Source organism: Microtetraspora fusca (assembly GCF_001570365.1).
In the GTDB taxonomy this organism is placed as follows: Bacteria; Actinomycetota; Actinomycetes; order Streptosporangiales; family Streptosporangiaceae; genus Microtetraspora; species Microtetraspora fusca.
On sequence record NZ_BBYK01000056.1, the window covers coordinates 115344 to 171800 of the forward strand.

Here is a 56457-nt window from a genome sequence, read left to right on the forward strand (position 1 = left end):
ACGACCGGCCACGTCAACGTCGTGTGGCAGGGCTACGCGAACGAGGTGGCGCTGCGCGCGCTGCGGCACGCGCGCGATCCGGAGGCGTTCACGCTCAACCTGACCGGGCCCGAGACGGCCTCGGTGCGGCGTACGGCGACCCGCCTGGCCGCCGCGCTCGGCGTCGAGGCGACCTTCACCGGCAGGGAGAGCGGCACCGCGCTGCTGAACGACGCCTCCCGCTGCCACGGCCTCTTCGGCTATCCGGACGTGCCGCTGGACACGCTGATCGCCTGGCAGGCCGACTGGCTCTCGCGCGGGCTGCCGCTGTCGGGGAAGCCGACCAAGTTCGCGGTCCGCGACGGGAGGTTCTGAGATGTCGATCGACCTGCTCAGGGAGGGGACGGTCATCCCCGCCCACCCGCTGGCGCTGACCGAGCGGCGCACGCTGGACGAGCGCCGCCAGCGCGCGCTCACCCGCTACTACCTCGCCTCGGGCGCGGGCGGGGCGGCCGTCGCCGTCCACACCACGCAGTTCGAGATCCGCGAGGTGGGGCTGCTCAGGCCGGTGCTGGAGATCGCCGCCGAGGTGGTGGCGAAGGAGGCCGACCGGCCCTTCGTCATGGTCGCCGGAGCGTGCGGGGACACCGCCCAGGCGGTCGCGGAGGCGGAGCTGGCGGCCTCGCTCGGCTACCACGCCGTGCTGCTGTCGCCGAAGGTGCCCGGCGCCGGCGAGCCGGAGCTGCTGGAGCGGGCCAGGGCGGTAGGCGAGGTGCTGCCTGTCATCGGCTTCTACCTCCAGGAGGCGGTGGGCGGCCGCAGGCTGAGCCCGTCCTTCTGGAGGTCGCTGAGCGAGCAGGAGTCCCTGGTCGCGATCAAGATGGCGCCCTTCGACCGGTACCGCACGGTGGACGTGGTCAGGGCGGTCGCCGCCTCCGGGCGCGGTGACGACATCGCGCTCTACACCGGCAACGACGACAACATCCTGGCCGACCTGCTCACGCCGGTCCAGGGACGCCGCGTCGTCGGCGGCCTGCTCGGTCAGTGGGCGGTGTGGACCCGCTCGGCGGTGCTCATGTTCGAGGAGGTACGGCGGGCCTGGGCCGGGGACGACGAGGTCCTGCGCTCCCTGCTGGCCCGCGCCGCCGACCTCACCGACGCCAACGGCGCCGTCTTCGACGTGGCGGGCGGCTTCCACGGCTGCATCGCCGGGGTCCACGAGGTGCTGCGCGGGCAGGGCCTCCTGGCCGGCACCTGGTGCCTCGACCCGAACGAGGGGCTGTCCCCGGGACAGGCCGAGGAGATCGCCCGGGTGCGCGCCGCCTATCCCTGGCTGGTCGACGACGACTTCGTCGCCGCCCACCTGGACGACTGGCTGCGCTGACCGCCCCCGCCTTGGCGTCGCCGATCAGCCTGGAAGGACCCAGCGCAGGTCGGCGCGCCGGGCACGTACACGACCTGCTCGCCCCTGGTGATGCGCATGCGGAACGCTTGCTGAGGCGGTGATGACGCCTTTCGCCACCCGCTGATGGCCGACTCAACGTCATCCCACAGCCGCAGCGTGCCACCTTGCCGGAAGATCCACCCCGTCACCGTCGGGGGGCAGCCACGCCCACGACCTGCTGGCCTGGTCGACCAGCCAACCACCCGAGTACGGCGCGGCGTAAACGGGAACACCAAGAGGGGCCGCTCGGCGTGCTGCCGACCGGCCCCTCTCGTTTTCCCCGCCTACTGGAGGTACATGAACGCCCCGTTCGACCCCTCAGACCCGAACATGGCGATCACCCGCGGCGTCGTCTTCTCCGGCAGGTCGAACACCAGCGTCCGGGTGACCTTCTGGCCGGGGTTGATCTTGTCGTAGATGCCCGCGCTGTTCTCCAGGTTCTGGCTGATCGTCGCGCTGCTGTCGACGTTGTACTGCTTGGCGTCGGCGTCCAGCAGCCCCGAGTCCATCCCGTCGAACTGGGCCGGGCCGTCGCCGGTGTTCTTCACCAGGACCTTGACCACCACCCAGCTGCCCTGCGCTGTGTGATTGTCGATCGAACTGCTCACGGTCTTCGCCCGCTCGGCGGAAAGGATCTTCAGCGCGAATGGAGGCTCGCTGGCCACTTTCCCGAACGCGAGCGGCTTCGGCGCCGAGCTCTTCGTCGCCCTGGCCACCGGGTCAGTCGACAGCGCCTGGTCGATCGCCGTGACCGCGTCCTTCGTGGCGTTAACCGTGATGACCAGCCCCCACGACGCGCGCCCCAGGGCGGCCAGGCCGACGATGGCACCCGACAGGGCGACCCCGCCGTTGGACGCCGTCCCCTTGCTGGCGCGCGAGCGGCCGACGAAACCGAAGATGACCGCGAGCAGGCCGAGAGTGCCGGCGAGCCAGAACAGCAGCGGGATGAGCCCAGACAAGGCCCCGACGATGCTGAGCACCAGTGCGGCCACGCCGAGCCCGTTGCGCATCAGCTGGGGGTGATGCCCGCCGCCCGGCGGCATCCCGTACCCCTGGGGCGGTCCGTACCCATGCGGCTGGCCGACCCCTGCGGGTAGCCCTGGGGCTGCGTCATGGGCTGCTGATCGTACGGGTTGGACATGCGAATCCTCCGTCTATCCCTGGCGCTTCACCGCAGGTCGCCCCGATCCCATGCGATGTGCGAAAGGAGATCGTAATGGCACGCTCCACAGGCCCACCGCAACCTTGACACAACTGTCATACAAACGACGAAGGGGGCCGGTCACCTCAGACCGGCCCCCTTCCGCTGCCCCGGCTACTCCTCGGGGTCAGCGATCTCGGCGACCTGCACGCCGTCCAGCTCCAGCTCCGACCAGCGGCCGGCATCCAGGGTGAGGATGACCGCGCCCTCCTGCCGCGCCAGCAGGGCCGTGTGCGCGTCCTCCCACAGCCGCTTGTCGCCCATCGCCGCGGCCGTGTGGCCAAGCTCAAGCGCGTCGTCGAACCCGACGAGCGGCCCGTACGCCCCGTGCTCCAGGCGGGCGATGCCCCGCACCGCCGGTAGATACGTCGCCTCGTCACCGCCGCCTATCTCCGCGGCCACCGCCGATACCACCAGTGCTGGCACCACCAGCTGCAGCCCGCGCTCGTCCAGCTCGAACAGCATCGTGATCAGCGGCAGATCGCCCCGCGCGACCTCCGACACCACGGTGGCGTCCAGGACGTACCCGCGCGGGCTCACCCGGCGGCGCGCACGTCGGACTGCGCCAGCAGGCGGTCGGTCATCCGCCGTACCTTCGCCGAGGCGCCGGGGTCCGAGCGCACAGCCTGCACCGCGGCGCGCACCGCCGCATCGGCCGCGCGGTCGGCCTCGGCCACCCGGGCCAGGGCGGCGTTGACCACGGCTGACACCGACCGGGCCCGCCCGGCCGCAACTTCGGCGTTCGCGTACTCGAGCAGCTGCTCGTCGATGGTGACGCTGATGGGTTTGGTAGACATGCGATAACCATACGATGACCGGGCTCGAGCTGGAAGCACCCTTGAATACCGCACAGTCCGGAACCAGGGAACGTGGGCGTCAGCGAGTCGATTCGCGATCAGCGTCGAGGGGATCTCGAACCCGACGCGCTTGGCTATTCGGAATTGGAGCGGCTTGTGCTCGGCCGCCATGATCTTCCACGGGTGGCTGACGTACCGGCACGGCAGCGACGCCAGGACACCGCCGAGTCCGTACCGGGCCTCTGCGGCGGCGAACTCCTCGATCTGGGATGGGTAGTTCCACATGTATGGCGTGGACCGCCTGTAGCTCACGGCTCGCGGCGCAGCGGCGAGAAGAGGATCGGCACCCAGCTCAGCGCCAGGATCAGCGTGCCCAGCCACATCGGCGCCCGCACCCCCCACAGCTCTCCGAGCACCCCGGCGAGCAGCCCGCCGAGTCCGACCGAGCCCATCAGGAGCAGGCGCATCGTCGCCGTCATCCGGCCCAGCATCTCGTCGGGCGTGACGCGCTGCCTCAGGCTGACGAGCAGCACGTTGTTGATTCCGGTCCGGAACGTCAGCACGAACCACGCTGCCGTCGCCGCCCACAGCGACGGTCCACGGTCGAGGAACGGGATCACGAACGCCGCCGGCGAGGTGACCAGACCGACCATCCACACGGCCCGGCCGGTGCCGAGGCGGCGGCCGAGCAGGTGCGCGGCGGACGACCCCGCGAGCACGCCGAGGCCGCCGGCCGCCAGGTACGCGCCGACCACCCATTCGGGCAGCCCGAGCCGATCCACGATGAGCACGGGCAGCAGGACCGAGCAGAGCGGGTACGCCAGGTTGGCCATCGAGCCCTGGAGAAGGGCCGCGGTAAGCACCGGGTTGCCGAACACGAAGCGCACACCGGCCGAGATCTGCCGCGCGATGGGCGGGTGCGGTGTGTCGGGCGCCGCCTGGACCGGCTCCCGGACGCGGCGCAGCCAGGCGGCCGACCACAGGTAGCTGAGCGCGTCGAGCAGGATGGCCACGGGCGCTCCGGCCGCCTGCACCAGCACGCCCGCCAGGCTGCGCCCCGCGACGTCCATGCCCGAGTTCGTGCCCACGAGCAGCGAGTTGGCAGATGTCAGCCGGTCTCGCCCGACGATGCCCGGCACGAGGCTGAACGAGGCCACGTCGAAGAACAGCGTTCCGGCGCCGACCAGCGTGGCCACCAGATAGAGCTGCGCCATGGACAGCCACCCCGCCCACCAGGCGACCGGTACGGAGAACAGGACGAGCGCCCGCGCCAGGTCGGTGGCCAGCATCACGGGACGCCGCCTGACCCGGTCCACCCAGGCGCCGGCGGGCAATCCGAGAACGAGCACCGTGAGCGTGCTCAGCGCGCTCAGCAGGCCGACCTCGGCGGGGCCCGCGCTCAGCGCGGTGACCGCGAGCAGCGGCAGCGCCACGTAGCTGATCTGGCTGCCTGCCTGGCTGATCGTTCCCGCGACGTAGAGGTTGCGGAAGTCGGGAAGCCGCAGCAGGGGAGTTTCCACTTGTGTTGCCGTCATGCCGCAAAGATGCTGACATGTCGCTCAAAGGGCCACCGATTAAGTGAGAAGCGAATCCATGACGCTGGAGCTGACGTTCACCACCCGCGACATCGCCAACATCCGCTTCGCCGTCTCCCCGCTCGGCGAGGTCGTCGCGAGCGTCCGCGTCGTGAAGAACCCCGCGGCCCACCCGCTGCTGCGTCCCTGGGCGGAGCAGGTACGGCGGCGCCTGGCGGACGTGGACTGGCGCCTGCTGTCGGATCTCGTACCGGTGCCCACGATCTCGATCGCCGGCTTCACCTGCACGCCGCCCGCCACCTCCATCCCCGACCTGGAACTGGAGCTGGCCACGATGCGGGCCGCGGCCGACCGGGTCCGCACCGACCTGGACGACGCCGGCACCCCCCGCACCAAGCGCGTCGAGGCCCTCTACGCCGACCCCGGCAAGGGCCTGGAACGCCTGGCGCAGGAAGTGGAGAACTATTGGGCGGCGGCCATCGCCCCGTACTGGCCGCGGCTCAGGTCCCTGCTCGAAGGGGAGATCCTCTACCGCGCCAAGCTCCTCGCGGAGGGTGGCGCGCAGCGCATGCTGACCGACCTCGACCCGAGCGTGACCTGGCACGACGGCACGCTGCGCGTGGAACACCGCTACGTGTCGGGGACCCGTTCACTGCGCGGTCTCGGGCTGTTGCTCGTGCCCTGCGTGTTCGTCTGGCCGCAGGTCTTCTCCGTCACGACCCCGCCGTACCAGCCCACGGTCCGCTACTCGCCGCGCGGCATCGGCACGCTCTGGGAGCGTCGCGGACTGGAGCCGCCGCGGGCCTTGGCCGCCGTGCTCGGCAGGACGCGGGCACGTCTGCTGGCCGAGCTGGACCAACCCGCCTCCACCCGCGACCTGGCCCTGCGTGTCGGGCTCTCCGAGCCCGGCGTCAACCAGCACCTCACCGCGTTGCGCGACGCCGGTTTGTGCACTGCGCACCGCACCGGGCGGTACATCCTCTACGCCCGTACGACGACGGCCGAGGCTCTGCTGGCGGGCGACCACCTCGACGGGACGCCCTCGCCCGAGGCGGGCTCCCGCACTCCATCCGCCGGCTGAACCCGCCCCGGAACCTCGACCTGCTATGCCGCGACGTGCCGGCCGCCCCCGAACGTCTCCCGGTCAGGCGACCCAGTGCGCCGAGGCGAGGGAGCGGACCGCGTCCTCGTCCACCTCGACGCCGAGGCCCGGCCCTGTCGGCACCAGGGCCGTGCCGTCGACGACCTCCACCGTGGTGCCCCCGACGTACGCCGAGTGGACGAACTGCCGCCCGTTGAGATCGACGGGGGTGTCCACGCCGAACGCGGCGAACAGGTGCAGCGAGGCGGCGAACCCGAGATCGGTGTCGGTCAGCCCCGACCCCATGATGCGCAGCCCCGCGTCCTCGGCGAGCTGGCACAGCCGCCGCGAGAGCGTGAGCCCGCCAGAGCGCTGCACCTTGGCGATCGCGATGTCCACCGCGTCGAGCTTCACGAACGTGGCCAGGTCGGAGGGGTGGCGCAGGCTCTCGTCCAGCGCCACCGGAAGCGGGCTGTGGTCGCGCAGCCGGCGCAGGCCGGTGACGTCGTTGGCGGGCAGCGGCTGCTCGAACGCCGACACGTCGAGGTCGGCCAGCCTGCGCGCCATGCGCAGTGCGCCGTCCACGGTGTAGGCCTGGTTCGCGTCCACCCAGATGGGCGCGTCCGGCGCCGCCTCCCTGACCGCCGCCACGACCGAGACGTCCGTCGCCTCGTCGTGCAGGCCCACCTTCACCTTGTACGCCTGGTAGCCCTGCGCTCGCCCCTCCTCGACGGCCTGCCGTACCTCGGCGGGGGTCTGGCCGGCCACGATCCAGCCGAGCCTGATCCGGTCAAGGCGGCGCTGGCCCCAGAGCACGCCGACGGAGACGCCGAGGGCCCGGCCGAGCAGGTCGTGCAGCGCGATGTCGAGCGCGGACTTGGCGATGGGGGAGCCGATCGTCAGGCCACGGTTGATCACCTTCTCGTAGGCCGCGCAGGCGCCGTCCAGATCCCACGCCCGCCGTCCGATCAGCGCGGGGGCGAGGTAGCGGTGGATCGTCGTCGAGATCGACTCCACGGTCTCGTACGTCCAGGAGGGCGTCGGGGTCGCCTCACCCCAGCCGGTCCGGTCGCCGGCCGTGACCTTGACCAGCACTCGTTCCGTGGGCTTGCCCGCCGTGGTGACGCTCCCTCCGGAAATGCTGAACGACCGGATGGACGGCAATTCCACGACGAACGTTTCCACCCGCTCGACGACCAGCGACTCCATGATTCTCCCGTCGGAATGAATTCATGCTTATTCACCTGCTGTAATGCCCTGAACCTAGCATGTTGGAATTATTTGGCGAATTAACGGAATGAATTCATGGCATTTCCGGAGCAGGCGTGGGACGGCTGGTTCGGTGCCCGCGAGCAGCGCGGACCGAGATGTCGCGTGAATGTCAGGAGGTGCGTGGGACGACGAGGCCGGATTCGTAGGCGAGGACCACGAGTTGGGCGCGGTCACGGGCATGGAGCTTGGCCATCGCCCGGTTGATATGGGTTTTCGCGGTCAGCGAGCTGATCACCATGCGGTCGGCGATCTGGTCGTTGGACAGGCCCTGCGCGACCAGGACGACGGCCTCGCGTTCACGGTTGGTCAGCTCTTTCAGCCCCGTGCCGGCATCGGTGTGGAGCGGCTCGGTGATGTACCGGTTGATCAGCTTGCGGGTGATCGACGGTGCGAGCAGGGCGTCACCGCGCGCGGCGACGCGCACGGCGTGGAGGAAGTCTTCCGGCACGATGTCTTTGACAAGGAATCCGGCGGCGCCGGCGCGCAGTGCGTTGAAGACGTATTCGTCCATGCCGTAGTTGGTCAGGATGACGACGTGCACCCCGGCCAGGGCCGGGTCCGCGGCGATGCGCCGGGTCGCCTCGATGCCGTCGACGACCGGCATCTGGACGTCGACGAGCGCGATGTCGGGCAGGTGTTCCTTGACCAGAGCCAGGCACTCCTTCCCGTCGGAGGCCTCGGCCACCACCTCGATGTCGTCTTCGAGGTCGAGGAGCGCGCGGAATCCGCTGCGAATGAGCGGCTGGTCGTCGGCCAGCAGGACACGGATCATGACGTTCGGTCCACGGGAAGCTCGGCTTGGACGGTGAAGCCGCCCCCGTCGCGGGGTTCGGCACGCAGGCGGCCGCCGAGGGCGGTGACGCGCTCGTGCATACCGAGCAGTCCGATGCCCGGCGTCGGGGCGGCGCCCGGCGCGGCCGTGCCGTCGTCGTCGACGCGTACGGCGAGGGCGCTCGGACGGTAGTCGATCCGGACCGAGGCCGTGGTGGCGGCGGCGTGGCGGGCGACGTTGGTGAGCGACTCCTGGACGATGCGATAGGCGGTCCGCTCCACCGCGGCCGGCACGTCGCATCGCTGTCCTTCGATCGTGAGCGTCGTGTCCAGACCGGTCGTCCGCGACCGTTGCACCAGTTCCGCGACGTGGTCGAGGCCATGCGGCGGGGTCGTGTCGTCGTCGCGGAGCGCCTCCAGGGTCGCCCGCAGCTCCCGCATCGCCTCCCGAGCGGCCTCCTGGATCGCCAGCAGAGCCTCCGGCACCTGCTCACCGCGCTTGCGGGCCACGTGGACGGCGACGTCGGCCTGCACCTTGATGACCGAGATCTGGTGGGTGAGCGAATCGTGCAGCTCACGTGCGATGTGCAGCCGTTCCTCGTCGGCGCGGCGGCGCGCGGTCTCCTCCCGCGTGCGCTCGGCCTCGTCCGCCCGCCGCTCGGCCTGCCGCAGCGCTTCGCCCGCGGCGCCGGCCGCGATCAGCCAGGCGATCTCGAGGGCGCCCCGGGCCTGCGCGAACGCCTCGCCCGTCTCGTGCAGGCCCGAGGCCAGGGCCGCGAGCGGGAGAGAGGCCAGCATGGCCGCGCTCGCCGCCACCGTGACGATGCGGTGTCCCGCCCGCATGGCCGCGTACACCGCGAACAGGTACGCGACGGCGGGCACGTCGAAACCGGCCGCCTGGTAACCCACCGTGCACAGCCCGGTGACGGCCAGGACGAGAACCGGAGTCCGGCGGCGCGCGACCAGCGCCAGGCCGCCGGCCGCCAGGAGCGCGTAGCCGAGCAGGCCGAGGTACGTCGCGGAGTGCTGCCCGGACAGCCCGGTGACCAGCAGCGTCACCGCCACGCCGACGGCGATCGCGCAATCCATGACACGTGCCCGGACACCGGACCGTCCTGTGCTCATGCGCGCACCTTAGCCGGATGCTCGCGCGGGCGACTCCTGCGCACGGATGATCGGCCGCCTACCGCACTCGCGGTACCTTCGCGGCTCCTGCGGCGTCCGCGGCAGCCGGCTACGGCTTCGGCGGCAGCGCGAATTGCCCGCCTCGGCAGGACGATCGGCGGCGGGTCCGGCGGACATGATCGGGCGACGTCCCGTCGTAGGAGAAGAAGGAGCACCTCATGTCCGTTCATCACCCCCTTGCCGCCCTGCTCGGAGGTTTCGGACGTGCCGAATCGGCGGCCGCGCACGTCTTGGCCCAGTCGGCCGACGTCGGCGCCTACGACTTGACCGCCGGGCGTCTCTGGTCCTTGGTGGGCGCGCTGCTGGGGCTGGCCGGCGTGGTCATCGGCGGGCTGGCTCTGGCCCGCTCCGCCGGTCGTATCGGCACCGGCAACGGGAGAAGGGGGGCCGTCGTGGCCCTCGCGGCGGGGCTGGCCGGCGTGGTCGTCGGCGGCCTGGTCGTGGCCCTCGCCGAAGGCGGTCCCGGCACCGGCTACGGAATAGTCGGGGGCTTCATGGCCCTGGTGGTGGGACTGATCGCCATGCTCCTCGGCGGGCTCGCTCTGGCCCGCTCCCGCCGCACCGCCTGACCGGTGAACGGCTCGACGCCCACCGGCCGCCGCCGGTTGCCGGCCCTGCGCCCCTGACGGATGCGGAACCTGATGCGCCTCCGCCGAGGTGTCGTCGCGGGGTGGGCAATCTGTACAGCGAAACCGCGATGCCGCCCGACATACATGGCAGATCGAATAGCGACTTCTCGGCTTCTTGCGCAGCCACTTTCCCATGCGTTCACATATGCGAAGTCCGCCCGTTTTTGGGGAGGCAGCGAGCCATTGGAGGAGATCGTGAGCATCCAGCAGACCCTCACCGACCAGGAACGCCTGGCCGAACTCAACCTCGACGAGCTGAAGCAGCTCGTGGGCCTGGTTTCCTACGACGACTCCACCGACCCCTTCCCCGTGACCGGATGGGACGCCATCGAATGGGTGGTGGGCAACGCCACGCAGTCGGCGCACTACTTCCAGTCCGCCCTCGGCATGGAGCTGGTGGCGTACTCCGGCCCGGTGACCGGCAACCGTGACCACCACGCGTACGTGCTCAGGAGCGGGGCCATCCGGTTCGTCATCAAGGGCGGCGTCGCGCCGGACAGCCCGCTGCACGACCACCACCGCGCGCACGGGGACGGGATCGTCGACATCGCGCTCGAGGTGCCCGACGTGGACCGCTGCGTCGAGCACGCCCGCGCCCAGGGCGCGACCGTGGTCGAGGAGCCGCACGACGTCACCGACGAGCACGGCACGATCCGCATCGCGGCCATCGCCACGTACGGCGAGACCCGCCACAGCCTGGTGGACCGTTCGCGCTACAACGGCCCGTACCGGCCCGGCTATGTGGAGCGGACCTCGTCCTACGTCAAGCGTGCGGGCGCGCCCAAGCGGCTCTTCCAGGCGCTCGACCACGTCGTGGGCAACGTCGAGCTGGGCCGCATGGACGAGTGGGTGGACTTCTACCGCCGCGTGATGGGCTTCACCAACATGGCCGAGTTCATCGGCGACGACATCGCGACCGAGTACTCGGCCCTGATGTCGAAGGTCGTGGCCAACGGCAACCACCGGGTGAAGTTCCCGCTGAACGAGCCGGCCATCGCCAAGAAGAAGAGCCAGATCGATGAGTACCTGGAGTTCTACCGGGGGCCGGGCGCCCAGCACCTCGCCCTGGCCACCAACGACATCCTGCGTACGGTGGACCTCCTGAGGGAGGAGGGTGTCGAGTTCCTCGACACCCCGGACTCCTACTACGAGGACCCGGAGCTGCGGGCCCGCATCGGTGAGGTGCGCGTCCCGGTCGAGGAGCTGCAGAAGCGCGGCATCCTGGTGGACCGCGACGAGGACGGCTACCTCCTGCAGATCTTCACCAAGCCGATCGGCGACCGGCCCACGGTGTTCTTCGAGTTCATCGAGCGGCACGGCTCCCTCGGCTTCGGCAAGGGCAACTTCAAGGCGCTGTTCGAGGCGCTGGAGCGTGAGCAGGACCGGCGGGGGAACCTCTAGCGATCCCGAGCCGTCGCGCCCGCGGGCGCGACGGCCGCCCGGCCGCGACCGGCGAGCCCGATTGATCACCAGACTCCTACCGAAGCAGGAACAGGATATGAAGCATCTGCTCACCCGGTTCGAGAACCGGGCGCCGGAGATCGTTTTCGAGTGGAGAGATCCCGAGACCCCGGCCCGGGGATGGGTGGTGATCAACTCGCTGAGGGGAGGCGCCGCGGGCGGTGGGACCCGCATGCGCCCCGGGCTCGACCGTGACGAGGTCGTGTCGCTGGCCAAGACGATGGAGATCAAGTTCACCGTCTCCGGCCCCCGGATCGGCGGGGCGAAGTCCGGCATCGACTTCGACCCACGCGACCCCCGCAAGAACGACGTCCTGCGCCGCTGGTACAAGGCGGTCACCCCGCTGCTGAAGACGTACTACGGCACCGGCGGCGACCTCAACGTGGACGAGGTGCGCGAGGTCGTGCCCATCACGGAGAGCCATGGCCTGTGGCACCCGCAGGAGGGCGTGGTCAGGGGCCACTACGACGCCACCGACCGGGATCTCGTGCGACGGGTCGGACGGCTCCGCCTCGGCGTGGGCAAGGTCGTGGAGGACGCCCGCTACACGCCCGCCCCGGCCGGACATTCCGGCGGCTACGCGATCGCCGACCTCATCACCGGGTGGGGCGTGGCCGAGTCGGTGCGGCACTACTACGCCGTCTACGGCGGCGACATCGCGGGCAAGCGCGTCATCGTCCAGGGGTGGGGCAACGTCGGCGCCGCGGCCGCCTACTACGCGGCCCAGGCCGGCGCGCGGGTGGTCGGTGTGATCGACCGCAACGGCGGGCTCCTCAACCCGGCCGGCTACGGCCTCGACGAGGTGCGCGAGCTGTTCCTCACCAAGGACGGCAACACCCTGCGCGCCCCCGGGATGATGCCGTATGAGGCGATCGCCGCCGCCGTCTGGGACGTCGGCGCGGAGGTCTTCCTGCCCTGTGCGGCGTCCCGGCTCGTCACCCGCGAGCAGGTGGACCGCATGGCGGCGCGCGGCCTGGAGGTGATCGCGTGCGGCGCCAACGTGCCGTTCGCCGACACCGAGATCTTCTACGGCCCGACGTACGAGCACGCCGACAAGAGCGTCGCGGTCGTGCCCGACTTCATCGCCAACAGCGGCATGGCCCGCACCTTCGCCCTTCTGATGCGGGAGGGCGTGGACGTCTCCGACGAGGCGATCTTCGCCGACGTGTCGGCCACCATCGAGTCGGCGATCAGGAAGTGCCACGAGCGCTCGCCGGAGCCGACTGGAGTGGCGAGCACCGCGTTCGAGATCGCCCTCGAACAGCTCACCTGACCCTCCGTACACGTACGCGCGGGAGCGCGGTGGCGATCGCCACCGCGCTCCCGCCATTGTCCGGGACGTCGAAGCCCGTCCGGGCGCTCCGATCCGCTGGACCTTCCTCCCACTGCTGCTGCGGCCGGTGGCGAGGATCCCCCTCGCTAGGGCCGGCCAGGACGAGTGATGAGGGAGACCACGAGCGCGGCCAGGCACAGGAAGCCGGCTGCGCCGAGGCTCGCCACGTTGAAGCCGTGGACGACGGCCTCCGCGGGCTCGTGGTGGTGATAGTGGGCCGCGGCCGTCCCGGCGATCGTGCTGAGCAGCGCGGTGCCCAGGGAGGCGCCGACCTGTTGTGAGGTCATCACCATGGCTCCTGCCACAGCGCTGTCCGCACCCGCGCCGAGGGTCGCGGTGCTGTTGGCGGTGACCAGCACCCACCCCGTGCCGAGCCCCACCAGCAGGAACACCAGGAGGGCGTGCCAGTAGCCGCTGTCGGTCCGAAGAAGTCCGAGCAGGGCGAGCCCGGACGCGATCGTGAGGAGCCCGGGGCACAGCAGCCACCGGACCGGGACTCGAGCCAGCAGCGGGCCGACCGCCCGCACTCCCACCATCAGGCCGACGGTCAACGGCAGGAAGCCCAGGCCCGCCCGGACAGGTGAATAGCCCAGCACGTCCTGCAGGTAGAAGGTCAAGAAGAACAACGCGGCGAACATGCCCACCGCCAGGCTGAGCACCGCCAGGTACGATCCGCCGCGGCGGCGGTCCAGGACGACCCGCAAGGGGAGCAGAGGCCCCTTGACCCGGGCCTGGACCCGTACGAACGCGACCAGCGCCAAGGCTCCGGCGACCAGCGGCCCGAAGGTGTACGGCGAGTCCCACCCGTCGGGTTCGGCCCGGGCGAATCCGAAGACCAGCGCCATCAAGCCGGCGGTGGCCAGGAGCGCCCCGGTGACGTCGAGGCGCACACCGGGAACGCGTGGCACGGGCCGTACAGCACGCGACACCCCGATCGCGGCCAGGGCCGCGATCGGCAGGTTCACGTACATGCACCAGCGCCAGTCGAGGTAATCGGTGAGCACTCCGCCCAGCAGCACGCCCAGGCCGGAAGAACTTCCCATCACGGTGCCGTAGATGCCGAACGCCTTGCCGCGCTCGGCGGGGGCCGGGAACGTCGCGGCGAGGGTCGCCAGCACCGCCGGAGTGAGCAGAGCGCCGAACACGCCCTGCAGGGCACGGCCGGTGAGCAGCATCGCCGGGCCGGTGGCGGCGCCGCCGAGCGCCGAGGCCGTGGCGAACCCGATCAGACCCACCATCAGGGTCCGCTTGCGGCCGGCCAGATCGGACAGCCGCCCGCCGAGCAGCAGCAGGCCACCGTAGCCCAGGGCGAAGAGCGTGACCACCCACTGGCGGGTCGGGTCGGACAGATGGAGGTCGCGCTGCACGGAAGGCAGCGCGATGTTCATGATCGTCATGTCGATGCCGATCATGAGCTGCGCCGTCGCGACCGCGGCCAGCGCCCACCAGCGCCGGGGATCGGGCGGGGCGGCGCTATCGGGAGGCCGCGTGTACCTGCTTGTGGTGGTCACGGCTAGAACATCCCGTTCTGGTTCTCTGCGGCCTCCGGGATCGGCTGCATCACGTCCCAGTGCTCAACGATCTTGCCGTTCCGGTCGAGCCGGAAGATGTCGACGATGGCCGTGCCGAGCTGCCCGGGCACCCGCACGCCGTGCACATGCGCGATGACGAAGTCACCGTCGGCGAAGAGGTGCTTGACCTCGGCGCGCAGCGCGGGAAAGTCCTTCCGCAGCTGTCCGAGGAAGGCATCGAAGCCCTCGATCCCGTCCGCGATCTTGGGGTTGTGCTGCACGTACCGGTCGCCGATGAGCTTCGACGCGGCCTCGAAGTCCTTCTGGTTGAGGCCCACCTCGTAGAAGGCCAGGACGGTCTGCTTGTTCCGCTCGAGATCCATGTGTCTCCTTGAGTGAACAGCTGTAGGTGAACGACTGTAGCGCTACGACTGTAGGGCAACGATCGTTGCAATACAATGCGAGCCATGGACACGACCTCTTCGATCTCTTCGGCGCGGGGTCGCAACCCGCGCGGCCAGGGGGAACGGCTGCGCCGCGACATCGTCGGCGCCACCCTGCGGATGCTGAACGAGCTGGGAGACGATGAGGCGCTGTCCCTGCGCGCCGTCGCGCGCGAGGTGGGCATCGCGGCGACCTCCGTCTACATCCACTTCTCCGACCGGGACGCCCTGGTCTTCGCGGCCCTGGAGCAGTGCACCCTCGACCTCATGCGTGACCTGGATGGTGCCGAGTCGGCATGCGGCGACCCGGTGGCCCAGCTGCGAGCGCGCCTGCTCTACCTCGCCACCTGGGTCCGCGACCACGCGGGCCTCTACAAGGTGCTGCACGAGAGCACCCTGAACCGGCGGATGCATCTGGTGTTCAAGGAGCAGTTGGCCGCGCGCACCGGCGCCGCCGTTCAGCGGTGCATGGACGCCGGCCTCGCGCCCGCCGCCGACGCGGCCACTGTGGCGCTCGACCTACGCGCGGCCGTGCACGGCGCCGTGTCCATCCGGGTGAACGAACCGGGTCTCGCGTTGCCGCCCCTGGAGGAGCAGATCGACCGCTTCCTCGCCAAGATCGTCGGTGTGAGCCTCACAACGCGCTGAAGCCGCGGCGGTCGGCGCGCATCCCGCGCCGGCGGCGGAAGGTCGGAAGAAGGCGATGGCGAGCGGGCCACGGCTGCTTCCGGGACGGCTGGACGGTCCCCGGGGATCCAGCGAGGCGACGCCCACCTGACTCGATCGTGACGGCGATGTCAGGTGGAAGGTAAAAAATTATCTGTCCTATTTATTGCTGTATGTCGGATTAGGTACCTTTAGGGCACTGCCGCGGTACGTCATCGTTACCGTGCCGCGGCCTCGTACCAGGACCGCGCGTGGCCGGTGGGGATCCTCCCGCCGGGACGGCGCGCGGCCGCCGAATCCGCCACGAGCGGAACCGGGGACCCACCTCCGGGGTGAATCGGCACGCCGACGCGGCGTGCCGTAGGGCACCTGCCAGCCCGAACCCGTCAGCTAACCCGGTAGGCGGTGTGGAAGGAAGGAGTACCCCTTCATGCCCGAGCATCGGCCTGCCCCTCGTCCGAAGCCCCCTGGCCGGACCTGTCACGGCGCGCGCGGCACCCTCGCCTGACGCGCTGCCGGAAGGCGCCGCCTGACGACCCCGAGGATCCCGTCCTCGCGCACGGTCTGCAGGCCTGCCCCCTTGACCTCGCTTTCAGCGCCGTTCTCGCACTCTCACCTCCCGGGCTCCCGCCTGCCCGAAACCCCGGTGGCTCTCACCGTTCGGCGGGTCTCAGGGCGGTCGCCGGCCCCGCCGCGGGTCGCGAGGAGCGGGCGCGACGGCACTCCGCGTGCCCCCACACAGCACTGATCCCAGGCAGTTCCCCTCAATGCCCCCCGTAGGAGAAACCCGATGTCCCTTCGTCGTACCCTTCGCGTCACGTCCACCGCCGGGCTGCTGGCCGCCGTCTCCACGTCGGCCGCCCTGGTCCTGTCCGGGCCGGCGCACGCCACGCCGGACCGTCCCGTCCCCGCCGCCGCCGAGGAGAAGGCCGCCGCCGCCCCGCTCATCTACGGCGAGGACATCTCCAACCACGAGCCCGACCACGACTGGAACGCCAGCCCCGCGAAGTTCGGCATCATCAAGGCCACCGAGGGCCTGACCTTCCGCGACGCCACCTTCGCCCGGAACTGGAAGCAGCTCGACGAGAAGGGCATCGTGCGCGGCGCCTACCACTTCGCGCACCCCGCCAACGACCCGATCGCCGAGGCGAAGCACTTCCTCGCCGTGGTGAACGCGCAGCCCAGCAAGCAGGGCGACCTGCTCGTGCTCGACCTGGAGGCGACCGACGGCATGTCCGTCGCGCACGTGAACAAATGGGCCAAGACCTGGCTCGCGTACGTGAAGGCGAAGACCGGCGCCACGCCGATGGTCTACAGCGGGTGGAACTTCGCCGACACCTACGGCCGCGGGCTGGCCGAATACCCGCTCTGGGTCGCCCACTACAGCAAGGCGAAGGGCACCGTGACGCCGCCCGCCGACTGGAAGAGCTGGGCCATCCACCAGTACACCGAGGACCCCATCGACGAGAACGTCTCGGCACTGAGCGTCGACCAGCTGCGCGCCCTGGGCCGTCCCGCAGCCAAGGCGTAGGGGGCCGTCGCAACACTGATCAGTTACTGGCGGCGAGAAGCATGGCGAGACGCTCGGCTGGGGTATCCCAGCCGAGCGTCTTTCTTGGTCCGGCGTTGAGTTCGGCAGCCACTCGAAAGGCCGGACAGGCCAAGCTCACGGCCCTGGCCGAGGACTACGTCGGGGGCTGAACCGCTCTCCAGTTGAAGCAGGAGCCCCCCGCCGAGGAGTGACGCGCTCGCCGACGGCTTGGCGGAGGGTCGCGGTCAGGCTGTGCGGGACCCCCTTGTCGCGGGGCCGCCCATGGGATAGAAATGCGCTCACCCTGAGTAGGAAAGTTTCCGACCTACTCGGCGCCGGGACGGAGGGTGAGCGTTGGGCGGCGACTACCTCGCGGGGCCGCAGGGCCTGCTCCGGTCGATCAACGCGCGCGCCGTGCTCGACGTCATCGACCGCGAGGGGCCGCTGGGCCGACCCGAGATCACCAGGGCGACCGGCCTGTCCAAGACCACCGTCGCCCAGGCGCTGCGCGAGCTCGTCGCGCGCGAGGTCGTCGACGAGGCGGGCACCGACACCGCTCGCAGGGGGCCCGCCGCGACGCTCTACCGGGTCGCCCCCCGCTGCGCGTTCGGGCTCGGCGTCGACATCGGGCACCTGCGGGTCCGCGTCGCCGTCGTGGACGCGGCCGGAGAGGTCCTCGCCCGCGCGGAGGCCCCCGCGCCGCGACGGGACGCCGCCGCGCTGGCGGACGCGGTGACCGCCCTCGCGTCCGAGTGCGCCGAACGGGCCGGCACCGGCTTGGCCGCCGTGGGACAGGCCGTCATCGGCGTCCCCGCCATCGTCGGACGCGACGGCCGCGGCATCAGACGGGCGTACGGCCTGCCGCAGGGCGGCCAGGGGCTGGTCGAGGCGATCGAGCGCGGGCTCCCCATGCCGCTGCTCCTGGAGAACGACGTCAACCTCGCCGCCGTCGCCGAGCAGCGGTTCGGTGCGTGCGCGGACGTCGGCGACTTCGTCCTGCTCGGCGTCGGCGTCGGCCTCGGCGCCGGGATCGTGCTCGGCGGCCGGTTGCACCGGGGGTTCGCCGGGGGAGCGGGCGAGGTCGGCTTCCTGCCCCACCCCGCGACCGAGCTCGGCACCGAGGTGCTCGGCGCCCGGCGCATCGCCGAGCAGGCCAGGGCGGCCGGCATCGCGGGCAGGCCGTCCCCCCGCGAGCTCTTCGAGAGCGCCAGGGACGGCGACGAGAGGGCGCTCGCGGTCGTGGACGCCACCGCCCGCAGGATCGCCCACGTCGCGGCCTCCATCGCCCTGGTGATCGAGCCGGAGCTGTTCGTGCTCGGCGGGGCGGTCGGCGCCAACGCCGACCTGCTGCTCGGCCGCGTCCGCCACCACCTCGCCAGGGACGCCGCCCCGCTGCCGATCACGGTCATCCCGAGCGGTGTGCCCGAGGACGCCGTCCTGCGCGGTGCGGCCTGGCTCGCCCGCCACCACGCCAGGGAACGCGCCTTCGCCGCCGCCACGGGCGCGCCTCCGCAGGACGCCGACCCCGGAGGCCGGCCGTACGACACCGACTCCGCCGGGCGACCGCGCGGCTCCAGGAAAGCGGCTCCAGGAAAAGAGGACACCACGTGAACCTCGCACAACGGCTCGGCGCCCGGGCGGACGACCGGCTGCTGATCGTCAACGCCGACGACTACGGCATGTGCCGGGCGGCCAACACCGGCATCACCTCGCTGCTCGCCGCCCGCGCCATCAGCTCGGCGACCGTAATGACCCCGTGTCCGTGGGCCCCGGACGCGATCCGCGCGGCCGTCGCCGGTGGCTACGACGTGGGCGTCCACCTGACCTTCACCAGCGAGTGGGAGGGCTACCGGTGGGGGCCGGTGACCCGCGACCGCGTGGTGTCCTCGCTGGCGGACGAGGCCGGGTACTTCCCGGCCGACTGCCGGGCGGTCGAGGAACGCGCCGATCCGGACGAGGTCCACGCCGAGATCGCCGCCCAGATCCGCAGGGCCGTGACCCTCGGCCTGGACCCCTCGCACGCGGACAACCACATGGGCAGCCTGTACGGACTGGTGACCGGCAGGGACTTCCTGGACGTCGTCTTCAAGGCGTGCGCCGAGCACGGCCTGCCGTTCCGGCTGCCCAGGACCCTGGACGGCATGGGCCTGCCCGAGGACCTGGAGCCGATCGCGGCGGCGCGGGCGGAGGCGGCGGACGCGGCGGGGGTGGTGATCCTCGACCGGCTCTGGACGCTGCCGTTCGAGCTGGCCGAGGGCGAGACGTACGAGAGCGTCAAGAACGACATGATCGGGCTGATCCGGGCGCTGCGGCCCGGCGTGACGGAGATCTACATTCACCCGTTCGAGGAGACCGGCGAGCTGCGGCAGATCATGCCGCACCACGCGAAGCGTGCCATGGAGTTGCGGCTCTTCACCGATCCGGAGGTCCGCCGGGCCGTCGAGGAGGAGGGCGTCCGGCTGATCGGCTGGTCAGACCTACGTGACCTGCAGAGGTCGCGATGACCGGCCGCGCCCGGATGCTCGCCTACGGGGCGGGCAACCTGTCGGTCAACCTGCTGGCCCAGGCGTTCGCGACCTTCGCCACCTTCTACTATGTGGACCACCTCGGCGTCGATCCGGCGCTGATCGGCGTCGCCATGGTGATTCACGGCATCGTGAACGCGCTGCTCAACCCCCTGGTGGGGCACGTCTCGGACCGTACGCGGACCCGCTGGGGGAGGCGGGTGCCGTACATCGCGATCGGGATGGCGCCGCTGGCGGCGGCGTTCACCATGATCTGGATCCCGCTCGTGGACGGCGGAACCGCCCGCTTCTGGTATTTCCTGATCGCGGTCCTCGTCTACGACGTGCTGTTCGTCGTCGTGGTGCTGAACTACGTGGCGCTGTTCCCCGAGATGTTCACCACCATCGCCGAGCGGGCCGCCGCCGCGTCCTGGCGGCAGATGTTCGCCATCGTCGGCATGATCGTCGGAGTCGCCGCCGCGCCCGTGCTGTACGGGCTCATCGGGTGGCCCGCGATGGGCGTGTCGTTCGGCGTCGTCGCGCTCGCCTTCTTCGCGCTGTCGCTGCGCGGGTCGGTCGAGCGGGTCCGGACCGAGCGCGAGAGTTTCGGGTTCCTGACCGCGATCCGCTACACGCTCGCCAACCGGGCGTTCGTCACGTACGTCCTGGGCAGCTTCCTGCTGCAACTGACCTTCGCCCTGCTCCAGGCGGGCATCCCGTTCTTCACCAAGTACGCCCTTGGCGAGCCCGACTCCGCCAACACCGTCATCCTGGGCGCGGTGTTCGTCACCGCGATCCCGCTCGTCTACGTCTGGAGCCGGGTCACCACCCGGATCGGCCCCCGCCGCGCCGTCCTCGCCGCGATCATCGTGTACGGCGTGGCCCTCGTGCCGTTCCTCTTCGTCGGCGGTCTCGTCCTCGCGGCCGTCGCCGGGGCCGCGGTCGGCGTGGGGATCGCCGGGATGCTGGTCCTCCTGGAGATCCTGCTCGCCGAGGTGATCGACGACGACGAGCGCAGGACGGGCGCCCGCCGCGAGGGGATGTACTTCGGGATGAACGGGTTCATCGTCCGCTGGGCGGTGTCGCTCCAGGCGGTGATCATCAGCGTGGTGCTGTCCCGGTCCGGCTACCAGGCGGGCGCGGCCGTCCAGCCCGGCTCCGTCGTGACCGGCGTCCGGCTGATGCTGGGCGGGGTTCCCCTGATCGTGCTGGCGGTGGCGTTCGGCTGCTTCCTGCTCTACCCGCTGCGGGCGGGCGTCCGCACTGTCGACGAGAGCGTCCCCGTCCCGCTCCCCGGTCCTCCCGCTCCTTGATTCCGCGCCTCTGAGCCGCCTCTCGACGCGGGGCGCCCCGGATCACGCCCATCGGTTTCCATCGCGCTCGGACGAGCGCGAAGCGGAAATCCGGCGGGCAGGTCCGGGGCGCCTCGACGCGTGCGCGCCCCGGAGATCGGGCTCAGATCGTGACGAGCATCTTGCCGATGTTCTCGCCCCTCAGCATGCCGAGGAACGCGTCCGGGGCGTTGCGCAGGCCGTTCACGACCGTCTGGCGCTCGCGCAGCCGGCCGTCGCGCAGCCAGCCGCCGACCTCGTGCAGCAGGTCGGGCATGCGCCGGGCGCTGTCCCCGACGATGAAACCCTTCAGCGTCAGCCGCTTGGTAACGATCTTGACCATGTTGTGCGGTCCCGGCGGCGGCTCCGGGGCGTTGTACTGCGCCACCGCGCCACAGCAGGCGACCCGTCCGTGCTCGTTCAGCACCTCGATGGCGGCCTCCAGATGGTCGCCGCCGACGTTGTCGAAGTAGACGTCCACGCCGTCCGGCGCGGCCGCGCGGAGCTGCTCCACGACCGGGGCGTCCTTGTAGTTGAAGGCGGTGTCGAACCCCAGCTCCTCGGTCAGATAGCGGACCTTCTCCGCCGACCCGGCGCTGCCGATGACGCGCGGGGAGCCGCGCAACCTGGCCATCTGCCCCACCAGCGAACCGACCGCCCCGGCCGCCGCGGACACGAAGACGGTGTCGCGCGGGGTGAAGCCGGCCACGTCGAACAGGCCGACGTACGCGGTGAGGCCGACCATCCCCAGCACGCCCAGATACGAGCCCAGCGGCGCGGCGTCCGGATCGACCGCGCGGGCCGACTTCGCGTCCAGCAGCGCGTACTCCCGCCAGCCCAGGGGGTGGACCACCTTCTGCCCGACCTGGAACCGTCCGGAGGCGTCCGCGACCACCTCGCCCACGGCCCCGCCCTCCAGCGGCCTGCCGACCTCGAAGGGCGGGACATAGGACGGGCCGGCGTTCATCCGGCCGCGCATGTACGGATCGACGCTCATGACCTCGTTGCGGACCAGGAGCTGCCCGGGGCCGGGAGGCTCGACCGGGGCCTCGGCGACCTCGAAGTTCTCCGGGGTGGGCCATCCCCGGGGCCGGGACGCGAGCCGCACTTCGAGGCCCCGTTCGGGAAACGGCCGGTGTGACTGGTTCACGTTGATCGTCCATCCGTGGTCGGGGCGCTTCACGCGGATCGCGACGGGTTGCTCTCCCGCCGACGTCCCGTGCCGGTCCGCCGGAGCGCGGCGTCGCGGAGGAGTTGTCGCGAAGGGGACAGTCCCGTCTCCCTGCTCCTGTTCCTCCGGCCCGCCGACGCAAACGTCACGGCCGCGAAACCGCCCGTGACCTCCCACCCGAGCGGGGGCGGGGCGCGCAGCCGCCTTGCGCTGCGCCGCGGTTCTCTCTATGCTCCGCGATTTAGTAGGACGTCCTAGTAAATTGGCGCTCGGTAGGAGTGTGGTCCATGCATGTACCGGTTCATCCCACGAGGTTCGTGACGGCGGCTGCCCTGTTCGACGGACATGACGCGGCGATCAACATCATGCGGAGGATCCTGCAGTCCCAGGGCGCCGAAGTGATCCACCTCGGGCACAACCGGTCGGTCGAGGAGGTCGTCACCGCGGCCATCCAGGAGGACGTCCAGGGCGTGGCGATCAGCTCCTACCAGGGCGGCCACGTGGAGTACTTCACGTACCTCGTGGACCTGCTGCGTGAGCGTGGCGCGGGCCACATCAAGGTGTACGGCGGGGGCGGCGGCGTGATCGTGCGGGAGGAGATCGAGCTGCTGCAGTCGCGCGGCGTGGCCGGCATCTTCTCGCCGGAGGACGGCCAGCGGCTCGGCCTGGCCGGCATGATCAACAGGCTGGTCGAGGCGTGCGACGTCGATCTCGCCGCGGGCGACGCGCCCGACATCGCCAAGGTGGTGGCCGGCGACCACGGGGCGCTCGCGCGTGCGGTCACCTTCGTCGAGGCGGGCCAGGCGGACGCGGAGTGGCTCGGCGAACTGCGCGCCGCCGCGTCCGCCCGCGCGATCCCCGTGCTCGGCATCACCGGGACCGGCGGATCCGGCAAGTCCTCGCTCACGGACGAGCTGCTTCGCCGGATCCGGATCGACTACGAGGACAAGTTGCGGGTCGCGGTGATCGCCGTCGATCCGACCCGCCGGCGCGGCGGGGGAGCGTTGCTGGGCGACCGCATCCGGATGAACAGCCTGACCGGGGGCACGGTCTACTTCCGCTCCCTGGCCACCCGGGGCGCGCAGGAGCTGCCCCCGCACCTGGGGGACGTCATCGCCGCCTGCCGGGCGGCCGGGCACGACCTGGTGATCGTGGAGACCCCCGGCATCGGCCAGGGCGACGCCGCCATCGTGCCGTACTCCGACGTGTCGCTGTACGTGATGACGCCGGAGTTCGGCGCCGCCTCGCAGCTCGAGAAGATCGACATGCTCGACTTCGCCGACGTGGTGGCGATCAACAAGTACGAGCGGCGCGGCGCGGAGGACGCGCTGCGCGACGTGCGCCGCCAGATGGTGCGCAACCGCGAGGCGTTCGGCGTCCCTCCGGAGCAGATGCCGGTCTTCGGCACCATCGCCTCCCGCTTCAACGACGAGGGGGTGACCGCGCTCTACCAGCGGCTGCGCGCCCTGCTCGGGGAGAAGGGGCTGCCCGACCCGGCCGGGCTGCTCCCCGAGGTGCGGGGCAGCGCCTCCGAGGTGACCTCCGCGATCGTCCCGCCGGCCCGCGTCCGCTACCTGGCCGAGATCGCCGAGACCGTCCGCGGCTACCACGCCCGCACCGCCGCCCAGGCGGAGGCCGTACGCCGCCACCAGGCGCTGCTCACCGCGCGCGAGGCGGTCGCGGCCGACGGCGCGGCGACCGCCGACCTGGACCGGATCGCCGAACGCGCCGCGGGCGCGATCGACGCGGAGAGCCGCGGGCTCCTCGACGGGTGGGCCGCCACGCGGGAGGCGTACGAGGCCGACGAACTGGTGGTCAAGGTCCGCGACCGGGAGCTGCGCACGCCGCTGTGGCGCGAGACCCTGTCGGGCAGCCGCGTCCGGAGGGTGGCCCTGCCCCGGTACAGCGACCGCGGCGACCTGCTGCGCTTTCTGCGCTCGGAGAACCTGCCGGGGCGCTTCCCGTTCACCGCGGGGGTCTTCCCGTTCAAGCGGGACGACGAGGAGCCGACCCGGATGTTCGCCGGCGAGGGCGACGCGTTCCGCACCAACCGGCGCTTCAAGCTGCTGTCCGAGGGCCAGCCCGCGACCCGGCTGTCCACCGCGTTCGACTCGGTCACCCTGTACGGCCACGACCCCGACCTGCGTCCCGACATCTACGGAAAGGTCGGCACCTCCGGGGTGTCGATCGCCACGCTGGACGACATGAAGGCGCTCTACGACGGGTTCGACCTGTCCGCGCCGAACACCTCGGTCTCCATGACCATCAACGGCCCGGCCCCCACCATCCTCGCGTTCTTCCTCAACGCCGCCGTCGACCAGGCGCTCGACCGGTTCGCGGCCGAGCACGGGCGGCCGCCCTCGGCGGAGGAGGCGGCCGACCTGCGGGCCCGCACGCTGGCCACCGTACGGGGGACCGTGCAGGCCGACATCCTCAAAGAGGACCAGGGGCAGAACACCTGCATCTTCTCCACCGAGTTCAGCCTGCGCATGATGGCCGACATCCAGGAGTGGTTCATCGCCAACAAGGTGCGGAACTTCTACTCGGTGTCGATCTCCGGCTACCACATCGCCGAGGCCGGGGCCAACCCCATCACCCAGCTCGCGTTCACCCTCGCCAACGGCTTCACGTACGTCGAGGCGTACCTGGCGCGCGGCATGGAGGTGGACGACTTCGCCCCCAACCTGTCGTTCTTCTTCTCCAACGGCATGGACCCCGAGTACGCGGTGCTCGGCCGGGTGGCCCGCCGGATCTGGGCGGTCGCGATGCGCGAGCGGTACGGCGCGACCGAGCGGGCGCAGAAGCTCAAGTACCACATCCAGACGTCGGGCCGTTCCCTCCACGCCCAGGAGATGGACTTCAACGACATCCGCACCACCCTGCAGGCGTTGATCGCGATCTACGACAACTGCAACAGCCTGCACACCAACGCCTACGACGAGGCCGTCACCACCCCCTCGGCGGAGTCCGTGCGGCGGGCCATGGCGATCCAGCTCATCATCAACCGCGAGTGGGGCATGGCGGTCAACGAGAACCCGCTGCAGGGCGCGTTCGTCGTCGAGGAGCTCACCGACCTGGTCGAGGAGGCGGTGCTGCGGGAGTTCGAGCGCATCTCCGACCGCGGCGGCGTCCTCGGCGCGATGGAGACCGGCTACCAGCGCGGCAAGATCCAGGACGAGTCGATGCTGTACGAGACCCGCAAGCACGACGGCTCGCTCCCGATCATCGGCGTGAACACCTTCCGGAATCCGGACGGCGCCGTCGGCGACCATCGGGAGCTGGAACTGGCCCGCGGCACCGAGGAGGAGAAGCAGGCCCAGCTCACCCGGCTGCGCGCCTTCCACGAGGCACACGCCGAGGAGGCCCCGGCCGCGCTCGCCCGGCTGCGGGAGGCGGCGATGTCCCGGGAGAACGCCTTCGACGCCCTCGTGGAGGCCGCCCGCGTCTGCTCGCTCGGGCAGATCACCTCGGCTCTCTTCGAGATCGGAGGCCAGTACCGCCGCAACGTGTGACCCACCCCTCCCGCGAGGTCTTCCCTCCGCCGGGGACGCGACGCACCACCGGAGAGCGGTGCGCGTGGGAACCGGCGGAGCGGTGGGCCGCGTCGAACCGATCAATGATCATGATCGGGAAAGGGAGTCGGGGATGGCGCGGGTGATGGCGACCGGCGCGGCGGCCGCGCTGCTGCTGGCCGGGCTCGCGGGCTGTGGCGGTGCGGGGCCGGACGGCAAAGCAGCGGACGGCAAAGCAGCGGCCGGCACGGGGGTGGACGGCACGGGGGTGGACGGCAAGATCGTGATGTGCCATTTCAGCGAGGTGCCGCTGTGGGCCCTGCGGGAGGGGCGGCCGGCCACCGAACTCGGCCCGGTCGGCCGTGCCGCACTGAAGGGTACGGAGGTGCGGCGGATCGACGACCTGGACACATGGACGGTCGTCGAGGAGAGCCACACCCGGCTGGCGCTCATCCGGGAGCTGGCCCGCCCCCAGGTCCAGGGTGACGGCATGGTCTTCACCCATGAGTTCCTGGACGTCGAGCGGTTCGGCGATCCCGACGCGGACGGCCGCCCGGGCTGGCACTCGCGGGCGTCGGGTCGCTGCGACCTGCGCCGCGATCTCGGCGAGCTGGGAGTGGCCGATGTGACGCTCGACCCCGCGGCTCCGCCGCCCGGCCCGGACTCCCGGCGGATATCCGTACTCGTGCACGAGCGAGACTGCGCGAGCGGACAGCGGGCGGACGGCCGGATCCGCCTGCTCGGCGTGGAGCCGACCGCGGCGGAGGTGCGGGTGGTCCTCGGCGTGCGGCGGGTGGACGGATACGTGACCTGCCAGCCGAACCCGGCCACGCCGTTCACCGTCGAGCTGGACGAGCCGCTCGGCGAGCGGGTTCTCACCGACGCCTCGGTCTACCCGCCCCGGCCGATCTCTCTGCCGGTCACCGCCGGACGGCCGTGACGTCACGGAACGGGAGGGGCGGTCAGCGGGCGCTCCGTGCACATCGCCGCGTGCGCTTAACACTCAGCGTCCCGGGTCGATGGCGTCCCTCTTGCCGTTGAGGTGCTCGGTGCCGGGGGCATGCGGATAGCGCAGGTCGAAGACGGGACGCTCGGACCTGATGAGTGGGAGGGAGACGAAGTTGTGCCGCGGCGGCGGGCACGACGTGGCCCACTCCAGGCTGTTGCCGAACCCCCACGGGTCGTCCACCTCCACCCGCCTGCCGTGCCGGAACGTCCGCCAGACGTTGTAGAGGAACGGCAGCGTGGACATGCCGAGGAGGAAGGCGCCCACGCTGGAGACGCTGTTCAGGACGGTGAAGCCGTCGACGGGGGAGTAGTCGGCGTAGCGGCGGGGAAAGCCGATCACGCCGAGCCAGTGCTGGACGAGGAACGTCATGTGGAAGCCGACGAACAGCGTCCAGAAGTGGATCTTCCCGAGGCGCTCGTCGAGCATCTTGCCGGTGAGCTTGGGCCACCAGAAGTAGAAGCCGGCGAACATCGCGAAGACCACGGTCCCGAAGACCGTGTAGTGGAAGTGGGCGACCACGAAGTAGGTGTCGGTGACGTGGAAGTCCAGTGGCGGGGAGGCGAGGATGACTCCGGTCAGGCCGCCCAGGAGGAAGGTCGCCAGGAAGCCGACGGAGAACAGCATGGGGGTCTCGAAGGTCAGGTGGCCGCGCCACATCGTGCCGGTCCAGTTGAAGAACTTGATGCCCGTCGGGATCGCGATCAGGAAGCTCAACAGCGAGAAGAACGGCAGCAGCACCTGGCCGGTGGCGAACATGTGGTGGGCCCACACGGTCATGGACAGGCCCATGATCGAGATCGTCGCCCCGATCATGCCGATGTAGCCGAAGAGCGGCTTGCGGCTGAACACCGGGATGACCTCGGTGACGATCCCGAAGAACGGCAGCGCGATCACGTACACCTCGGGATGGCCGAAGAACCAGAACAGGTGCTGCCACAGGATCGGGCCGCCGGAATCCGGATGGAAGACGTGGCTGCCCGTCTTGCGGTCGATCTCCAGCACGACGAGGGCCGCCGCGAGCACCGGGAACGCCAGGAGCACCATGAGCGAGGTGAGCAGGACGTTCCACGTGAAGATCGGCATCCGGAACATGGTCATGCCGGGTGCGCGCAGCCCGATGATCGTGGTGACGAAGTTGACCGATCCGAGGATCGTGCCCAGCCCGGCCAACGCCAGGCCCATGATCCACAGGTCGGCGCCGGTGGACGGGCTGAACTGCGCGAGGGAGAGCGGGGCGTAGCCGGTCCAGCCGTACGCGGCGGCGCCCTGGGCGGTTCCGAAGCCGGCCAGCACTGTGAGCCCGCCGAAGAGGAAGAGCCAGTAGCTGACCGTGTTGAGGCGCGGGAACGCCACGTCGTGCGCGCCGATCTGGAGCGGCATGACCGCGTTGGCGAAACCGGCGAACAGCGGCGTGGCGAACAGCAGCAGCATGACCGTGCCGTGGATCGTGAACAGCTCGTTGTAGGTCTGGTTGCTCACGAACTGCAGCCCCGGCATGGCCAGCTCCGCCCGGATGATCATGGCCATGAGCCCGCCGACGAGAAAGAACGCGAACGAGGTGACGAAGTAGAGGTTGCCGACCACCTTGTGGTCGGTCGTGGTGAGCCAGGAGACGACGCGGGCGCCCAGCCGCGTCGGCGCCGCCGGCGCAGGGCGTTTCGCGTGTGTGGTCATGACATCTCCTGTCCCCCGAGAGGAGCCTTCCAGGCGTCATGTACCCGAGCGCCCGTCCTGCTCCCGCTTCGCGAGCCCCTGGGCGAGGAGGATGGCGTGGTAGAGCACCGGCCCGGCGCCCGCCGCTGCAGGACGGACGCCGCCGCGTTGCCGGCCGCGGCGAGCAGCGCGCAGACGATCGCGATCACCGGCCCTCCGCCTCCTGCCGGGCGGTGTCGCTCTTGGCCAGGAACGGGGACCGGCCGAGGATGACGATCCCCACGACGAGCGCGACCAGGCCCGCGACCGTCCCCGCCAGCGCGTGGACGCCGACCTGCAGGTTCTCCCTGAAGATCGCGACGCCCAGCACGATGCCGGTGATCGGCTCGGCCGCGGTGGTGGCGGGCAGTGAGATCCGCAGCGGCGCGGCGTCGAACGCGCTCTGGTTCAGCAGGATGCCGAGCACCGCCACCACGGGGAGCGCGTACGGCGGCCAGGTGGTGAACATCGCCTGCATCCCGTGTTCAAGGGTGAGCAGGGAGCCCCGGGTCAGGGCGTCCTGGAGCCCGTACAGCACGCCCGCGGCGGCGGCCAGCAGCATCGCCCGCGCCTTGAGGCTGGTGCGCAGCGCGACCACGACCAGCCCGGCGGTCACCACCAGCACGGCCAACACCGCGACCCAGGTCATCGAGACGGGGTGCGGCACTCTGCCTCCCCGGGGTTGCGCGGACGCGAGGAAGATCGCCACCCCGCCGCTGACCAGAACCGCTCCCAGCCACTCCGCGCGTCCGAGGCGCTCCTGGTAGACCAGGGCGGAGACCGCCAGCGCGAAGATCAGGTTGGTCGCGAGCAGCGGTTCGACCTGGGCCACGCTGGCCCGCTGCAGCGCCAGCGCCCCGAGGATCTGCCCTCCCGCCATCGCGGCGATGCCGAAGCGCCACACGGGCTTGCGTACGAGGTGCAGCAGCAGTTGGACGTGGAGCATCTCGCCCAGCGGCTCGGCGTACGCGGCGTGCTGCTGGGCCATGAAGCCCACCCCGATGAGGGCCGCCGCCATGAGGCCGAGCAGCACCGTGAGGATCATGTCACGCGGATGTCGTCAGCGGCGTTTCCTCCGCACGGGGGCGGTGGCACGCCGGGGCAGCAGGGAGGAGAGCGCGGCGCCTCCGGCGACGAGCAGCGAGGCGGCGGTGAGCGCCGCCCGATGCCGGGACAGCCACGCCTCGGCGCTCCTGGTATGGGCCCGCTCGCCGAACCTGCCGTGCGCGCCGAAGTCGTGGCCGTCCTTGCCGTCCGCGGCCTCCCACAGGTTGGCCGGGCCCTCCGGGTCGTACGGCTGGGCGGTCTGCTGGGACGCGTAGCCGGTCCTGGCCAGGTAGCGGTCGACCAGCGCGGGAGCGACCTTGTCGGCGAGCAGGGCGGCGGCGGTGGAGCCGCCCACCCAGTACTCCTTGCGCCGCGGGTGGTCGGCGGCGAACACCACGGCGCGCGCGGCCACCTCCGGCTGGTAGATGGGCGGGACCGGCTGGGGACGGTGCGGCAGCCGGGACAGCACCCAGTCGAACTGCGGCGTGTTGAGGCCGGGAAGCTGCACCATGGTCACGCGTACGGCGCTGCGCCGGTGCAGCAGCTCGCACCGCAGCGACTCGGTGAACCCCTTGATCGCGTGCTTGGCCCCGCAGTACGCCGACTGCAGCGGGATGGCCCGGTAGGCGAGGGCCGACCCCACCTGCACGATCGTGCCGTGGTTGCGCGGCAGCATCCGGTCCAGGGCCGCCCTGGTGCCGAACGCGTACCCGAGATAGGTCACCTCGGTGACGCGGCGGAACTCGTCAGGGGACACCTGGTTGAACGGGGCGAAGATCCCGGCGAACGCCGCGTTCACCCACACGTCGATCGGGCCGAACTCCTCCTCGACCCGGCGGGCGGCGTCCGCCACCTCGCGGTGGTCGGCCACCTCCGTCGGGATCACCAGGGCCCTCCCGCCGGCCGCCTCGACCTCGTCCGCGGCGGCGGCCAGGCCCGTCTCCCCGCGCGCGAGCAGCGCGACCGAGTCGCCGCGCGCGCCGAACGCGCGGGCGGTCGCCCGGCCGACGCCGGCGCTCGCGCCCGTGACCACGACCACCCGGGATCTTCTGCGTCTCATGTACGTCACCCCCTGGTCTCGGCCGCTACCCGAGGAGGGCGCAGCCACACGGGGCCGGGGTTTAGGACCGGTAAGCCGGGCAGACCGGGCGGAGTGGGGGCGGCGTGGCGAGGACACGGACGGGTACGGCGCCTGGCTGCGCCGGATGGCCGACCGCCCCGGCATCGACATGCGGCTGGGGGCCGACTTCCGCGACGTGCGCGACGACGTGGTCGGCCGCGTCCCCGTCGTCTACACCGGTCCGCTCGACGCGTACTTCGGGTACGCCAGGGGCGAGCTGGGGTGGCGGACGCTGGACCTGGACGTGGAGGTCGTGGCGACCGGCGACCACCAGGGGACGGCCGTCATGAACTACGCGGACGAGACTTCGCGGCCGAGGGATGACGGCCGCGCCTCATCCCGCCGGGCAGGCCCGGCTCCGTCCCTGCCGGGAGAGCACGGAGCGGTAGACGTCCACCACACGGTGGACCAGCGCGTCCCAGGTCAGCTCCGCGGCCTGACGCCGGGCCCGGGAGGCGAGCGCCACGGCCAGCGCGGGGTCCGCCGTCAGCTCGCGCAGCGCCTCGGCGATCGCGTGCGGCGAGCCCGGCGGGACGAGCAGGCCGCTCTCCCGGTGCCGGACGATCTCGGGGACGCCTCCCGTCGCGCTCGCCACGACCGGCACCCCGGCGTACATCGCCTCGATCAGCACGGAGCCCAGCTCCTCGTAGCGGGACGGGAGCACCAGGACGTCCACGTCCCGGAGCACGGCCGGGATCCGCTCGTGCGGGAGGAACCCGAGGAAGAGGGTCCGCCGCTCGACGCCGAGCCGGGCGGCCAGGCGGCGCAGCCGCGCCCGCTCCGGCCCGTCGCCCACCAGGACCAGGTGTCCGGGCGCGGCGGCGGAGAACAGCGCGAAGCCGCGCAGCAGCGTGTCGACGCCCTTCTGCGGGTGCAGCCGTCCCACGTACGCGATGCGCGGCCGGGGCACTCCGGCGGGCAGTCCGGGGCCGAGATCGGCCGGGTCGGCCCGGAACTCCCCGCCGACCCCGGACGGGATGACGTGGACGTCCGGGCGCGCCAGCTCCCGCCGGAGCCGGTCCGTCAGCGTGATGACCGCCGCCGCCCGGTCCACGCCGTACCCCTCCAGCGCGCCGCCCAGGGTCTTCAGCAGGAACGAGCGCGGGCCGGTCACCCGGAGGGTGTGGCGCAGGCTGCAGTGGACGGTCAGCACGATCGGCGCTCCGCTCAGCCGGGCGGCGCGCAGCGCGAGCGGCACGATGGCGAGGTCCTCCCCGAGATGGGCGTGGACCACGTCCGCGCCGGGCGCGAGGCCGGGCAGCCGCCGCCACGCGTACAGGCTGTAGCACTGGCGGAAGACGCCGATCGGGAGGCCGAGCCGGATCACCCGGCCGTGCCGTCCGAGCGGCGCGACGGCCGGGGCGGTCGGCGGCCGAGTGGTGATCACCGTCTGGGCGATCCCGAGGGCGTCCAGCGCGCGGCTGAGGTGCCCGGTGTGGTTCTGCATCCCGCCGATCGGGTCGAAGGCCGCCGCCGACTCGGCGGCCAGGGCCGAGGCCGGCGGCTCGAAGACGGAGCACAGCCGTAGGACGCGCATGTTCACCTCGCCGGAGCCGCGTGGAACACGTACCCGCCAGACCGCACCTCATGTGCCCGCTCCCTCGCCGGTCCGCCGCATGTCCCTGGTGGAGACGGGGGCCACGGCCGCCGGGAGAGGCGGGCGCCGCGCTGCGGCGCCTGGCTCGCGACGCCGCCCTGCGCCGGGAGTTCGGCCGCCGGGCCCGGGCCAGGGCGCTGGCGGCCTTCGACGCCCGGCGCATGGCGCGGGACACGTTCGAGGCGCTCAGAGGAGTCGCGGGAGCGCGTCGACCCGCTCCAGCACCGCGGAGACGGGCAGCCGCGTCGCGCAGCGGAAGTCGATGGGGCAGGTGAGATGAGGGCACGGACTGCAGCCGACACCGCTTCGGGCGACCAGGTGGCGCCCGCCGTAGGCCCACCGCCGGGGGTCGCCGGACAGGAACACCGTGACGCTGGGTGTGCCGGTCGCCGCCGCCAGATGCGCGACCCCCGTGTCGGCGCAGACCAGGAGGGCCGCCCTGCGCAGCAGCGCCGCGTACGTGCCGAGGTCGGCACGGCCGGTGAGATCGGTCGCGGGGCCGCGCATGGCGGCGCGGACTTCGGCGGCCAGCGCCGACTCGGCCGCGACCCCGCCGATGAGGACCCGCAGGCCGCGCGCGACCAGGCCGTCGGCGACGGCCGCGAACCGTTCGGCCGGCCAGCGCCGGCTGGCCGAGGTCGCCCCCGGGTGGACCACCGCGTACCGGCCCGGCCGCAGCCCGTGCCACCGGGCGAGCCGGGCGAGCCCGCGCCGATCGGCGGGGAGTTCGGGGAACTCCGGACGCGCCGGATCGGGCGGCAGGGGAACCCCGAGGTGCCGTACGAGCAGGAGGTGCCGCCAGATCTCGTGCGCGGAGCGCGGATAGGGCAGCCACCAACCGCTGCCGTCCCCCGGCCCGACTTCTCCGGTGCCGATCTCTCCCGGAACGCCGCCCTCAGGGCCGAAACCGCACGCGCGCCGGCCGAGTCGCTCGGTCACCTCGCGGGCGGCCCCGCTGTCCCCGTACGCCTGGACGGCCAGGTCGAAACGGGGCGCCGTGCCGAGGAAGGCGGCGAGTCCGGGGCCGTCAACCGGCCGCTCCGGGATCCCGGGGTACCCCGGGAAGGGCAGCAGCGCGTCCACGTAGCGGCTCATCCGGCGTACGAGCGGCTCCATCTCGGCCCACGTGACCAGTGTTACCCGCACGTCGGGGCGGGCCCGGCGCAGCGAGCGCAGCGCGGGGACGGTGCACAGCAGGTCCCCGAGACCGACGCGCAGCCGCACTATCGCGACCTCGGCCAGCCGGGGATCGGCGAGCGGAGGGCCCGCGGCTCCGAGCGGAGGCTCCACAGCGGACCGCCGCTACCCCGCGTCTCGGTGATCATGCCGACGTTCGAGCAGGCGCGGTTCCTGCCGAGGGCGGTCGGCAGCCTGTTCGCGCAGACCGTGACGCGCTGGGAACTGATCGTCGTGGACGACGGCTCGCGGGACGGAACGCCGGAGGCCGTCGGCCCGTTCCGCTCCGATCCCCGGGTCCGCTACGTGCGCCTGCCACGCAACCTCGGCCTCGGAGCGGCGGCCAACGCGGGGCTCGGCCTGTGCCGGGGCGCGTTCGTCGCGTACCTGCCCTCCGACGACGCCTTCGACCCGGACCACATCGCCGCGCCATCCGCGAGCGGTTCGACGGAGGGCTCAACGTCTTCCGCCGCCGGTACCGGGTCGCCGAGCCGCTCCGGTTCCGCACCACGGACGGCACCGACGTGGACGAGGTCGGCCTCTACCGCCGTTTCCGCGAGGCGCGCTTCCCGGCCGCGCCGCATCCGCGACCTCTCCGCGGTGACACGCCGGTAGGCTCCCCGCCATGCGGATCCCCACGGACGGACAGATTCGCGCGCTTCACGCCAAGCACGCGCCCACGCGGGACGCCTTCGAGCTCGTGTACACCCACTGCGAGATCGTCTGGGGGATCGCGGAACAGCTCCTCGCCCGCGACGGCCTCGACGTCGACGCGGACCTGGTCCGGGCGGGCTGCCTCCTGCACGACATCGGCGTGTACCGGCTGTACGACGAGGACGGCGTCCTCGACCACGCGGGCTACCTGCGCCACGGCGTCCTCGGCCACGATCTCCTCCGTGAGGAGGGCCTCTCAGAGGAGATCTGCCGCTTCTGCTCCCGCCACACCGGGGTGGGCCTCACCCGCGACGACGTGCGCGAACAGGGGCTGCCGCTGCCGCCCGCCGACTACGTTCCGGTGACGGGTGAAGAGGAGCTCGTCATGTACGCGGACAAGTTCCACAGCAAGACGGAGCCGCCGACCTTCGTCTCCGCCGCGTCCTACGCCGCGCGGGTCCGACGTTTCGGCACGGGCAAGGCGGCGATCTTCACGTCGATGTGCGAGCGTTTCGGGCTTCCGGACCTCGCGCCGCTCGCCCGGGCGTACGGGCACGCGACGGTGTGACGCGTGCCGAGGCGCGGGCGGGGCCGCCTTTCGTGACGCTGCCACGAAACGGTCACGGGTGGCCCGGCCCGGACGCACCTGGGGCCTGGTCGTAATCTGCCGACATGACTGACATTCGGGCACTGACACCCGGCGACGCCTTCGCGACGCTGCTGGCCGGCAACGAGCGGTTCATCACAGGACGACCGCAGCACCCGAACCAGAACGCCGCCCGCCGCGCCGAGACCGCCCCCCTCCAGAACCCGTTCGCCGTCCTTTTCGGCTGCTCAGACTCCCGACTGGCGGCCGAGATCATCTTCGACCGCGGCCTCGGCGACCTGTTCGTCGTCCGCACCGCGGGGCACGTCATGGGGCCCGAGGTGCTCGGCAGCATCGAGTACGGCGTGAGCGTGCTGGGCTGCCCGCTGGTCGTCGTCCTCGGCCACGACTCCTGCGGCGCGGTCGCGGCCACCCGCGCCGCGCTTGACGAGGGGCCCGCCCCCACCGGCTACGTGCGCGACGTCGTCGAGCGGGTGACCCCGAGCGTGCTCGCCGCCCGCGCCGCCGGGCTCACCCAGCCCGACGAGATCGTGGACGAGCACATCCGCAACACCGTGGACCTCCTGGTCGACCGCTCCCGCGTGCTCGCCGACAGCATCGCGGAGGGCCGGGCGGCCGTGGTCGGCCTGTCGTACCGGCTGGCCGAGGGCACGGCGCGGCTCGTGGCCGACCGCGGTCTCGGCGTCCCCGTCCGCACGCCGGGCGCCGAGGAGGAGTCGGCCCGCGCCGGAGGGCGCTGACCCGCGCTTCCTCCAGCGCTCGGCCGGGACCACGCCCCGAGTTTTGTATCCTTGTTGTGTCTCTCTTGTATCTATGATGGTGGGAAGGCGCGGGGATGGAGGACACGCGGGACGGGTCGGAGCGCGCTCCGCTCGCGGCGGCGGATCGGGCGTACGAGTTCACCCGGGAGCTCATCGTCAGCGGCCGCCTCTCCGGGGGAGAGCTCATCAGCGAGGGCGAGATCGCCGAGCGGGTGGGGGTGAGCCGCACCCCGGTGCGCGAGGCGTTCCTGCGGCTCCAGGCCGAGGAACTGCTGCGTCTCTTCCCCAAACGCGGGGCCGTCGTGGTGCCCCTCGCGCCCGGCGAGGGCGAGGACGTCCTGGAGATCCGGGAGGCGATCGAGTGCCTCGCGGTGCGCCGCCTGCTCCGGCTGGACGACGACGACCTCGCCCGGGTGGTCGAGCGGCTGCGGGAGACCCTGCGGGCGCAGTCCGGCCCGGCCCGGCGCCTGGACACCCCGGCGTTCGCCCGGGCCGACCAGGCGTTCCACCTGGCGATCGTGGCCGCGTCCGGCAACGCCCTGGCCGAGCGGTTCTACGGCTCGCTGGGCGACCGGCAGCTCCGGATGGCCGCCCAGGCGCTGCATCCCCGCCCCGAACGGCTGGAGGTGCTGGTCCACGAGCACGGCGCGCTGGTGGACGCCATCGCGCAGCGGGACGTCGCCCGGTTCGAGGAGGCGCTGCGCGCCCACCTCGACGCCACCCACCGGGCGCTGGCCGCGGCCCGGAGGCCGTAGGCGATGGGTGCGAAGCGCTGGTGGCTCGCGGCCGCCGCGATGTTCGGCTGCGGGTGGGGCGGCAACCAGTTCACGCCGCTGCTCCTGATGTACCGGCAGGCAGGCGGCTACTCGGAGGTCACCGTCGACGCCTTCCTCGCGGCGTACGTCCTGGGGCTGGTCCCGGGGCTGCTCGTGGGCGGCCCGCTGTCGGACCGCCACGGGCGCAAGCCGCTGATGTTGATCGGTACGGCGCTCTCCGCGCTGGCCAGCGCCGTACTGGCGGCGGGTGTGGCCGGTGAGGCGTTCATCTACGCCGGACGGTTGCTGACCGGGGTCGGCGTGGGCATCGCCATGGCCGTCGGCACGAGTTGGGTGAAGGAGCTGTCGGAGGGCCGGCACGACCCGACCGCCGACGCGGGCGCGGGCGCCAGGCGGGCGTCGCTGGCGCTCACCGCCGGCTTCGGGCTCGGGGCGGGGGTGGCGGGCGTCCTGGCGCAGTGGGGGCCGTGGCCCATGGTCACCCCGTACGCGGTGCACGTGGCGGTCGTCCTGCCCGCCCTGGCCGGTCTGCTGAGGGTGCCGGAGACGCGGCCGGGCACCGGTCGGGCCGAGGGGCGCCGCCGGAGCCTGCGCTCGGACCTGCGGGTGCCGTCCGCCGGGCACCGCCGCTTCCTGTGGGTCGTGGTGCCGACGGCGCCGTGGGTGTTCGGGGCGGCGGGCATCGCCTACGCCGTGACGCCGCAACTGGTGGCCGAGCGGGTCGGCCGATGGGGCCTCGCGTACGCCACGCTGCTGACCGTGCTCACGCTGGGCGCCGGCGTCCTCGTGCAGCCGCTGGCCAGGAGGCTGTGCGGCCGCTCCACCGCCCGGCCGCTCCTGACGGCGATGGCGCTCATGACGGCCGGCATGGCGGTGAGCGCCTCGACCGCCGCCGTACGCTCGCCGTGGCTGGGCTCGGCGGGCGCGCTGCTGCTGGGCGCGGCGTACGGCATCGCCGTCGTCTCCGGCCTGCTGGAGGTGCAGCGCATCGCCACCCCCGAGGATCTGGCCGGGCTGACCGGCGTCTACTACGCCCTCACCTACACGGGCTTCCTCGCGCCCGCGGTGCTGGCCGCCCTGTCCGCCGTGACCTCCTACACGGCGATGCTCGCGGCCGTGACCCTCCTGGCGTCGGGCTGCCTCGCGCTGATCGCGGTGGCGCTGCGCGTGCAAGGCTCCGGCTCCGAGGCCCATCCCGCCTGACCGGGACCCGGTCCGTCGCGACCTTCACGATGGAGTGGGGGTTCTCTATGCGCTTCCTGACGTTTGCGAGGTATTGGAGATGAATCTCCCGTTGTGCGGCAAGGAGTTGTCCTAAGGGGCACGCCTGCCGGGCGAGGGGTGATCAGCGTGACCGCATGGCGTCGATGCTCCATCAGGACCCGCCTGACCGTGGCGGCGAGCGCCGTCATGGCGTTGATCTGCGCCGTCGGCACGCTGCTCGCGCTGGTGTCCGCGCGCGGGCGGGACCTGGAGTACCAGAAGGCCGCACTGGTCGCCTGGGCCATGAGGGTCATCGAGCGGATGGTGATCGAGGGTCCCCCGGACGCCCTTCCCGACGGGCCGGGCAGAGCGGCCCAGCTCTTCGACCCCAACAGGCGGCTGGTGGCCGTCTCCGGCAACATGGCGGGCAGGCCGCCGATGGCGAACTTCGGCTCCGGGTCGGCGACGTACCAGACCAGGGAACTGTGCGACCTGCCCGACTTCCCGGGCCAGTGCCGGATCGTCATCGACGTCCCGGTCCACCTCGCCAACGGGACCTGGCGGCTGTACGCCGCGGCCCCGTCGCCTCCGTGGTACGGCAACCCGCTGCTGCTGGCCCTGCTGGTCGGCGGCTCGGTCCTGCTCGTCGCGGTCACCGCGCTCGGCACGTACTGGGCGGTGAGCAAGACCCTCGAACCCGTCCGGGCCATCGGCGCGAAGCTCGACCAGATCACCGCCAGCGACCTCGGGCATCGCGTCCCGCTCCCGAAGTACCAGGACGAGCTGGAAGACCTCACCCGGATCGCCAACCGGACCCTGGATCGGGCCCAGGCGGCGGTCGAGCAGCAGCTCAGGTTCGCCTCCGACGCCTCACACGACCTGCGCAGCCCGCTGACCGCCATGCGCGTACGGATCGAGGACGCGCTCATGTGCCCGGAGGAGACCGACTGGCCCAAGACGGCCGCCGCGCTCCTGGACAGCGTGGAGCGCCTCCAGGATCTGGTCACCGACCTACTCCAGATTTCCCGCCTGGACGCGGGGGTGGGCGGGCGGCACGAACCCGTCGACCTGACCGCGCTGGTGGCGTCCGAGCTGGACCGCCGGCCGCGCGGGGTCCTGGTCGCCCGCGACCTCGCCCCCCAGGTGACGGTGGACGGAGACCGGATCGGCCTGGCCCGCCTCTTGATCAACCTCCTGGACAACGCCGAACGCCACGCCGACACCACGATCGCCGTCGTGCTCCGCGCGGAGCCCGGCACGGCGGTGCTGGAGGTGTGCGACGACGGCGACGGGATCCCGCCCGAGCAGCGGGACTCCGTCTTCCAGCGGTTCGTCCGCCTGGACGCCTCCCGGCAGAAGGATCCGGGCGGCACCGGCCTTGGCCTGTCCATCGCGCGGCAGATCGCCGAGAAGCACGGCGGCACCCTCACCGTCGAGGACAGCCCGTGCGGCGCCCGGTTCGTGCTGCGCGTCCCGCGCCGCGCCCCGGAGCCGGAATCCGCGCTCGCCGGAGACGAACACGGCGGCCGCGAGCCCGCGGAGCGCTCCGGCGACCGGGGTGGCGAGCGGTCTCCGCGCTCAACCGGGTGAGCCTGGCTCAGCTCGCGCGGGTTCGGGGCGCGTAGCAGCGTGGTGCGACGCCGGGGCCGTCCGCGTGCGTGCCGGTGACGCCGAGCGCGCTGGTGACGCCGAGCGCCTGGTGACGCCGAGCGCCTGGTGACGCCGAGCGCCTGGTGACGCTGAGCCACGCTGCTGACCTCCGAGCGCACCGGTGTCGTCACCCGGCTCTCGGCGCGGCCCCACAGGTCGGTGGCGTTCGGCCGGAGCTTGGTCGTGTCCGACACATCAACCTGGCCGCCGTCGAGCGCGTCCTTGACGGGAAAGAAGCCGCTTTCCACGGCGTCGGATCGATCACCGCACCGCCTCCCTTCGCGCGCACCCGCGAATGATCAGCCCGAACAGGCGACATGAACGATCGATCAGAGTGAACTTTCTGCCGACTCGCCTGTCAATCAGCCCAAAGCGCATAAAACGTGCGGCCGTTTCCCTCAATCGGCCCGTCGGCGGGTTCGCGCCGCTCATCGGCATTGCCGGCCTCGACCGAAAACCCTTCGGTTCAAGGGCGCTTCGTCCGTAAAATCGACAAGTTTTTCTCATATATTGACAGGTTTGTCGGAATAGAGTCAGACTTCGCTCGTTCTGTTCACCCCCAGGTGATGCACCCCCCAAACGCGTCACGACTCAGAAGGAGCGTCGTGTGAAACGCACTGCCGCGTTAGCGCTCATCACCACAGCCGCGGGCGTCCTCGTCGGGCTGTCCCCAACCACGGCGGCGGGCGCGAGTCCCGCCGTCGATCCGGCGCAGGCCGCCCGCGGCGCCGACCGCCTGGTCGACGCCAAGCCCCCCGCCCTGCGGCCGTCCGCCAAGGACGCCTTCCACCGCGAGAGGGTCGTCGGGCAGGGCGACCTCAACTACGTCTCCTACACCCGGACCTACAGCGGCCTGCCGGTGTACGGGGGAGACTTCGTCGTCGTCACCGACGCCAAGGGCGGCGTGCTGAGCACGTCCGTCGCCCAGGAGAAGACGCTGGACGTCGGCACCACGCCGAAGATCTCCGCCGAGAAGGCGGCCGAGGTCGCCCGCGCGCAGGTGACCGACGCCACCGGCACCTCGACCCCCCGCCTGACCGTGATGGCCGAGGGCACCGGCCGGCTGGCCTACGAGGTCGTCGCGGAAGGGACGAACAACGGCCGCGAGAGCAAGATGCACGTCTTCGTCGACGCGCTGACCGGCGACGTCGTGGAGAAGTCCGACGAGGTCATGGACGGCCAGGGCAACAGTTACTACAACGGCAACCCGGTCACCATCGGCACCACGGCGGGCACGACCAACTCCATGACCGACCCCGCTCGGTCCGGCATCCGCTGCGGTGGCCAGAACGGCTCGGCCTACACCAAGAGCTCCGACTCCTGGGGCAACGGCTCCGGCACCGACCTGGAGACCGCCTGCGTCGACACGCTCTTCGCGGCCGGCCAGGAGTGGGACATGCTGCGCGACTGGCTGTCGCGCAACGGCATGGACGGCAGCGGCGGCGGCTTCCCCGCCCGGGTCGGTCTCAGCGACGTCAACGCGTACTGGAACGGCAGCTACACCAACTTCGGTCACTCGCAGGACAACAAGCGCCAGGCCACCTCGATCGACGTCGTGGCCCACGAGTACGGCCACTCGATCTTCCAGAACACCCCGGGCGGCTCGACCGGCAGCAACGAGAAGGGTGGTCTCAACGAGTCCACCGGCGACATCTTCGGCACCCTGACCGAGCACTACGCCTACGAGCACGGGGGCACCCACGCCCCGGACTACGCCGTGGGCGAGCAGGTCGACCTCGTCGGCAGCGGCCCGATCAGGTACATGTACAAGCCGTCCCTCATCTCCGGCGACCCCGACTGCTACTCCTCCTCCGTGCCCCCCATGGAGGTCCACTCCGCCGCCGCCATCCAGAACCACTGGTTCTACCTGCTGGCCGAGGGCTCGAACCCGACCAACGGCAACCCGGCCAGCCCGACCTGCAACAGCTCCACCGTCACCGGCGTCGGCATCCAGAATGCCGGCAAGATCTTCATGGGCACGCTGAACCGCAAGACCTCCACCTGGACGCACACGCTGGCGCGCAAGGCGTCCCTGGCGGCCGCGATCGAGCTCTTCCCCGGATCCTGCGCGGAGTACAACGCGACCAAGGCGGCGTGGAACGCGGTGAACGTGCCGGCCGACCCGAGTGAGCCGGCCAGCTGCAACACCAGCGGGAACGACTTCTCCATGACGCTCAACCCCGCCTCGGCGACCGTCCAGGCCGGCCAGCAGACGACCGCCACGGTCGCCACGCAGACCACGTCCGGAAGCGCGCAGGGCGTCACGCTCACCGCAAGCGGCCTGCCGACCGGCGTGACCGCCTCGTTCAACCCGTCGTCGGTGACCTCGGGCAGCTCCTCGACCCTGACCCTCACGACGTCGGCGTCCACGGCCTCCGGCGCCTACCCGATCACGGTGACCGGCACCGGCGGCTCGGCGACGCACAACGCGACCTTCACCCTGACCGTGACCGGCGGCAGCGGTCCGTGCGACGGCAAGCAGCACACGGCCACCGGCACACTCAGCTCCGGCGCCAGCGCCTACCAGCCGGGCACGTCCGGCTTCCAGGTCACCAAGTCCGGAACGCACTCGGCCTGCCTGGCCGGGCCCAGCGGCACCGACTTCGACCTCTACCTGCAGAAGCGGAACAGCCTGGGGAGCTGGTCGACCGTGGCCAGCAGCCTCTCGTCCGGCTCGAACGAGTCCATCACCTACAACGGCACCTCGGGCTACTACCGCTACCGCGTCTACTCCTACAGCGGCAGCGGCTCCTACACCCTGGGCTACGACAACCCGTAACCCCCTCCCTTACGTAGACCCCTCCAGCGGGCCCCGGCACAGCGCTCATGCCGGGGCCCGCCCCGCTGTCCGGGGGCGCCTTCCCTCCTCGGACGGAACTCCGAGAGGCCGGCGTGCGCTCGGAGACTCGTTCATCCCCGTCAGGCCGCCCCGGCGATCTGGCGGGGTTTGAGTAACTTGCGGGTTGTATAACCTTCAAGCCCAGGTTCGTGATAGGAGTGCCCCTTTGTCCGATGCCGCGCGTAGGCGCGACCTCCTGGTCGTGTTGCTCTCCCTGAACAGCGGCGCGACCGACGCCATCGGCCTGCTCGCCCTCGGCGGCGCCTTCACCAGCGTCATGACCGGGAACATGGTGCTGCTCGGGGTGTCGGGGATCCAGGGGGACGCGGCGCTGGCGCTGCACGCGGGCGCGGCGATCGTCTGCTTCGTGCTCGGCTGCGCGGTCGGCCACCGGCTCGCGGGCGGCGCCCGCGACGGCGACCCCGTCTGGCCCGCCGAGGTCAGCCGCGCGCTGTCGGTCGAGTTCGCCGTACTCGCGATCTACGCGGTGATCTGGATGGCCCGCGGCGGTGAGGTCTCCGACACGGCGGCGCTCGGCCTGCTCGCGCTCAACGCGTGCGCGCTCGGCATCCAGAGCAGCAGCGTGCAGCGGTTCGGGGTCCCCGGTCTGTCCACGACCTACCTCACCGGCACGCTCACCACGCTCGTGATGCGGCTCACGGCGGGCAAGTCGCTGCGCGACGTGCGGCTGAGCGCTCTGCTGCTGCTCGGCCTGATCGGCGGTGCGGCGCTCGGCGCGCTGCTCAGCCTGCACGCGGCCCCCTTCGCGCCGCTTCTCCAGCTCGCCTGCGTCGGCACGGTGCTGCTGGCCGCGCGCTCGCTCGTCCCCGCGCCCGCCGCGGCCTGACCCGCCGCCCGCCGGCTCAGACCTCCCCGACCGCCTCGCACTCGCCCTTCTTCATCGCCGGCGCGTTGTCGTCGTACGCGTCCGACGTGGCCACGACGTTCGGCATGCCCTCGTAGTCCGGGCGCAGGAATCCGTCGGGGGAGTCGCACTCCGTCCAGGCCGTCCACATGTCGACGCTGGGGCCGTCCCAGTGCCGCAGCGGTCCGTCCGCCTCGTCCCGCCAGTACTCGTGCCGGGCCTTGACGAAGGCCATCACCCGGAGCACCGGGCCGGGCACTCCCTTCGGGCTTACCGGATAGACCGCCCGGAACGTGTAGTTCACCCACAGCTCCGGCTTGCCCTGATCGTTCTTGCCCTCCTCGGCGGACATCGCGGCCTTCACCTTGATCACATCGCCGACGAGGTCCACCGAGCCCGGCGCGAAGCTCGTCACCCAGCCACGCGTGTTCTTGTCCTGGTCCTTGCTGTCCAGGTACTTCAGGAAGTGCTTGCGCTGCTCCCGGTCGAGCAGCGCGGTGAACGCCTCCGGCGCGCCGCCGAGCAGCGTTGGCCGGTCGAGGTGGGCGGCCACCAGCATCCGCTTACTGGTCTGGTACGCGGCCTCGACGTCCGCTGCCGGATATTTCCCGACCTGGGCGGCCGCGGGGATCACGATGCCGTCGGCTCCGTCGGCGTAGCTCTCCGAGGGCGACCCCCGGAAAGGCCGGCTGGGGTCGATCACGGCGGGATCCGCCAACGCGTCCCGTATCGCCGCGCATCCGGAGAGCGCCGTCACGGCAAGGCATCCCGCCAGAAGGGTACGCACCACACTACGTTCAGACATGCCAGGGATTATTCAGGTAATCTCCAGCATTCTGATCACGCGGACGTATCCGAACCGGATCTGTACGGTCCGGTCAGCGGCGGAACACGCGCTCCCGGAGTGCGAAGACGTGGCACGTGCCGCCCGCCCAGAGCCCTGCGGCCGGTACGGCGGCATGCAGGGGTTCGCGGGTGGGCGGCGCGGTCCCGTTGACCGGAACCGCGCCCCCGGTTCGCCCTCGTCCCGGTGAGGACGCGCCGGTCCCGCGGTTACGGCCGGTGGATGGTGGCGAAGGTGTCGCCGCCGTCGGTGGACTCGTACACGCTGCCGTCCATGGAGGCCGCGAGCAGGCGCTCGGCGGAGACGGCGGTGAAGGCCACGGCCTGCATGGGCAGCCGGCCGCGCGGCGTCCACGCGGTGCCGTCGGTGGAGACCTGCACCCGCCCGTCGGGAGCCACGCCGATCAGGCCGCCCCCGTCGGTCACGTCCAGGAAGGACAGCAGGGGAGCACCCTTGAGCAGGCGGAAGGCGTTGCCTCCGTCCGCGCTGACCTTGACGCCGTCGGGGGTCGTGGCGTAGACGGTCTCCGGCTTGCCGGCTCCGGCGGCCAGGTCGAGCAGGTCGAGTCTGGCCCCCGGGGTGAGGGGCCCGCCCTGGCCGCGCCACACCTGCCCGGTCTGCGTGTCGTAGCCGTACACCCTCGCACCCGCGACCTGGAGCGCGTGGAAGTCCGCCTTCCCGGCGAGCGCCACCTGCTCCCACGTCGCCCCGGCGTCCGCCGAGCGGATCAGCCCGAGGTGCGGAGGCTGCCCGGCCGCGATGTCCTGGGCGGACGGGTGGCCACTGGCGTAGAAGGTGCCGGGACCCGCGACGGTGAAGCCCATGTGGTCGGCGTCCCGGTCACCCACCCGGACCAGCTTCCCCGCCTCGACGGTGAACAGGCCGAAGTGCCCCGCGACGTACACCCTGCCGGTGGCCGGATCGACGCCGAGCCCGTGGACGTGCCCGACGCCCGGATCCGCGTCCACGGCGGCGGGAGGCGCGGCCTGCTCCGCCGGCCCGCCGGTGCCGCATCCGGCCGGCGCCGCCGCGAGCAGCAGCGCACCGGCCGCCAGGCCGAACCTCTTGATCACTTCGGCTCCCCCTTCCCGGCCCGGTAGCCGAACAGGCTCATCATCCCGGCCTCGGCGTGGTACACGTTGTGGCAGTGGATCATCCAGATGCCCGGATTGTCGGCGTCGAAGTCGACGTGCACGGTCGCGCCGGGCAGCACGATCGCGGTGTCCTTGCGCACGCCGCTCGTGCCGAGAGCGAAGGTGTGGCCGTGCAGGTGCATCGGGTGCCACATCAGGCTCCGGTTCACGAAGGACAGCCGCACCCGCTCGCCCGACCTGACCGGTTCGATGACCTTCGGGTCGTACTTCCTGCCGTTGATCGCCCAGTCGTACTTCGCCATGCTGCCGGTGAGCGCCAGCGTGATCGTGCGGTCCGGCGTCTTCCCGGGCAGTCGCACGGCGTCCGTCGGGACGAGCGCGTCGTAGGAGACGAGCCGGCCGTCCAGTTCGGCGGGCCGGGCGTCGGCCTCCGGCGCGCGGGCGCCCGCCGAGGTGCGCACCAGCGCGCGGGCGACGGCGCGTTTGCCCTCCGCCAGCGCGACCAGGGGGAACACGCCGTCCTTGAGGGTGACGAGCACGTCGTACCGCTCGCCCATGCCGATCAGCAGGGCGTCGGTCTCGACGGGGACGACCGGGTAGCCGTCGGTGTGCGTCACCGTCATGGCGTGGCCGCCGATCGCGACCCGGAACGCGGTGTCGCCGCCCGCGTTGATCAACCGGATCCGCAGCCGGGAGCCCGGGCGGGCGGTCCGGGTCTCCGGCGCGGCGGCGACCCTGCCGTTGACCAGGAAGTGCGGGTAGTAGACGTCCCCGGCGTCGCCGCCGAGGAGGTCGCTCTCCGCGTTCATCATCATGTGCGGCCACTTCGACGAGGCCGAGGCCGAGGGCGACGGGGTGGGCATGGCCATGTCGCCGTGCCCGCCGTGCCCGCCGCCCTGATCACCGTCCGGGGCGGTCGCGCCGTTGTCCAGGGTGTGGTCCATCGACATGCCGCCGTGGTCCATGTTCGCCATGGAGACGAGCTCCGCGAGCACCTCGTCGGGGGTTCCGCTGACGCCGTCCAGCCAGTCGTCCAGGACGACGACCCACTCCTCGTCGTAGCCGAGCGGCTCGTCCGGGTCCTCCACGATGAGCGGCGCGTAGAGCCCCCGGTCGAGCTGCGGTCCGTGGTGCGGGTGGAACCAGTACGTGCCCGGATGGGCGGCGGTGAACTCGTAGACCAGCTCGCCCCCGGCGGGTACGGGCGGCTGCGTGACGTCCGGCACGCCGTCGGCGTCGTTGCGCAGGGCGAGTCCGTGCCAGTGGACGGTGGTCTCCTGGGGCAGCCGGTTGGTCAGCCGGGCCCGGACCACCTCGCCGGCCCTGACCCGGATCGGCTCTCCGGGGAGGCGGTCGCCGTACATCCAGGTGCGTACGACGGGCCCGCCCAGGTCGGCCCGCCCCTCCTGGGCGATCAGCCCGAACTCGCGCACCGGTCCGGGACGGCGGGCGGCCTCGGCCGCCCGTACCTCGGCGCCGGTCGGCTGGACGAAGGCGGTGCTCTCGCCGGCCCGGGAGCACGCGGTGAGAAGGGCTCCACCGGCGCCGGCCAGGCCGGCGCGCAGGAAGAGCCGTCGATCGATCGAAGGCATGGGAAGTTCCGCTCACGGTTCACTGATGGGAAGAGGACCAGGAGGAACCAGGCGGGCGGCGGCTTCCGGGCCGCCGGCCTCCGCCCGGCCCGGGAGCCTCTATACGAGCAGGACCGTGACGCGCCGGAGTGAGAGGGCGAAGGACGGCGGCGACCCGCGGACGGCGGGCAGCCGGGAGGGCCGCTCGCTCCCGGCGGTGACCCCGCCGGAGGAGCGGCACAGGAGGATCAGGCCCAGCACCGCGGCGGCCAGGACGGCGGCGATCGCGGTCAGGCAGAGCACGAAGGGGTTGGCCTCGCCGGCCCCCTTCCGGTGCGCCGCTTCGGCGTGCGGCTCCGTCGCCGTGGCCGCCACCTGCTGGGCCGACGCGATCGGCGGCGCCGCCACCGAGCCGTGCGGCGCGTGCCGCCCGGCGGGCGCCGGGGCCATGCCGTGCATGGTGACGTGCGACAGGGGGCCCGCCATGGACATCCCGCAGAAATGCGCGGTGGCGTGGCTCAGGCCGACGCCGAGCAGCACGGACGCGAGCAGGACCAGCTTGGGCAGCACCGCCGCGACCGCGCTCCTGGGGGTCTCCCGCCGAGTGCGCACGGGCTCACACTACCGGCGGCACACCCCACCCCCGTATCCGGTGGGCCGGACCGGGCGCGCGGTGGAAGGCGCTCCGCCTCCCGGCGTGGGTCACGCCGACGGGGCCGCGCCCTCGTCGCCGGAGTCGCCGGTGAACTTCCGGGCGAGCAGCTCGGGCGACTCCGCGCGGCCGTCCAGGACCCGGTTGGTACGGGTGACGACCCGCCAGCCGTCCGGTCCCCGGCGCAGCCGCCAGTGGTTGGCGGTCGCGCGGCGCAGTCGGAAGGCGCCGGACCCCGCGTCCCGGACGACCATCATCGTGTAGCCGGCCGCGACCGCCTCGTCCCCCGTCACGGTGACGTGCGGCGGGCCGACGACGTGGGCGCAGCCCCCGGAGATCCACCCCTGATGCATGTCCGAAAGGACCATGGCCCTGATCTCGTCCTGGCCGTTCATCAGCAGCTCGTCCACGTCGTAGACGCCGTCCCGCTCCCAGAGGGCCGCGACGGCGTCCGCGCTGCCGCTGTCCACGAGCGGGCCGTACGAGAGGATCAGCCGGGTGATCGCCAGCTCGTCCTCGACGGCGCTCAGGCGCCGCTCCAACCGGGCGAGCCGCTGCTCGATGTCGGTCATTCCGCGCTCCCGTCGTGCGGTCCGAAGGCGATGCCCATCGCGGCCCCCAGGTCGCGCAGCGCGTGGAGCTGCTCGCGGTAGTCCTCGGCGGACGCCGCCGCGATGGTGACGCCGGCGACCGTGGCGCCCGCGTCGCGTACCCGCCCCAGCGCGTCCCCGGTGGCGCCGGGGGAGCCCGCGGGGTCGAGCGGGCCGACGCTGAGCACGACCTCGAAGCCGTCCGGCAGGTCGGCCTCGCCGAGCATCCCGGCGAGCCGGTCGAGGGAGAGGCCGAACGGTACCCAGCCGTCGCCGTAGGCCGCCGCGCGGCGCAGGGAGCGGGCGGTACGGCCGCCGATCCAGATCGGTACGCGCTCCTGCCGGGCGTGCGGCTCGACCACGAATCCGGAGAAGTCGTAGAAGTGGCCGTGGAACTCGGGCTCCCGCCGGGACAGCGCGGCGCGCAGGGCGGCGATGGCCTCGTCCGCGCGCGGCCCGAGCCCCTCGAAGGGCGCTCCGAGCAGCTCGAACTCCTCGCGCAGGCTGCCGACGCCGAGCCCGAGCGTGAGCCGCCCGCCGCTGATCCGGTCGAGCGTGCCGTACCGCTTGGCGATCGCGAGGGGGTGGTGGTAGCCGAGCACGAGCACCTGGGTGGCGAGCCGGATCCGGCGGGTGCGCGCGGCGAGATAGCCGAGCGTGGCCAGCGGGTCCCAGTAGACGGCCCCGCGCTCCTCCGCGACGGCGGCCGGGACGGCGACGTGCTCGCTGCAGGTCAGGTGGTGGTAGCCGAGCCGGTCCGCGGTCTCGGCGATCACCCCGATCTCCTCGATCCCGGCTGAGCGCTCCCATTCGGAGCGCACGCCCGGCAGTTGCACCACCACCGGCGTCACGATCCCGATCCGCATACGGCACACCTTTCGCCTTGACCGGCTCCTTCCTAGCGGGCTGGCGGGCCGGAGGACGAGCGCCGGTCCCGGTCAGCGGAACCGGGCCGAAATCCGAGGTACGGCGTAGCCGAAAAGGTGATCCGGTGCCGACGGAGCCCGTCCCCCCACCGGCGCGTATGCGCGGCGAACCCGTGCCGGAAGGGGGTGTGACGGCCCGACAGGCCGTACAGAACCGGTCATCGGATGACATTTCGGGGTTGGATCTCGCTCTTCCCCGAGGCGCTTCTCGTTGCTACATTCGCGTTACAAGAATTCATTTCAGTTTTGGCCAGGAGGACTCTATGACCGCTCTCAGTCCTTCAGCACAGGCCGCGGCACCGGCGCGCCGGGAGCTTCCCCCGTCCATGGTCGAGCGGATGACTCTGATCATGGACGCCTTCGCCGGCCGCTCGACCCGGCTCACCCTGGAGGACGTGGCGCGCTGCACGCACCTCCCGCGCTCCACCGCGCACCGCATCCTCGACCAGCTCGTCCGGCTGAACTGGCTGGAGCACACCACGTTCGGCTACCGGCTCGGGCAGCGGGCCCTCGGCCTCGGCGGCCGGGACGGCAGCCACGGGGAGATCCGCGAGGCGGCCGCGCCGCTGCTGCACGAGCTGCAGATCAGGACCGGCATGGTCGTCCACCTCGCGGTGCTCGACGGCGCCCAGGTGTTCTACCTCGACAAGGTCGGCGGCCGGTTCGCCACCTCGGTCCCGTCCCGCGTGGGCGGCCGCGCCCCCGCCCACTGCACCGCCCTGGGCAAGGCGATCCTCGCCTGGCTCGAACCCGAGCAGGTCGAGGCGCGGATCAGCGGCTCCATCAGCCGGATGACCAACCGGACCATCGGCGAGATGAGTACCCTGCACCAGGAACTGCACCGGATCCGGCAGCGGCACGGGCTGGCCTTCGAACGGGGGGAGTGCTTCCCCACCATCGCCTGCGTCGCCGCGGCGATCCGCGGCTACGAGGGCCCCGTCGCCAGCATCTCCCTCGTCGGCGACCCCCGGACACCGCTGGAGAAGGTCGCGCCGCTGGTGATCGACGCCGCGCGGCAGGCGTCGCTGGCCCTCTTCCCCGACCTCGCGGCCCCGCGCCGGGCCCGCCTCATGGTGGCCGTGCCGGACCAGACGTGGTCGTCCGAGACCCTGAACCGGCTCATGGAGACCGGCCAGAACGGCGACTGGCTCTGACGGCCCCCGTGGGGGACCGGGCGGCGTCCCCCGCGCGGACGACCAAGAGAAACACGGCGCGAGGGCCTACCCCCAGTGGTCGCCCCAGCCCCACAGGTTCGGCGCGATCTGCGGCTCGTCCTCGTCGATGCCGAACCGGCCCTTGAAGAAGATCATCGGACGCTGCTCGGCGACCGTCTCCACCTGGAGCACCCGGCCGATCACGACGTCGTGGTCCCCGGCCACGTGCACGTCCTCGACCTCGGCGTGGACGCGGAGCAGCACGTCGCGCAGGGCCGGCGAGCCCCACCGGGAGAGGGCCCAGTCCAGGTCCTCGAACTTCCTGCCCTTGCTCGAACCGAACCGGCGGCAGACGTCGACCTGGTCCTCACCCAGAACGTTGACGCAGAACCGCCCGGACTTGCGGATCCTGGGCCACGCGCGGCCGTTGTGGTCCGCGCAGAACAGCACGAGCGGCGGCTCCAACGAAACCGATGAGAACGCCTGGCAGGCGAAGCCCACCGGCTCGCCCTCGTCGATCCCGGTCACCACGGTGACACCGCTGGCGAACGCCCCCATCGCGCGGCGCAGCTCCAGCGGCGTGGGCGGAGCGATATCGGCGGGCTCCGTCGAGAGCGGGTCGGTCGTCATGGGGCTTCCCCTCGTTCGATCAAGGCCGTTGTGATTGCTCTGGAAACGAACGTAGGACGAGGTGCCCCCCAGGCAGAAGTCCGTCTCAATCAGTGGAAGGCCGGTCCGGCCGCCGAACACCCCTCGAAGGGGCGCCGGACGGCCCGGCACCGGTCTCGCTCATCGGGATCGGCCCGCGCGGGGGACGCGGCCGCTGGCTTACCGTCCCAGCAAGCTGACATTCCTATGACCGGAGCGGACGATGACCACGGAACTGACCTACGAGTCGACGATGCGCGAGCTCGCGACGGACAAGGGCGTCCTGCGATATCACGAGGCCGGCGACGGCCCGCCGCTGCTGCTCCTGCACGGCTCCGGCCCCGGTGTCACGGGCTGGCGCAACTACCGCGGCAACCTCGCCGTTTTCGCCGAGCACTTCCGCTGCCTGGTCCTGGAGTTCCCCGGCTTCGGCGTGAGCGACCCGACCGGCGAGCACCCGATGCTCGCCGCGAACGCGGCGGTGATCCGCTTCCTCGACGGGCTCGGCCTCCACCAGGTCGACGTGATCGGCAACTCGATGGGCGGCATCATCGGCGCCCAGGTCGCCATCTCCCACCCCGACCGCGTCCGCCGCCTCGTGACGATCGGCGGCATCGGCAGGAACCTCTACAGTCCCGGTCCGGGCGAGGGCATCAAGCTGCTGATGGAGTTCACCGAGGAGCCCACCCGCGAGCGGCTCGTCCAGTGGCTGCACTCCATGGTGTACGACCCGGCCCTGGTCACCGAGGAGCTGATCGAGGAGCGGTGGACCCAGGCCACCGACCCCGACACGCTCGCCGGCGCCCGCCGCATGTACGGCAAGGCCGCGTTCGCCGCGACCCAGGCCGCCGCCGCGGCCTCCGACGCCCCGCCGTACTGGGCGATGCTGCACCGGCTCAAGGCCAAGACACTGATCACCTGGGGGCGCGACGACCGGGTCAGCCCGGTGGACATGTCGATCGTGCCGATGCGCACCATCCCCGACGTCGAGCTGCACATCTTCCCCAACTGCGGGCACTGGGTCATGATCGAGCAGAAGGCCGCCTGGGAGAGCGCCGTGCTCGCCTTCCTCACCCGCAAGGACAACGCATGAGCGCGGAGTGGGACGACGAGTACGACCTGATCGTCGTCGGCAGCGGCGGCGGCGGCATGACGGCCGCGCTGACCGCGGTCGAGTGCGGGCTCTCCGTCCTGGTCGTCGAGAAGGGCCGGATGTTCGGCGGCACCACCGGGATCTCGGGCGGTGGCGTCTGGATCCCCAACAACCCGACCCTGCGGGCGAAGGGCCACGCCGACAGCCGCGAGTCGATCCGCCGCTACCTCGACCTGCTCACCGCGGGCCGGGTGCCCGCCGCGCGGCTCGACGCGTACGTGGACAACGGTCCGGCGGCGATGGAACTGCTCGGCCGGAGCAGGTGGATGCGCTTCTTCTGGACCAAGGGGTACGCCGACTACCACCCCGAGCTGGAGGGCGGCCGCCCGCTCGGCCGCTCGGTCGAGCCGAAGCCGTTCGACACCCGCAAGCTCGGCGAGGACGAGAAGTACCAGCGTCCCAACAGCATGAAGGGGCCGCTCGGCCTCTGGATCACCAGCAAGGACTACCACGACCTCGCCATGGTCAAGCGCACCTGGCGCGGACGGTGGGCCTCGGTCGTGGCCGCCTGGCGGGTGTCCTCCAACATGGTCCGCCGCCGTCACATGGCCACCGGCGGGCGCGCGCTCGTCGCCCGGCTGCGGATGGCGCTCAAGGACGCCGGCGTCCCGCTGTGGCTGCGCACCGCCATGACCGAACTGGTCGTCGACGAGCACGGCGCGGTCGCCGGCATCGTCGCCGAACGCCGGGACGAGAGCGGCGGCACCCGCGCCGTGCGGCTGCGCGGCAGGAAGGGCGTGCTGCTGGCCACCGGCGGGTTCGAGCACAACCCCGAGCTGCGCGCCAAGTACCTGCCGGACGGCGGCCACGACGACTACAGCATGGGCGCGCGGGAGAACACCGGCGACGGCATCCTGGCCGGCGAGCGGCTCGGCGCCGCCCTCGACCTCATGGACGACGCCTGGTGGATGCCCGCCGTGCGGCACCCGGCCGGGGCGACGATCCCGCTCGTCTCCGAACGCTGCATCCCGCCGTCGATCATCGTGTCGTCGGAGGGGAAGCGGTTCACCAACGAGTCGTCGCCGTACGTGAACTTCGTCCACGACCAGCTCGCAGGCGGGCACGTCCCGGTGTGGTTCGTGATGGACGCCAAGGCGCGCGCCCGCTATCCCTTCGCGCAGATCCTGCCCGGCATGCCGATCCCCAAGGAGTTCTACGACGCGGGCATCGCGTTCCGCGCCGACACGATCGAGGAGCTGGCCGGGAAGATCGGCGCCCCGCCGACCGCCTTGGCCGAGACCGTCGAGCGCTTCAACGGCTTCGCCGGCAGCGGCAAGGACGAGGACTTCGGCCGCGGCGACAGCGCGTACGACCGCTACTACGGCGACCCCACCCTCAAGAACCCGAACATGGACGTGATCGACCGGCCGCCGTTCTACGCGTTCCGGGTGGAGGCCGGCGACCTCGGCACCAAGGGCGGCCTCGTCTGCGACGAGCACAGCCGGGTGCTGCGCGAGGACGGCACGGTGATCGAGGGCCTGTACGCCACCGGCAACACGTCGGCGTCGGTGATGGGCAACGAGTACGCCGGCCCCGGCGCGACCATCGGCCCGTCCATCGTCTTCGGCTACATCGCCGCGCGGCACGCCGCCGGGGTCACCGGAGCCCGCGCATGACCCAGCCGGGCCCTCTGCGGGTGCGCGTCGTCGAGGTCATCCGGGAGACCGCCGACGCGCACTCGCTCGTGCTCGAACCCGACGAGGACGGCCGGGACCGATTCGCCTACCGCCCCGGCCAGTTCCTCACCGTCCGGGTGCCGGCCGAGGGCGAGGGCGCGGTCGCGCGCTGCTACTCCCTGTGCAGTTCCCCCGTGCGGGGCGAGAAGCTCAAGGTGACCGTGAAGCGGGTGCGGGACGGCTACGCGTCGAACTGGATCTGCGACAACGTCGCCGAGGGCGACACCCTCGAGGTGCTGCGGCCGTCGGGCACGTTCACCCCCGACTCGCTCGACCAGGACTTCCTCCTCTTCGCGGGAGGCAGCGGCGTCACGCCGGTCATGTCGATCCTCAAGTCCTGCCTGTACGGCGGGACCGGCGCGGTCACCCTGATCTACGCGAACCGGGACGAGCACTCCGTGATCTTCCGGGACGAGCTGATCACCCTCTGTGCCGAGTACGGCGACCGGCTGACCGTCGTCCACTGGCTGGAGTCCGTGCAGGGACTCCCGACCGCCGCCGGGTTCGCCGCGCTGACCCGGCCGTACACGGATCGGCAGGCGTTCGTCTGCGGCCCCGAGCCCTTCATGGACCTCGCGGTCGCGGTACTGGCCCGCCTCGGCGTGCCGGAGCGCCGGGTGCACGTGGAGCGTTTCACCTCGCTCGCCGGCGACCCGTTCGCCGACCCCGGTGTCGTCATCGACGACGTGGGCCCAGTCAGCGAGGTCGAGGTCGAGCTGGACGGCGAGACGCGGACCGTCACCTGGCCCAGGGGGAACAAGCTGCTCGACGTGCTGCTCGACGCCGGCCTGGACGCGCCCTTCTCCTGCCGCGAGGGCTCGTGCAGCGCGTGCGCCTGCGTCCTCCTGGAGGGCGAGGTCACGCTGGAGCACAACACGGTCCTCGACAAGCAGGACCTCGCCGACGGCCTGATCCTGGCCTGCCAGGCGATCCCGGTCAGCGAGCGGCTCAGGGTCACCTTCGACGCCTGACCTTCCGGCCGCGCGCGGGCGACTCCCACTCAGCGGGAGACGCGGCGCGACCGGCGAACCATGACTGGAACCTTTGACGCAGGAGCCTGCCCGGACGGGCACGGCCCGACGATCCAGGAGGAAGCGGATGCTGGAGGCGGCAGAACGCGTGGCCGCGGCCGAGCGACTGTGGGCCGCTGAGCGGGACCGGAGACCGATCGCCCCGCTCACCGAGTCGTTCCCGGGCATCGACGTCGTCGACGCGTACGAGATCCAGCTCGTCAACATCCGCAGGCGCCTCGCCGGCGGGGCCCGCGTGTACGGGCACAAGGTGGGGCTGTCCTCCCTGGTCATGCAGCGCATGATGGGCGTCGACGAGCCCGACTACGGGCACCTGCTCGACACGATGGTGCTGTCGGAGGACACGCCCATCCAGGCGGCCGCGTACTGCTACCCGCGGATCGAGGTGGAGATCGGCTACGTGCTGGGCGCGAGCCTGCCCGGCGAGGGATGCACCGAGGAGGACGTGCTCGCCGCCACCGAGTACATCGTGCCGAGCATCGAGCTCATCGACAGCCGGATCACCGACTGGAAGATCGGCCTCGCCGACACCATCGCCGACAACGCGTCCTCGGCGGGCGTGCTCCTCGGCGCGGCCCGGGTCAGCCCCAAGGATCTGAACCCGTCCGGCATCGAGGCCGTGCTGTACGCGGTGGACGGCTCCCCGGCCGGGACCGAGATCGCACGCGGCAACACGGACGCGGTGCTGGGCGACCCGACCACCGCGGTGGCGTGGCTGGCCAGGAAGGTGGCCTCCTTCGGAGTGAAGCTCGAAGCCGGGCACGTGATCCTCCCCGGATCCTGCACGCGCGCCGTGGACGCGCGCCCCGGCGACACCTTCCGCGCCGAGTTCGCCGGGCTCGGCTCCGTGACCGCTCGATTCGAATGAGGGTGAGACAGTGACCAAGGCGACCGCCGCCATCGTCGGCTCGGGCAACATCGGGACCGACCTGATGTACAAGCTGCTGCGTTCCGACCTGATCGAGCCGCGCTGGGTGATCGGCGTTGACCCGGACAGCCCCGGCCTGAAGCGGGCGGAGACGCACGGACTGATCACCTCGGCCGAGGGCGCCGACTGGCTGCTCGCCCAGGACGAGCGCCCCGACATCGTCTTCGAGGCCACGTCCGCGTACGTCCACAAGGTCAACGCGCCGAAGTACCAGGCCCTCGGCATCCAGGCCGTGGACCTGACCCCGGCCGCGCTCGGCCCCGCCGTCGTGCCCGCGGTCAACCTCGGCGCCCACCTGGACGCGCCCAACGTCAGCCTGATCACCTGCGGCGGCCAGGCCACGATCCCCGTCGTGCACGCGGTCTCCCGGGTCACCGAGGTCGCCTACGCCGAGATCGTGGCCAGCGTGGCCTCCCCGTCGGCCGGCCCCGGCACCCGGGCGAACATCGACGAGTTCACCAAGACCACCAGCCGCGGCATCGAGACGATCGGCGGCGCCCAGCGGGGCAAGGCGATCATCATCCTCAACCCGGCCGAGCCGCCGATGCTCATGCAGGACACCGTCTTCTGCTCGATCCCCGAGGACGCGGACCGCGACGCCGTCGCCGCGTCCATCCACGACGTCATCGCCTCGGTCGCCTCGTACGTGCCCGGTTACCGGCTGCGCGCCGAGCCGCAGTTCGACGACCCGACGCCGGTGAGCGGCGGGCTGGCCCGGGTGGCGGTCTTCCTGGAGGTGGAGGGCGCCGGGGACTTCCTCCCGCCGTACTCCGGCAACCTCGACATCATGACCGCCGCCGCCACCAAGGTCGGCGAGGGCTTCGCGCAGCGCGTCGTCTCCGCACGCGTGCCGTCCTAGTCCGCCTCACCCGTCCAAGGAGAGCCATCCATGCCCTACAGCGCCGACCTCGACATCCGGGTCACCGACTCGTCGTTGCGCGACGGCTCGCACGCCAAGCAGCACCAGTTCACCGTCGAGCACGTCCGCTCCATCGTCGCGGCCCTGGACGACGCCGGGGTGCCGGTCATCGAGGTCACGCACGGCGACGGCCTCGGCGGCTCGTCGTTCAACTACGGCTTCAGCCACACCCCGGAGCAGGAGCTGATCAAGGCGGCCGTCAAGACGGCGAAGCGCGCCAAGATCGCCTTTCTGATGCTGCCCGGCCTCGGCGTCCAGGACGACATCCGCGAGGCGGCCGGCAACGGCGCGAGCGTCTGCCGGATCGCCACCCACTGCACCGAGGCGGACATCTCGGTCCAGCACTTCGGGCTGGCCAGGGACCTCGGCCTGGAGACCGTCGGCTTCCTGATGATGGCGCACAGCCAGCCGCCGGAGGTCCTCGCCAAGCAGGCGCGCATCATGGCCGACGCCGGCTGCCAGTGCGTGTACGTCGTCGACTCCGCCGGCGCCCTGATCATGGAGCAGACCGGCGACCGCATCTCCGCCCTGGTCGCCGAGCTGGGGGCGGACGCCCAGGTGGGCTTCCACGGCCACGAGAACCTCGGCCTCGGCGTCGCCAACTCGGTGCTCGCCGTACGCGCCGGGGCGCTCCAGATCGACGGCTCGACCCGCAGGTTCGGGGCCGGGGCCGGCAACACCCCCGTCGAGGCGTTCGCCGCGGTCGCCGAGAAGCTCGGCATCCGCACCGGCATCGACATTCTCAAGATCATCGACGCCGCCGAGGACGTCGTGCGCCCGATCATGGACGGCGAGTGCCTGCTCGACCGGCTCTCACTGACCATGGGCTACGCCGGGGTCTACTCCAGCTTCCTCAAACACGCCGACCGCCAGGCCAGGAAGTACGGCGTCTCGGGCGCCGAGATCCTCATCGAGGCC

General features: G+C 71.8%; 51 protein-coding genes, 1 pseudogene and 1 riboswitch (2 of these 53 running past the window's edge). Of the genes and pseudogenes, 29 read left to right on the top strand and 23 right to left on the bottom strand.

The genetic code is table 11. The features are described from left to right. A protein-coding gene (locus AWQ68_RS25485) for an NAD-dependent epimerase/dehydratase family protein (RefSeq protein WP_066944454.1) crosses the window boundary here: on the top strand, positions 1–354 show its 3' end. The gene continues 672 nt to the left of window position 1, outside the view; only the last 354 of its 1026 coding nucleotides appear in the window; its start codon lies off the left edge, out of view; it ends in the stop codon at positions 352–354. A 1-nt stretch (position 355) separates the two neighbouring features. After that, on the top strand, positions 356–1363 hold the full coding sequence (locus AWQ68_RS25490; protein ID WP_066944456.1) for a dihydrodipicolinate synthase family protein: 1008 nt from the start codon (positions 356–358) through the stop codon (positions 1361–1363). A gap of 344 nt (positions 1364–1707) precedes the next feature. Here AWQ68_RS25490 and AWQ68_RS25495 read toward each other — a convergent pair whose 3' ends face one another. The 5 genes from AWQ68_RS25495 to AWQ68_RS25510 form a co-directional block, all read right to left on the bottom strand. Further along, positions 1708–2433 carry a DUF4190 domain-containing protein gene (locus tag AWQ68_RS25495; protein ID WP_066944457.1) on the bottom strand — a complete coding sequence of 242 codons (726 nt, stop codon included), beginning with the start codon at positions 2431–2433 and terminating at the stop codon, positions 1708–1710. After that, positions 2433–2564: a hypothetical protein gene (locus AWQ68_RS45795; RefSeq protein WP_281217732.1), complete on the bottom strand. Its 132-nt coding sequence runs from the start codon at positions 2562–2564 to the stop codon at positions 2433–2435. The genes AWQ68_RS25495 and AWQ68_RS45795 overlap by 1 nt, the downstream gene beginning before the upstream one ends. A gap of 174 nt (positions 2565–2738) precedes the next feature. Then, positions 2739–3164: a hypothetical protein gene (locus AWQ68_RS25500; protein WP_066944458.1), complete on the bottom strand. Its 426-nt coding sequence runs from the start codon at positions 3162–3164 to the stop codon at positions 2739–2741. Continuing rightward, on the bottom strand, positions 3161–3421 hold the full coding sequence (locus tag AWQ68_RS25505) for a type II toxin-antitoxin system ParD family antitoxin (RefSeq protein WP_066944460.1): 261 nt from the start codon (positions 3419–3421) through the stop codon (positions 3161–3163). Before AWQ68_RS25505 ends, AWQ68_RS25500 begins: the two co-directional genes overlap by 4 nt. A 308-nt stretch (positions 3422–3729) precedes the next feature. Continuing rightward, positions 3730–4956, bottom strand: coding sequence for an MFS transporter (locus AWQ68_RS25510; RefSeq protein WP_066944462.1), 1227 nt, complete (start codon positions 4954–4956; stop codon positions 3730–3732). Between the two features lie 58 nt (positions 4957–5014). Here AWQ68_RS25510 and AWQ68_RS25515 point away from each other — a divergent pair, with 58 nt between their 5' ends. Next, positions 5015–6037: an ArsR/SmtB family transcription factor gene (locus tag AWQ68_RS25515; protein ID WP_066944464.1), complete on the top strand. Its 1023-nt coding sequence runs from the start codon at positions 5015–5017 to the stop codon at positions 6035–6037. 63 nt (positions 6038–6100) lie between these two features. On the opposite strand, the gene AWQ68_RS25520 is transcribed toward AWQ68_RS25515, so the two are convergent. The 3 genes from AWQ68_RS25520 to AWQ68_RS25530 form a co-directional block, all read right to left on the bottom strand. Beyond that, the gene (locus AWQ68_RS25520; protein WP_157545699.1) at positions 6101–7246 is read right to left on the bottom strand and encodes a mandelate racemase/muconate lactonizing enzyme family protein; all 1146 of its coding nucleotides are present in this window, start codon (positions 7244–7246) and stop codon (positions 6101–6103) included. A gap of 172 nt (positions 7247–7418) precedes the next feature. Beyond that, a complete protein-coding gene (locus AWQ68_RS25525; RefSeq protein ID WP_066944469.1) occupies positions 7419–8081 on the bottom strand; it encodes a response regulator in 663 nt (220 codons plus the stop codon). Next, positions 8078–9205, bottom strand: a complete 1128-nt coding sequence (locus AWQ68_RS25530) for a sensor histidine kinase (protein WP_066944471.1) — start codon at positions 9203–9205, stop codon at positions 8078–8080. The genes AWQ68_RS25525 and AWQ68_RS25530 overlap by 4 nt, the downstream gene beginning before the upstream one ends. Positions 9206–9423: 218 nt before the next feature. On the opposite strand from AWQ68_RS25530, the gene AWQ68_RS25535 reads away from it, so the two are divergent. The 3 genes from AWQ68_RS25535 to AWQ68_RS25545 all read left to right on the top strand — a co-directional run bounded on the left by AWQ68_RS25535 (position 9424) and on the right by AWQ68_RS25545 (position 12628). Then, positions 9424–9834 carry a DUF6223 family protein gene (locus tag AWQ68_RS25535; protein WP_066944473.1) on the top strand — a complete coding sequence of 137 codons (411 nt, stop codon included), beginning with the start codon at positions 9424–9426 and terminating at the stop codon, positions 9832–9834. 255 nt (positions 9835–10089) lie between these two features. Continuing rightward, positions 10090–11295, top strand: coding sequence for a 4-hydroxyphenylpyruvate dioxygenase (gene hppD, locus AWQ68_RS25540; protein WP_066944568.1), 1206 nt, complete (start codon positions 10090–10092; stop codon positions 11293–11295). Positions 11296–11392: 97 nt separating this feature from the next. Then, positions 11393–12628 (top strand): Glu/Leu/Phe/Val dehydrogenase dimerization domain-containing protein, encoded by a 1236-nt coding sequence (locus AWQ68_RS25545; RefSeq protein ID WP_066944475.1) that lies wholly within the window; start codon positions 11393–11395, stop codon positions 12626–12628. Positions 12629–12774: 146 nt separating this feature from the next. Here the strand turns inward: AWQ68_RS25545 and AWQ68_RS25550 are convergent, their stop codons facing one another. Both AWQ68_RS25550 and AWQ68_RS25555 read right to left on the bottom strand, forming a co-directional pair. Beyond that, entirely contained in the window at positions 12775–14199 is a 1425-nt protein-coding gene (locus tag AWQ68_RS25550) for an MFS transporter (protein ID WP_066944477.1), read from the bottom strand. A 2-nt stretch (positions 14200–14201) separates the two neighbouring features. Continuing rightward, on the bottom strand, positions 14202–14582 hold the full coding sequence (locus AWQ68_RS25555; RefSeq protein WP_084464392.1) for a nuclear transport factor 2 family protein: 381 nt from the start codon (positions 14580–14582) through the stop codon (positions 14202–14204). Positions 14583–14666: 84 nt separating this feature from the next. Here AWQ68_RS25555 and AWQ68_RS25560 point away from each other — a divergent pair, with 84 nt between their 5' ends. The 5 genes from AWQ68_RS25560 (at position 14667) to AWQ68_RS25580 (ending at position 20656) form a co-directional block, all read left to right on the top strand. Next, positions 14667–15290: a TetR/AcrR family transcriptional regulator gene (locus AWQ68_RS25560; RefSeq protein ID WP_218007026.1), complete on the top strand. Its 624-nt coding sequence runs from the start codon at positions 14667–14669 to the stop codon at positions 15288–15290. Between the two features lie 298 nt (positions 15291–15588). Continuing rightward, a riboswitch (cyclic di-AMP (ydaO/yuaA leader) is annotated at positions 15589–15728 on the top strand. Between the two features lie 370 nt (positions 15729–16098). Further along, complete coding sequence (locus AWQ68_RS25565; RefSeq protein WP_066944482.1) at positions 16099–16839, top strand: glycoside hydrolase family 25 protein; 741 nt, start codon at positions 16099–16101, stop codon at positions 16837–16839. Between the two features lie 354 nt (positions 16840–17193). Further along, positions 17194–18450 carry an ROK family transcriptional regulator gene (locus AWQ68_RS25570; protein ID WP_066944484.1) on the top strand — a complete coding sequence of 419 codons (1257 nt, stop codon included), beginning with the start codon at positions 17194–17196 and terminating at the stop codon, positions 18448–18450. Further along, positions 18447–19343: a polysaccharide deacetylase family protein gene (locus tag AWQ68_RS25575; RefSeq protein WP_066944486.1), complete on the top strand. Its 897-nt coding sequence runs from the start codon at positions 18447–18449 to the stop codon at positions 19341–19343. The genes AWQ68_RS25570 and AWQ68_RS25575 overlap by 4 nt, the downstream gene beginning before the upstream one ends. Next, positions 19340–20656 carry an MFS transporter gene (locus tag AWQ68_RS25580; RefSeq protein ID WP_066944488.1) on the top strand — a complete coding sequence of 439 codons (1317 nt, stop codon included), beginning with the start codon at positions 19340–19342 and terminating at the stop codon, positions 20654–20656. Before AWQ68_RS25575 ends, AWQ68_RS25580 begins: the two co-directional genes overlap by 4 nt. A gap of 142 nt (positions 20657–20798) precedes the next feature. On the opposite strand, the gene AWQ68_RS25585 is transcribed toward AWQ68_RS25580, so the two are convergent. Continuing rightward, positions 20799–21824, bottom strand: coding sequence for an NADP-dependent oxidoreductase (locus AWQ68_RS25585; RefSeq protein ID WP_066944570.1), 1026 nt, complete (start codon positions 21822–21824; stop codon positions 20799–20801). Positions 21825–22132: 308 nt separating this feature from the next. Here AWQ68_RS25585 and icmF point away from each other — a divergent pair, with 308 nt between their 5' ends. Further along, positions 22133–25357 (top strand): fused isobutyryl-CoA mutase/GTPase IcmF, encoded by a 3225-nt coding sequence (icmF, locus tag AWQ68_RS25590; protein ID WP_066944490.1) that lies wholly within the window; start codon positions 22133–22135, stop codon positions 25355–25357. Between the two features lie 133 nt (positions 25358–25490). Beyond that, positions 25491–26297, top strand: coding sequence for a hypothetical protein (locus AWQ68_RS25595; protein WP_066944492.1), 807 nt, complete (start codon positions 25491–25493; stop codon positions 26295–26297). 63 nt (positions 26298–26360) lie between these two features. Here AWQ68_RS25595 and ctaD read toward each other — a convergent pair whose 3' ends face one another. The 3 genes from ctaD to AWQ68_RS25610 form a co-directional block, all read right to left on the bottom strand. Next, positions 26361–28040 carry an aa3-type cytochrome oxidase subunit I gene (gene ctaD / locus AWQ68_RS25600; protein ID WP_066944494.1) on the bottom strand — a complete coding sequence of 560 codons (1680 nt, stop codon included), beginning with the start codon at positions 28038–28040 and terminating at the stop codon, positions 26361–26363. Between the two features lie 184 nt (positions 28041–28224). Further along, positions 28225–29103: a DMT family transporter gene (locus AWQ68_RS25605; protein ID WP_066944496.1), complete on the bottom strand. Its 879-nt coding sequence runs from the start codon at positions 29101–29103 to the stop codon at positions 28225–28227. A 15-nt stretch (positions 29104–29118) separates the two neighbouring features. After that, positions 29119–30165 (bottom strand): SDR family oxidoreductase, encoded by a 1047-nt coding sequence (locus tag AWQ68_RS25610; protein WP_066944571.1) that lies wholly within the window; start codon positions 30163–30165, stop codon positions 29119–29121. Here AWQ68_RS25610 and AWQ68_RS45800 point away from each other — a divergent pair. Next, a pseudogene (locus AWQ68_RS45800) lies at positions 30164–30520 on the top strand (UDP-galactopyranose mutase); the annotation flags it as partial. The gene AWQ68_RS25610 and the pseudogene AWQ68_RS45800 sit on opposite strands and share 2 nt — an antisense overlap. A 39-nt stretch (positions 30521–30559) precedes the next feature. Here AWQ68_RS45800 and AWQ68_RS25615 read toward each other — a convergent pair. Together AWQ68_RS25615 and AWQ68_RS25620 are read right to left on the bottom strand one after the other, a co-directional pair. Beyond that, positions 30560–31762, bottom strand: coding sequence for a glycosyltransferase (locus AWQ68_RS25615; protein ID WP_066944498.1), 1203 nt, complete (start codon positions 31760–31762; stop codon positions 30560–30562). Between the two features lie 246 nt (positions 31763–32008). Further along, positions 32009–33112 (bottom strand): glycosyltransferase family 9 protein, encoded by a 1104-nt coding sequence (locus tag AWQ68_RS25620; RefSeq protein ID WP_066944500.1) that lies wholly within the window; start codon positions 33110–33112, stop codon positions 32009–32011. Between the two features lie 33 nt (positions 33113–33145). Here AWQ68_RS25620 and AWQ68_RS25625 point away from each other — a divergent pair, with 33 nt between their 5' ends. From AWQ68_RS25625 to AWQ68_RS25660, 8 genes are all read left to right on the top strand, one after another. Beyond that, on the top strand, positions 33146–33613 hold the full coding sequence (locus tag AWQ68_RS25625; RefSeq protein ID WP_245656084.1) for a glycosyltransferase family 2 protein: 468 nt from the start codon (positions 33146–33148) through the stop codon (positions 33611–33613). A 10-nt stretch (positions 33614–33623) separates the two neighbouring features. Continuing rightward, positions 33624–34220 carry an HD domain-containing protein gene (locus tag AWQ68_RS25630; protein WP_066944503.1) on the top strand — a complete coding sequence of 199 codons (597 nt, stop codon included), beginning with the start codon at positions 33624–33626 and terminating at the stop codon, positions 34218–34220. A 104-nt stretch (positions 34221–34324) separates the two neighbouring features. After that, positions 34325–34999, top strand: coding sequence for a carbonic anhydrase (locus AWQ68_RS25635; protein WP_066944505.1), 675 nt, complete (start codon positions 34325–34327; stop codon positions 34997–34999). Positions 35000–35094: 95 nt separating this feature from the next. Then, complete coding sequence (locus tag AWQ68_RS25640; RefSeq protein ID WP_066944507.1) at positions 35095–35775, top strand: GntR family transcriptional regulator; 681 nt, start codon at positions 35095–35097, stop codon at positions 35773–35775. A 3-nt stretch (positions 35776–35778) separates the two neighbouring features. After that, entirely contained in the window at positions 35779–36999 is a 1221-nt protein-coding gene (locus AWQ68_RS25645) for an MFS transporter (RefSeq protein ID WP_066944509.1), read from the top strand. A gap of 147 nt (positions 37000–37146) precedes the next feature. Beyond that, positions 37147–38589: a sensor histidine kinase gene (locus tag AWQ68_RS25650; RefSeq protein ID WP_245656081.1), complete on the top strand. Its 1443-nt coding sequence runs from the start codon at positions 37147–37149 to the stop codon at positions 38587–38589. A gap of 667 nt (positions 38590–39256) precedes the next feature. After that, positions 39257–41428, top strand: coding sequence for a M4 family metallopeptidase (locus AWQ68_RS25655; RefSeq protein WP_066944513.1), 2172 nt, complete (start codon positions 39257–39259; stop codon positions 41426–41428). 226 nt (positions 41429–41654) lie between these two features. After that, positions 41655–42335, top strand: coding sequence for a DUF1275 family protein (locus AWQ68_RS25660; RefSeq protein ID WP_066944514.1), 681 nt, complete (start codon positions 41655–41657; stop codon positions 42333–42335). 16 nt (positions 42336–42351) lie between these two features. On the opposite strand, the gene AWQ68_RS25665 is transcribed toward AWQ68_RS25660, so the two are convergent. The 6 genes from AWQ68_RS25665 to AWQ68_RS25690 form a co-directional block, all read right to left on the bottom strand. Continuing rightward, positions 42352–43158, bottom strand: a complete 807-nt coding sequence (locus tag AWQ68_RS25665) for a hypothetical protein (RefSeq protein ID WP_157545701.1) — start codon at positions 43156–43158, stop codon at positions 42352–42354. Between the two features lie 248 nt (positions 43159–43406). Further along, positions 43407–44270, bottom strand: a complete 864-nt coding sequence (locus AWQ68_RS25670; RefSeq protein ID WP_084464394.1) for a F510_1955 family glycosylhydrolase — start codon at positions 44268–44270, stop codon at positions 43407–43409. Then, complete coding sequence (locus AWQ68_RS25675; RefSeq protein WP_066944518.1) at positions 44267–45883, bottom strand: multicopper oxidase family protein; 1617 nt, start codon at positions 45881–45883, stop codon at positions 44267–44269. The genes AWQ68_RS25670 and AWQ68_RS25675 overlap by 4 nt, the downstream gene beginning before the upstream one ends. 99 nt (positions 45884–45982) lie before the next feature. After that, entirely contained in the window at positions 45983–46474 is a 492-nt protein-coding gene (locus tag AWQ68_RS25680; protein ID WP_157545703.1) for a hypothetical protein, read from the bottom strand. A 90-nt stretch (positions 46475–46564) separates the two neighbouring features. Next, complete coding sequence (locus tag AWQ68_RS25685; protein ID WP_066944522.1) at positions 46565–47086, bottom strand: nuclear transport factor 2 family protein; 522 nt, start codon at positions 47084–47086, stop codon at positions 46565–46567. After that, complete coding sequence (locus AWQ68_RS25690) at positions 47083–47970, bottom strand: LLM class F420-dependent oxidoreductase (protein WP_066944524.1); 888 nt, start codon at positions 47968–47970, stop codon at positions 47083–47085. Before AWQ68_RS25690 ends, AWQ68_RS25685 begins: the two co-directional genes overlap by 4 nt. Before the next feature lie 323 nt (positions 47971–48293). On the opposite strand from AWQ68_RS25690, the gene AWQ68_RS25695 reads away from it, so the two are divergent. Beyond that, a complete protein-coding gene (locus AWQ68_RS25695) occupies positions 48294–49184 on the top strand; it encodes an IclR family transcriptional regulator (protein ID WP_066944526.1) in 891 nt (296 codons plus the stop codon). 66 nt (positions 49185–49250) lie between these two features. Here AWQ68_RS25695 and AWQ68_RS25700 read toward each other — a convergent pair whose 3' ends face one another. After that, positions 49251–49814: a flavin reductase family protein gene (locus AWQ68_RS25700; protein ID WP_066944528.1), complete on the bottom strand. Its 564-nt coding sequence runs from the start codon at positions 49812–49814 to the stop codon at positions 49251–49253. Between the two features lie 241 nt (positions 49815–50055). Here AWQ68_RS25700 and AWQ68_RS25705 point away from each other — a divergent pair, with 241 nt between their 5' ends. The 6 genes from AWQ68_RS25705 to dmpG form a co-directional block, all read left to right on the top strand. Continuing rightward, the gene (locus AWQ68_RS25705; RefSeq protein ID WP_066944530.1) at positions 50056–50925 is read left to right on the top strand and encodes an alpha/beta fold hydrolase; all 870 of its coding nucleotides are present in this window, start codon (positions 50056–50058) and stop codon (positions 50923–50925) included. Continuing rightward, the gene (locus tag AWQ68_RS25710; RefSeq protein ID WP_066944532.1) at positions 50922–52601 is read left to right on the top strand and encodes an FAD-binding protein; all 1680 of its coding nucleotides are present in this window, start codon (positions 50922–50924) and stop codon (positions 52599–52601) included. Before AWQ68_RS25705 ends, AWQ68_RS25710 begins: the two co-directional genes overlap by 4 nt. Further along, positions 52598–53632, top strand: coding sequence for a ferredoxin--NADP reductase (locus tag AWQ68_RS25715; protein ID WP_066944534.1), 1035 nt, complete (start codon positions 52598–52600; stop codon positions 53630–53632). Before AWQ68_RS25710 ends, AWQ68_RS25715 begins: the two co-directional genes overlap by 4 nt. Before the next feature lie 127 nt (positions 53633–53759). Then, positions 53760–54560 carry a 2-keto-4-pentenoate hydratase gene (locus AWQ68_RS25720; RefSeq protein ID WP_066944536.1) on the top strand — a complete coding sequence of 267 codons (801 nt, stop codon included), beginning with the start codon at positions 53760–53762 and terminating at the stop codon, positions 54558–54560. 10 nt (positions 54561–54570) lie between these two features. Then, complete coding sequence (locus AWQ68_RS25725) at positions 54571–55479, top strand: acetaldehyde dehydrogenase (acetylating) (RefSeq protein WP_066944538.1); 909 nt, start codon at positions 54571–54573, stop codon at positions 55477–55479. 30 nt (positions 55480–55509) lie between these two features. Continuing rightward, on the top strand, positions 55510–56457 hold the 5' portion of the coding sequence (gene dmpG, locus AWQ68_RS25730; protein WP_066944540.1) for a 4-hydroxy-2-oxovalerate aldolase. It continues 84 nt past the right edge of the window; only the first 948 of its 1032 coding nucleotides appear in the window; its start codon is at positions 55510–55512; its stop codon lies beyond the right edge, outside the window.

Bases quoted from the DNA above. Each gene is read 5' to 3' on its own strand.
- AWQ68_RS25720 (WP_066944536.1), top strand. From the start codon at position 53,760: ATGCTGGAGGCGGCAGAACGCGTGGCCGCGGCCGAGCGACTGTGGGCC.
- AWQ68_RS25715 (WP_066944534.1), top strand. From the start codon at position 52,598: ATGACCCAGCCGGGCCCTCTGCGGGTGCGCGTCGTCGAGGTCATCCGG.
- AWQ68_RS25645 (WP_066944509.1), top strand. From the start codon at position 35,779: ATGGGTGCGAAGCGCTGGTGGCTCGCGGCCGCCGCGATGTTCGGCTGC.
- AWQ68_RS25700 (WP_066944528.1), bottom strand. From the start codon at position 49,814: ATGACGACCGACCCGCTCTCGACGGAGCCCGCCGATATCGCTCCGCCC.
- AWQ68_RS25490 (WP_066944456.1), top strand. From the start codon at position 356: ATGTCGATCGACCTGCTCAGGGAGGGGACGGTCATCCCCGCCCACCCG.
- AWQ68_RS25510 (WP_066944462.1), bottom strand. From the start codon at position 4,956: ATGACGGCAACACAAGTGGAAACTCCCCTGCTGCGGCTTCCCGACTTC.
- ctaD (WP_066944494.1), bottom strand. From the start codon at position 28,040: ATGACCACACACGCGAAACGCCCTGCGCCGGCGGCGCCGACGCGGCTG.
- AWQ68_RS25495 (WP_066944457.1), bottom strand. From the start codon at position 2,433: ATGCGCAACGGGCTCGGCGTGGCCGCACTGGTGCTCAGCATCGTCGGG.
- AWQ68_RS25525 (WP_066944469.1), bottom strand. From the start codon at position 8,081: ATGATCCGTGTCCTGCTGGCCGACGACCAGCCGCTCATTCGCAGCGGA.
- AWQ68_RS25625 (WP_245656084.1), top strand. From the start codon at position 33,146: ATGCCGACGTTCGAGCAGGCGCGGTTCCTGCCGAGGGCGGTCGGCAGC.
- AWQ68_RS25520 (WP_157545699.1), bottom strand. From the start codon at position 7,246: ATGGAGTCGCTGGTCGTCGAGCGGGTGGAAACGTTCGTCGTGGAATTG.
- AWQ68_RS25710 (WP_066944532.1), top strand. From the start codon at position 50,922: ATGAGCGCGGAGTGGGACGACGAGTACGACCTGATCGTCGTCGGCAGC.
- AWQ68_RS25615 (WP_066944498.1), bottom strand. From the start codon at position 31,762: ATGCGCGTCCTACGGCTGTGCTCCGTCTTCGAGCCGCCGGCCTCGGCC.
- AWQ68_RS25675 (WP_066944518.1), bottom strand. From the start codon at position 45,883: ATGCCTTCGATCGATCGACGGCTCTTCCTGCGCGCCGGCCTGGCCGGC.
- AWQ68_RS25695 (WP_066944526.1), top strand. From the start codon at position 48,294: ATGACCGCTCTCAGTCCTTCAGCACAGGCCGCGGCACCGGCGCGCCGG.
- AWQ68_RS25605 (WP_066944496.1), bottom strand. From the start codon at position 29,103: ATGATCCTCACGGTGCTGCTCGGCCTCATGGCGGCGGCCCTCATCGGG.
- icmF (WP_066944490.1), top strand. From the start codon at position 22,133: ATGCATGTACCGGTTCATCCCACGAGGTTCGTGACGGCGGCTGCCCTG.
- AWQ68_RS25640 (WP_066944507.1), top strand. From the start codon at position 35,095: ATGGAGGACACGCGGGACGGGTCGGAGCGCGCTCCGCTCGCGGCGGCG.
- AWQ68_RS25530 (WP_066944471.1), bottom strand. From the start codon at position 9,205: ATGAGCACAGGACGGTCCGGTGTCCGGGCACGTGTCATGGATTGCGCG.
- AWQ68_RS25630 (WP_066944503.1), top strand. From the start codon at position 33,624: ATGCGGATCCCCACGGACGGACAGATTCGCGCGCTTCACGCCAAGCAC.
- AWQ68_RS25685 (WP_066944522.1), bottom strand. From the start codon at position 47,086: ATGACCGACATCGAGCAGCGGCTCGCCCGGTTGGAGCGGCGCCTGAGC.
- AWQ68_RS25555 (WP_084464392.1), bottom strand. From the start codon at position 14,582: ATGGATCTCGAGCGGAACAAGCAGACCGTCCTGGCCTTCTACGAGGTG.
- AWQ68_RS25545 (WP_066944475.1), top strand. From the start codon at position 11,393: ATGAAGCATCTGCTCACCCGGTTCGAGAACCGGGCGCCGGAGATCGTT.
- AWQ68_RS25580 (WP_066944488.1), top strand. From the start codon at position 19,340: ATGACCGGCCGCGCCCGGATGCTCGCCTACGGGGCGGGCAACCTGTCG.
- AWQ68_RS25505 (WP_066944460.1), bottom strand. From the start codon at position 3,421: ATGTCTACCAAACCCATCAGCGTCACCATCGACGAGCAGCTGCTCGAG.
- AWQ68_RS25515 (WP_066944464.1), top strand. From the start codon at position 5,015: ATGACGCTGGAGCTGACGTTCACCACCCGCGACATCGCCAACATCCGC.
- AWQ68_RS25560 (WP_218007026.1), top strand. From the start codon at position 14,667: ATGGACACGACCTCTTCGATCTCTTCGGCGCGGGGTCGCAACCCGCGC.
- AWQ68_RS25705 (WP_066944530.1), top strand. From the start codon at position 50,056: ATGACCACGGAACTGACCTACGAGTCGACGATGCGCGAGCTCGCGACG.
- AWQ68_RS25635 (WP_066944505.1), top strand. From the start codon at position 34,325: ATGACTGACATTCGGGCACTGACACCCGGCGACGCCTTCGCGACGCTG.
- AWQ68_RS25665 (WP_157545701.1), bottom strand. From the start codon at position 43,158: ATGTCTGAACGTAGTGTGGTGCGTACCCTTCTGGCGGGATGCCTTGCC.
- AWQ68_RS25595 (WP_066944492.1), top strand. From the start codon at position 25,491: ATGGCGCGGGTGATGGCGACCGGCGCGGCGGCCGCGCTGCTGCTGGCC.
- AWQ68_RS25690 (WP_066944524.1), bottom strand. From the start codon at position 47,970: ATGCGGATCGGGATCGTGACGCCGGTGGTGGTGCAACTGCCGGGCGTG.
- AWQ68_RS25610 (WP_066944571.1), bottom strand. From the start codon at position 30,165: ATGAGACGCAGAAGATCCCGGGTGGTCGTGGTCACGGGCGCGAGCGCC.
- AWQ68_RS25565 (WP_066944482.1), top strand. From the start codon at position 16,099: ATGTCCCTTCGTCGTACCCTTCGCGTCACGTCCACCGCCGGGCTGCTG.
- AWQ68_RS25535 (WP_066944473.1), top strand. From the start codon at position 9,424: ATGTCCGTTCATCACCCCCTTGCCGCCCTGCTCGGAGGTTTCGGACGT.
- AWQ68_RS45795 (WP_281217732.1), bottom strand. From the start codon at position 2,564: ATGTCCAACCCGTACGATCAGCAGCCCATGACGCAGCCCCAGGGCTAC.